This window comes from Actinoplanes derwentensis (genome assembly GCF_900104725.1).
Lineage (GTDB): Bacteria > Actinomycetota > Actinomycetes > Mycobacteriales > Micromonosporaceae > Actinoplanes > Actinoplanes derwentensis.
The window spans coordinates 804,659-862,329 of sequence record NZ_LT629758.1; the positions used below are offsets into that span (position 1 = coordinate 804,659).

General features: G+C 67.2%; 48 protein-coding genes, 1 tRNA gene and 3 pseudogenes (2 of these 52 running past the window's edge). 23 read left to right on the top strand and 29 right to left on the bottom strand.

Annotation, left to right across the window (positions count from 1 at the left end; translation table 11 throughout):
• Positions 1-1,082, bottom strand: partial view of an NACHT domain-containing protein gene (locus BLU81_RS03540; RefSeq protein WP_157751172.1) — the 5' portion only. The gene continues 901 nt to the left of window position 1, outside the view; only the first 1,082 of its 1,983 coding nucleotides appear in the window; the start codon lies at positions 1,080-1,082; its stop codon lies beyond the left edge, outside the window.
• Between the two features lie 363 nt (positions 1,083-1,445).
• On the opposite strand from BLU81_RS03540, the gene BLU81_RS03545 reads away from it, so the two are divergent.
• Positions 1,446-2,350 (top strand): IS5 family transposase gene (locus BLU81_RS03545; protein WP_373873297.1). Its coding sequence is split into 2 segments (ribosomal slippage): positions 1,446-1,808 and positions 1,811-2,350, totalling 903 coding nucleotides; the frame shifts between segments, so codons are not numbered across the junction.
• 823 nt (positions 2,351-3,173) lie between these two features.
• Here the strand turns inward: BLU81_RS03545 and BLU81_RS03550 are convergent.
• Together BLU81_RS03550 and BLU81_RS03555 are read right to left on the bottom strand one after the other, a co-directional pair.
• Positions 3,174-3,395, bottom strand: coding sequence for a DUF397 domain-containing protein (locus tag BLU81_RS03550; RefSeq protein WP_092541545.1), 222 nt, complete (start codon positions 3,393-3,395; stop codon positions 3,174-3,176).
• A pseudogene (locus tag BLU81_RS03555) lies at positions 3,392-3,762 on the bottom strand (DUF5753 domain-containing protein). The gene BLU81_RS03550 and the pseudogene BLU81_RS03555 overlap by 4 nt, the downstream one beginning before the upstream one ends.
• On the opposite strand from BLU81_RS03555, the gene BLU81_RS03560 reads away from it, so the two are divergent.
• Complete coding sequence (locus tag BLU81_RS03560; protein WP_092541549.1) at positions 3,673-4,815, top strand: tyrosine-type recombinase/integrase; 1,143 nt, start codon at positions 3,673-3,675, stop codon at positions 4,813-4,815. The pseudogene BLU81_RS03555 and the gene BLU81_RS03560 overlap by 90 nt on opposite strands.
• Before the next feature lie 889 nt (positions 4,816-5,704).
• On the opposite strand, the gene BLU81_RS03565 is transcribed toward BLU81_RS03560, so the two are convergent.
• The 10 genes from BLU81_RS03565 to BLU81_RS03610 form a co-directional block, all read right to left on the bottom strand.
• On the bottom strand, positions 5,705-6,451 hold the full coding sequence (locus BLU81_RS03565) for an SDR family oxidoreductase (RefSeq protein WP_092541551.1): 747 nt from the start codon (positions 6,449-6,451) through the stop codon (positions 5,705-5,707).
• Positions 6,444-10,691, bottom strand: a complete 4,248-nt coding sequence (locus BLU81_RS03570; protein ID WP_092541553.1) for an AMP-binding protein — start codon at positions 10,689-10,691, stop codon at positions 6,444-6,446. The genes BLU81_RS03565 and BLU81_RS03570 overlap by 8 nt, the downstream gene beginning before the upstream one ends.
• A gap of 37 nt (positions 10,692-10,728) precedes the next feature.
• Positions 10,729-11,538, bottom strand: a complete 810-nt coding sequence (locus BLU81_RS03575) for a 2OG-Fe(II) oxygenase (protein WP_092541555.1) — start codon at positions 11,536-11,538, stop codon at positions 10,729-10,731.
• Between the two features lie 594 nt (positions 11,539-12,132).
• Positions 12,133-13,830, bottom strand: a complete 1,698-nt coding sequence (locus BLU81_RS03580) for a gamma-glutamyltransferase family protein (RefSeq protein WP_157751176.1) — start codon at positions 13,828-13,830, stop codon at positions 12,133-12,135.
• A gap of 28 nt (positions 13,831-13,858) precedes the next feature.
• Positions 13,859-15,214, bottom strand: a complete 1,356-nt coding sequence (locus tag BLU81_RS03585) for a glutamate-cysteine ligase family protein (RefSeq protein ID WP_231954736.1) — start codon at positions 15,212-15,214, stop codon at positions 13,859-13,861.
• Positions 15,215-15,356: 142 nt separating this feature from the next.
• Positions 15,357-16,298, bottom strand: a complete 942-nt coding sequence (locus tag BLU81_RS03590) for a hypothetical protein (protein WP_092541561.1) — start codon at positions 16,296-16,298, stop codon at positions 15,357-15,359.
• Positions 16,299-16,301: 3 nt separating this feature from the next.
• Complete coding sequence (locus BLU81_RS03595; protein WP_092541562.1) at positions 16,302-17,231, bottom strand: NAD(P)-dependent oxidoreductase; 930 nt, start codon at positions 17,229-17,231, stop codon at positions 16,302-16,304.
• Between the two features lie 394 nt (positions 17,232-17,625).
• Complete coding sequence (locus BLU81_RS03600; RefSeq protein WP_157751180.1) at positions 17,626-17,865, bottom strand: hypothetical protein; 240 nt, start codon at positions 17,863-17,865, stop codon at positions 17,626-17,628.
• 409 nt (positions 17,866-18,274) lie between these two features.
• Positions 18,275-18,835, bottom strand: coding sequence for an ImmA/IrrE family metallo-endopeptidase (locus BLU81_RS03605; protein ID WP_092541564.1), 561 nt, complete (start codon positions 18,833-18,835; stop codon positions 18,275-18,277).
• On the bottom strand, positions 18,832-19,341 hold the full coding sequence (locus tag BLU81_RS03610; protein ID WP_092541566.1) for a helix-turn-helix domain-containing protein: 510 nt from the start codon (positions 19,339-19,341) through the stop codon (positions 18,832-18,834). The genes BLU81_RS03605 and BLU81_RS03610 overlap by 4 nt, the downstream gene beginning before the upstream one ends.
• Before the next feature lie 159 nt (positions 19,342-19,500).
• Here BLU81_RS03610 and BLU81_RS03615 point away from each other — a divergent pair, with 159 nt between their 5' ends.
• The 6 genes from BLU81_RS03615 (at position 19,501) to BLU81_RS03640 (ending at position 29,058) form a co-directional block, all read left to right on the top strand.
• On the top strand, positions 19,501-19,950 hold the full coding sequence (locus BLU81_RS03615; protein WP_157751182.1) for a hypothetical protein: 450 nt from the start codon (positions 19,501-19,503) through the stop codon (positions 19,948-19,950).
• Positions 19,950-20,315, top strand: a complete 366-nt coding sequence (locus BLU81_RS03620; RefSeq protein WP_092541570.1) for a hypothetical protein — start codon at positions 19,950-19,952, stop codon at positions 20,313-20,315. The genes BLU81_RS03615 and BLU81_RS03620 overlap by 1 nt, the downstream gene beginning before the upstream one ends.
• Entirely contained in the window at positions 20,312-21,703 is a 1,392-nt protein-coding gene (locus BLU81_RS03625) for a ThiF family adenylyltransferase (protein WP_092541572.1), read from the top strand. The genes BLU81_RS03620 and BLU81_RS03625 overlap by 4 nt, the downstream gene beginning before the upstream one ends.
• Before the next feature lie 321 nt (positions 21,704-22,024).
• Positions 22,025-23,110, top strand: a complete 1,086-nt coding sequence (locus BLU81_RS03630; protein WP_157751184.1) for a pPIWI_RE_Y domain-containing protein — start codon at positions 22,025-22,027, stop codon at positions 23,108-23,110.
• A complete protein-coding gene (locus BLU81_RS03635) occupies positions 23,100-26,396 on the top strand; it encodes a pPIWI_RE_Z domain-containing protein (protein WP_269460984.1) in 3,297 nt (1,098 codons plus the stop codon). The genes BLU81_RS03630 and BLU81_RS03635 overlap by 11 nt, the downstream gene beginning before the upstream one ends.
• On the top strand, positions 26,386-29,058 hold the full coding sequence (locus BLU81_RS03640) for an RNaseH domain-containing protein (protein WP_092541578.1): 2,673 nt from the start codon (positions 26,386-26,388) through the stop codon (positions 29,056-29,058). The genes BLU81_RS03635 and BLU81_RS03640 overlap by 11 nt, the downstream gene beginning before the upstream one ends.
• Positions 29,059-29,078: 20 nt before the next feature.
• Here the strand turns inward: BLU81_RS03640 and BLU81_RS03645 are convergent, their stop codons facing one another.
• The 5 genes from BLU81_RS03645 to BLU81_RS03665 form a co-directional block, all read right to left on the bottom strand.
• Positions 29,079-29,804, bottom strand: a complete 726-nt coding sequence (locus BLU81_RS03645) for a GNAT family N-acetyltransferase (RefSeq protein ID WP_157751187.1) — start codon at positions 29,802-29,804, stop codon at positions 29,079-29,081.
• A 129-nt stretch (positions 29,805-29,933) separates the two neighbouring features.
• The gene (gene istB, locus BLU81_RS03650) at positions 29,934-30,725 is read right to left on the bottom strand and encodes an IS21-like element helper ATPase IstB (RefSeq protein WP_269460971.1); all 792 of its coding nucleotides are present in this window, start codon (positions 30,723-30,725) and stop codon (positions 29,934-29,936) included.
• Positions 30,722-32,344, bottom strand: a complete 1,623-nt coding sequence (gene istA / locus BLU81_RS03655) for an IS21 family transposase (RefSeq protein WP_172890773.1) — start codon at positions 32,342-32,344, stop codon at positions 30,722-30,724. The genes istB and istA overlap by 4 nt, the downstream gene beginning before the upstream one ends.
• Positions 32,345-32,467: 123 nt before the next feature.
• A complete protein-coding gene (locus BLU81_RS03660; RefSeq protein WP_157751189.1) occupies positions 32,468-33,115 on the bottom strand; it encodes a hypothetical protein in 648 nt (215 codons plus the stop codon).
• Between the two features lie 111 nt (positions 33,116-33,226).
• Positions 33,227-33,679: a hypothetical protein gene (locus BLU81_RS03665; RefSeq protein ID WP_092541590.1), complete on the bottom strand. Its 453-nt coding sequence runs from the start codon at positions 33,677-33,679 to the stop codon at positions 33,227-33,229.
• A 334-nt stretch (positions 33,680-34,013) separates the two neighbouring features.
• Between BLU81_RS03665 and BLU81_RS03670 the strand changes: the two genes are divergently transcribed.
• Positions 34,014-35,066: a competence protein CoiA family protein gene (locus BLU81_RS03670; RefSeq protein WP_092541592.1), complete on the top strand. Its 1,053-nt coding sequence runs from the start codon at positions 34,014-34,016 to the stop codon at positions 35,064-35,066.
• 293 nt (positions 35,067-35,359) lie between these two features.
• Here the strand turns inward: BLU81_RS03670 and BLU81_RS51920 are convergent.
• Together BLU81_RS51920 and BLU81_RS03680 are read right to left on the bottom strand one after the other, a co-directional pair.
• Positions 35,360-35,516: pseudogene (locus BLU81_RS51920) on the bottom strand (transposase); the annotation flags it as partial.
• Positions 35,517-35,587: 71 nt separating this feature from the next.
• Positions 35,588-35,866 carry a hypothetical protein gene (locus tag BLU81_RS03680; RefSeq protein WP_092541594.1) on the bottom strand — a complete coding sequence of 93 codons (279 nt, stop codon included), beginning with the start codon at positions 35,864-35,866 and terminating at the stop codon, positions 35,588-35,590.
• Between the two features lie 890 nt (positions 35,867-36,756).
• Between BLU81_RS03680 and BLU81_RS03685 the strand changes: the two genes are divergently transcribed.
• From BLU81_RS03685 to BLU81_RS03705, 6 genes are all read left to right on the top strand, one after another.
• Positions 36,757-37,661, top strand: a protein-coding gene (locus tag BLU81_RS03685) for an IS5 family transposase (RefSeq protein WP_157751191.1) whose coding sequence is annotated in 2 segments (ribosomal slippage) — positions 36,757-37,104 and positions 37,107-37,661 — 903 coding nt in all. Because the reading frame shifts where the segments join, the coding sequence is not laid out codon by codon here.
• Between the two features lie 280 nt (positions 37,662-37,941).
• Entirely contained in the window at positions 37,942-38,571 is a 630-nt protein-coding gene (locus tag BLU81_RS03690; protein WP_092541596.1) for a hypothetical protein, read from the top strand.
• 763 nt (positions 38,572-39,334) lie between these two features.
• Positions 39,335-39,418 (top strand) — tRNA-Thr (locus BLU81_RS47565).
• Between the two features lie 335 nt (positions 39,419-39,753).
• Positions 39,754-40,701 (top strand): MBL fold metallo-hydrolase, encoded by a 948-nt coding sequence (locus BLU81_RS03695; protein WP_092541598.1) that lies wholly within the window; start codon positions 39,754-39,756, stop codon positions 40,699-40,701.
• Between the two features lie 28 nt (positions 40,702-40,729).
• A complete protein-coding gene (locus BLU81_RS03700) occupies positions 40,730-41,137 on the top strand; it encodes a carboxymuconolactone decarboxylase family protein (RefSeq protein ID WP_092556555.1) in 408 nt (135 codons plus the stop codon).
• Positions 41,138-41,362: 225 nt separating this feature from the next.
• Positions 41,363-41,836 (top strand): MarR family winged helix-turn-helix transcriptional regulator, encoded by a 474-nt coding sequence (locus tag BLU81_RS03705; protein ID WP_231954099.1) that lies wholly within the window; start codon positions 41,363-41,365, stop codon positions 41,834-41,836.
• Between the two features lie 33 nt (positions 41,837-41,869).
• Here the strand turns inward: BLU81_RS03705 and BLU81_RS03710 are convergent, their stop codons facing one another.
• Complete coding sequence (locus BLU81_RS03710) at positions 41,870-42,208, bottom strand: TraR/DksA family transcriptional regulator (RefSeq protein WP_231954101.1); 339 nt, start codon at positions 42,206-42,208, stop codon at positions 41,870-41,872.
• A gap of 35 nt (positions 42,209-42,243) precedes the next feature.
• Here BLU81_RS03710 and BLU81_RS03715 point away from each other — a divergent pair, with 35 nt between their 5' ends.
• The 3 genes from BLU81_RS03715 to BLU81_RS03725 all read left to right on the top strand — a co-directional run bounded on the left by BLU81_RS03715 (position 42,244) and on the right by BLU81_RS03725 (position 44,684).
• Complete coding sequence (locus BLU81_RS03715) at positions 42,244-42,786, top strand: YciI family protein (RefSeq protein WP_092541600.1); 543 nt, start codon at positions 42,244-42,246, stop codon at positions 42,784-42,786.
• A gap of 183 nt (positions 42,787-42,969) precedes the next feature.
• Complete coding sequence (locus BLU81_RS03720) at positions 42,970-43,440, top strand: MarR family winged helix-turn-helix transcriptional regulator (protein WP_092541602.1); 471 nt, start codon at positions 42,970-42,972, stop codon at positions 43,438-43,440.
• Between the two features lie 86 nt (positions 43,441-43,526).
• Positions 43,527-44,684 (top strand): CE1758 family FMN-dependent luciferase-like monooxygenase, encoded by a 1,158-nt coding sequence (locus BLU81_RS03725; protein ID WP_092541604.1) that lies wholly within the window; start codon positions 43,527-43,529, stop codon positions 44,682-44,684.
• Between the two features lie 30 nt (positions 44,685-44,714).
• Here the strand turns inward: BLU81_RS03725 and BLU81_RS03730 are convergent, their stop codons facing one another.
• The 5 genes and pseudogenes from BLU81_RS03730 to BLU81_RS03745 all read right to left on the bottom strand — a co-directional run bounded on the left by BLU81_RS03730 (position 44,715) and on the right by BLU81_RS03745 (position 50,029).
• Positions 44,715-46,124, bottom strand: a complete 1,410-nt coding sequence (locus BLU81_RS03730; protein WP_157751193.1) for a GGDEF domain-containing protein — start codon at positions 46,122-46,124, stop codon at positions 44,715-44,717.
• Positions 46,125-46,130: 6 nt separating this feature from the next.
• Positions 46,131-46,328 (bottom strand): helix-turn-helix domain-containing protein, encoded by a 198-nt coding sequence (locus BLU81_RS03735; RefSeq protein ID WP_092541608.1) that lies wholly within the window; start codon positions 46,326-46,328, stop codon positions 46,131-46,133.
• A 154-nt stretch (positions 46,329-46,482) separates the two neighbouring features.
• Positions 46,483-48,444 (bottom strand): FAD-binding and (Fe-S)-binding domain-containing protein, encoded by a 1,962-nt coding sequence (locus BLU81_RS03740; protein ID WP_231954106.1) that lies wholly within the window; start codon positions 48,442-48,444, stop codon positions 46,483-46,485.
• 383 nt (positions 48,445-48,827) lie between these two features.
• Positions 48,828-49,238 (bottom strand): annotated as a pseudogene (locus BLU81_RS50235) (FAD-binding oxidoreductase); the annotation flags it as partial.
• A 5-nt stretch (positions 49,239-49,243) separates the two neighbouring features.
• On the bottom strand, positions 49,244-50,029 hold the full coding sequence (locus tag BLU81_RS03745) for a TetR/AcrR family transcriptional regulator (RefSeq protein ID WP_172890486.1): 786 nt from the start codon (positions 50,027-50,029) through the stop codon (positions 49,244-49,246).
• 77 nt (positions 50,030-50,106) lie between these two features.
• Here BLU81_RS03745 and BLU81_RS03750 point away from each other — a divergent pair, with 77 nt between their 5' ends.
• Positions 50,107-51,546: an MFS transporter gene (locus BLU81_RS03750; protein WP_092541612.1), complete on the top strand. Its 1,440-nt coding sequence runs from the start codon at positions 50,107-50,109 to the stop codon at positions 51,544-51,546.
• 51 nt (positions 51,547-51,597) lie between these two features.
• Here the strand turns inward: BLU81_RS03750 and BLU81_RS03755 are convergent, their stop codons facing one another.
• Entirely contained in the window at positions 51,598-52,284 is a 687-nt protein-coding gene (locus tag BLU81_RS03755; protein ID WP_092541614.1) for an alpha/beta fold hydrolase, read from the bottom strand.
• Between the two features lie 111 nt (positions 52,285-52,395).
• On the opposite strand from BLU81_RS03755, the gene BLU81_RS03760 reads away from it, so the two are divergent.
• Both BLU81_RS03760 and BLU81_RS03765 read left to right on the top strand, forming a co-directional pair.
• Positions 52,396-52,755, top strand: a complete 360-nt coding sequence (locus BLU81_RS03760; RefSeq protein WP_231954108.1) for a winged helix-turn-helix transcriptional regulator — start codon at positions 52,396-52,398, stop codon at positions 52,753-52,755.
• 49 nt (positions 52,756-52,804) lie between these two features.
• A complete protein-coding gene (locus BLU81_RS03765) occupies positions 52,805-54,268 on the top strand; it encodes a dienelactone hydrolase family protein (RefSeq protein WP_172890487.1) in 1,464 nt (487 codons plus the stop codon).
• Here the strand turns inward: BLU81_RS03765 and BLU81_RS03770 are convergent.
• Positions 54,243-54,869, bottom strand: a complete 627-nt coding sequence (locus BLU81_RS03770; protein ID WP_092541620.1) for a hypothetical protein — start codon at positions 54,867-54,869, stop codon at positions 54,243-54,245. The genes BLU81_RS03765 and BLU81_RS03770 overlap by 26 nt on opposite strands.
• Positions 54,870-54,950: 81 nt before the next feature.
• Between BLU81_RS03770 and yiaA the strand changes: the two genes are divergently transcribed.
• The gene (gene yiaA, locus BLU81_RS03775) at positions 54,951-55,409 is read left to right on the top strand and encodes an inner membrane protein YiaA (protein ID WP_092541622.1); all 459 of its coding nucleotides are present in this window, start codon (positions 54,951-54,953) and stop codon (positions 55,407-55,409) included.
• Here yiaA and BLU81_RS03780 read toward each other — a convergent pair.
• Positions 55,370-56,584 carry an MFS transporter gene (locus tag BLU81_RS03780; protein WP_092541624.1) on the bottom strand — a complete coding sequence of 405 codons (1,215 nt, stop codon included), beginning with the start codon at positions 56,582-56,584 and terminating at the stop codon, positions 55,370-55,372. The two genes, yiaA and BLU81_RS03780, sit on opposite strands and share 40 nt — an antisense overlap.
• Before the next feature lie 52 nt (positions 56,585-56,636).
• On the opposite strand from BLU81_RS03780, the gene BLU81_RS03785 reads away from it, so the two are divergent.
• Positions 56,637-57,671 carry the 5' portion of an ROK family transcriptional regulator gene (locus tag BLU81_RS03785; protein ID WP_092541626.1) on the top strand. Its footprint extends 33 nt past the window's final position, so 1,035 of the gene's 1,068 nt are visible here — the first part of the coding sequence; its start codon is at positions 56,637-56,639; the stop codon falls past the right edge of the window.

Here is a 57,671-nt window from a genome sequence, read left to right on the forward strand (position 1 = left end):
ATGCCCTCCCGGCTAGCAGCCCAGTCCGCGGTCAGTAGCTCCTCCGGCGCGCGGCCTGTGTTCCGATACACCATGCGGGTCAGCCAGATCATCAACGGGGTGGACAGCGCCTGGGTCAGCGGAGTCCCGCTCTCGTTACGCAGATGGGCCAGGACTGCCGACCAGCGCCGGTCGGTCGGCCCCGGACCGTCGGCGAGATGCTCGGCGGCCTCGGTCGCCGGGACCGGCTGTAACTCCACCACCACAGCTGCCGGAATCGGGCCGCACGTCTGAACAGCCGCCTGGTATGGCTTGGTCCGGCAGGTGACGACGAAGTCGCGGCCAGTGGCCGCCGCGCTGGATAAGCCGATGAGAGCGGCCCGCTGCATATGGTCGTCGAGTTCATCTAGCCCATCGAGGACAGGCAACACGAAGCCGCAGGCGACGAGATCTCGGGCTAGGCTGCGCGGCTCGGCGTTCGGTCCGGGCGTCGTCCGGACCAGGCTACGGTCCTGGGCGATCAACTGGTCGGCGATCCAGTCGTCCAAAGACTGCACCGGATTCCAGCTCGCCGCGCTGAGCAGCACCGCGACTGGCTCGCACGCACGCCGGACGGCGAGCAGTTGAAGGGTCAGCTGAATGGCTAGCATTGACTTGCCCGACCCTGGCTCGCCGAGCATCACCAGCCGTTTCGGGATGTCGTCGCGGTCGAACACGCTCGCGATCCGTGCGTAGTCGCTATCGACGTCGACCGGACCGGCGCCCGCCGATTGCCGGACCGACGCCCAGCTGGCCATTACCGCCTGGGTCTGGGCGTTCGCTGTCCACCGTACGTTCAGGGGCCACGGCTCGCAGACGCGGCGGGCGGCCTGCTCGGCTGCCCACTGCTCTCGCTGCGCAGCAGCCAGGCGCGACAGTACGGACTCACGTTCGCTCCCGGGATCGGTGTTGCCGAGGCGCCACAGCCAGGTCAGCACGCAAACACACACCGCCCCGGCGCTGACCGAGCCGAAGACGACGCTCGACCATTTGTCAGCGCGCTCCAGGCCTTCGTTCTGCAGGAACCATGCCAGCATCAGCGCCGCCAGTGCGGTTGCCGCCAACGTGATCAGGAACCAAACTCTGGGGCGTCTAAACCATCTCGGCACCGGACCAGGATGAGCTTCACGGTGTGAGAACGATACTACCCGTACGGCTGACTAATCGACAGAGATCATTTTCGTTCGACTTGACGATGGGTGCCTGCGGTGCCCGCCGGCGACGCCTGACATTAGCGCCACGCACGCGGCCGTGAACGTCTCCGGCACGCCCTCGCCATCGAGCTCGACACGGCCGTTTCATGATCGATAGTGGCGGTGAGTGACGATGCGCGCTTCGGCGTGTCGGATATGGACGAACGAGGCCTAGGCCGTGTGTCGTAGATCTTGGGGAAGATCTTGATGTGTCTCGATGTTTATCGAGACGCTATGAGCGCACGATTTGAACTCACCGACGCCGAGTGGGTTCTGCTCCAGCCGCTGCTGCCGCAGAACCCGCCGCGAGGTCACCGCTGGAACGACCACCGCACCGTCATCTCCGGAATCCTGTTCCGAGAACGCACCGGCGTTCCCTGGCGCGACCTGCCACCCCGGTTCGGGAACTGGCAGACCATCTACCAGCGCAAACGCCGCTGGGCCCTCGACGGCACCTGGCAGCGCATCGCCGAACGGCTACGCCTGGACGCCGACATCGACGACCCCGAGTGGACGCTGGGCATCGACTCGACCGTGGTCCGCGCCCACCAACACGCCGCCGGTGCCCGCCACCAGCCCCCGGCCTACCAGTCAAAACTCTGACGGCGACCGGCCCGAGCGCCGAACCCGAAGCCCTGGGCCGTTCCCGAGGCGGGTTCGGGACCAAGCTGCACCTGGCCGCCGACCTGCGCAGCAGGCCCGTCTCCCGATCGTTGACCGCCGGCCAACGCCACGACCGCATCGGCTACGACCAGGTCATGGCCGGCATCCGCATGCCCCGCCGCCGCGGCCGGCCCCGCACCCGACCCGCCCGGCTACTGGCCGACAAGGCGTACTCGGTCGCCGCGATCCGCACCGGACTACGCCGACGCGGCATCGCCGCGACCATCCCCGAACGCCGCGACCAGCGCAAAAACCGCCTCAACCGCGGTTCCCGCGGCGGCCGGCCACCCCGCTTCGACACCGACCGGTACCGGCAGCGCAACACCGTCGAACGCGCCATCTCCAAGCTCAAACAGTTCCGCGCTGTCGCCACCCGGTACGGCAAACGGGCATACATGTACCTGGCCACCGTCGACATCGCCACCATCAAAATCTGGCTCCGCGACCTAACCAAAGATCAACAACACACGGCCTAGTTCAACTACGGAGTTGTCTAATCATACGGGCTCGTTGAGTATTGCGGCGCTGAGAAGGTCAACTAACCACTCGACACTCGCGTTAGGATAGTCGGTTAGATCACCATTAACCGCCACGAACTTTTCCCAAGCAGCGGCACCAATTCGGTCTCGAATGATCCCCTCAGCCTCTGCTGCCGTTTTAGTTGTTGATCCCATTGAAACCCCCCGTTTTTGGTAGCCAATTTTAACGCGCCATTGGGATACCTCATGTACGAATGGATGGGTTTCGACGTCAATGCCAGCTTGACATCGACACCCGAACCACCGCGCGTCGGGGCAGGGTGCGGCGGCGTGCGCCAAGTTGCGGGCAGGCCATCCGGCCTGCCCCTTGACCCCTGACCGCCAGAGTCGCAGAGGCTCCGAGGCTCAAGGGCGGCCGCTTGCGGCCGTCGCCTGCGACGCGAAGCGCCCTTGACCTTGGAGGGGCGGCCCGGACACACTGCGCGCCGCCGCACCAGGCACCGACGGCCGCAACCCGCGCTGCGGCCCGGCGCGGCAGCTCGGCCGCGTCGCCCTGGCCGTGCCGGTCGGCTGCCGGCCAAATCCTCCCCACCACCACACTGCTTATCTCTGTCGTCGCAGCAGCCCGGCTCCGCTCCTGCACGCCAGCCGACGGGCTGCCTGCGGGACCGGGCCAAGCGATAGCGGCGGCACGGGCACGCGCCCAGGCGGCGGCGTGAGCGGCCCGTTTCGGGCCGCCTTGAGAACGTATAGAAAGTTTGAACAGGTCCGCGAGGCGGCCTAGCTAGGCTTGGACGGGTTTAGCTGTCACATGTGCGGCTTACTTGCGGAATTCGCCGTCTTTGACGCCGCTGACAAAAGCAGTCCACTCCGCCAAAGTGAAAAGCAGGAATGGGCCGTCAGGATCCTTACTATCCCGGATAGCCCAACCACCATCGGGGGCACTGGCAACCTCGACACAATTCCCACCGGAGCCACCCGAACGGCTGCTCTTCTTCCACGTCGCTAAACGGCGGTCAAAGCTAGCGGATTCAATGCTCATGGCTTAATCTCCTCAGCCGCCGCCACGATTAGATCAAGGGAATCTGCCGGACCGGCGGCCGTCGACAGCACCGACTCCCATGCGTCTCGATACGTTGCGACTTCACGAGGGTCATCGACATAGAGCGTCGAGCGAGTAGCTCGACGCTCACGATGTCGCCGTCTTCGGCATCAGCGAAGCGCAAAGTGATGAAGCCGCCCTGAACAGGCATGTAGGCGCCAGACCCGAAGGGGAGCACTTGCACGGTGGTGTTCGGCCGTCCGGAAGCCTCGGCGATATGCAAGAGCTGCTCGTACATGACATCGGCTCCACCGACCCGTCGGTGGAGGACATCCGTGATGCCGCGGGCAAGGAGCACTCCCGGCATTTCCCGCGCAAGGTCGACGCTGAGCGGTGGGAGGCGGCTTCCCGTTCGGCAATCACGCGCGGCGACTGGACGGACCCCGCTCGGGCCAAGGTGACGGTCGGTATTTGGGCGGCGCAATGGCTGGAAGCCCAGGTGCAGCTCAAGCCGACCACCCGGGCGCGGCATGGCGTCGCGCTCCGGCGGCAGGTTCTTCCGACCTGGGGCGACATGCCGCTGTCTGCGATCTCGTACGCCGAAGTGTCGGCCTGGGTGCAGCGTCTGACCGCTTCGGGGCTCGCTCCGGCAACTGTCCGGTACGCGCACCGGGTGTTCTCGATGATCCTGGGTCATGCCGTCCGGGACGGCCGGATCTCCCGGAATCCCGCTGACGGTGTGCGGCTGCCCCGGGTGCTGCGGGAGGAACCGGTGTTCCTCGACCACGCCCAGGTCGCGGCGCTCGCGGACGCCTGCGAGCCTTACTCGCTGCTGGTGCGGTTCCTGGCGTACACCGGGCTGCGCTGGGGTGAGATGTCGGCGCTGCGGGTGGGTCGGCTGGATCTGCTGCGGCGGCGGGTCAACGTGGCGGTGGCGTTCAGCGAAGTCCGTGGGCAACTGATCGAGGGCACTCCGAAGAGTCACCACCGGCGGTCGGTGCCGATTCCCCGGTTCCTCGTCGACGCATTGGCGGCCCACACCAGCGGCAAGGCCAAGGACGCACTCGTCTTTACCGCGCCGAACGGCGGGCCGCTGCGGAACACGAACTTCCGGCCCCGGTTCTTCGCTCCGGCGGCGGAATCGGTGGGCCTGACCGGGATCACTCCGCACGACCTGCGACACACGGCGGCGTCCCTCGCCGTGGCGGCCGGCGCGAACGTCAAGGCCGTACAGCGGATGCTCGGTCATGCCTCGGCGGCCATGACCCTGGACGTCTACGCGGACCTCTTTGAGGACGACCTGGACCACGTCGCGGAACGCCTCGACCAGGCGGCTCGGCAGGGTGCGGACCAAATGCGGACCGGCACCTCTCCGGACACCGTCGTCGACCTGTTCAAAAGAAAAACCCCAGGCCGATGACCTGGGGTTTCTCGTGGAGCCGCCTGACGGAATCGAACCGTCGACCTACGCTCCTCGACCATCGCCCTCCCTAGCTTGTCACTAGTCGTCATCAATGACCGTTGACCTGCGCAGACGCGGCTGCCCACTGATCAACGTTTGCCGGCGGTCGTCAGCCGTTGGCATGAGTATTCGGGGGGTAAACGGGGGCCGGGCGCGGACGACCGGGCCACTGCCGCAGCGAACCGCGAACCTGGCCAGCGGGGTAACTACGACGTTTTAGGGGTCGACCCGGCCGTACGGGTCGCTGTCGATCCGGTATGCGTCCGCCTGTGCGTCAAACGCTCGGCCCCGTCTCTGCCCCGCGAGGGCCGCGAAACCGCTCATGCCAGACGAGCAGGAGAAACCCGAACGTCCCGATCCCAGTTAGCCACCAACGCACGAACCCATCCTGGCTGGTGCCGACGGGCCCGAACAAACGGCCGGCGGCTCTGACCAGCCCTCGGGTAGCTCGGCCAAACTCGTGATCCCGTGAAGGCGAAGGGTCATGCCGAGCCCGTCGGACTTCTGTAACTGAGAAGCGCTTAACCTTCAGACACGAGAGTCGGAGGTCCTCCACGACCCCGTTGAACTGCACTTCGGCGCAGTTGAGCGCGGTTGACGCCCGTTGAGCGACAGCCCTGTGGCAAATTGCCAGACACGAAACGCTGACCTGCCAGGACGACGTGTTGGCAGGTCAGCGTTTGGGCACGCGCTCCCGCATTAGCCTGCCGCACGTGCCGATGCAAGGGCGAGCGAGGTTCAGTTAGAGAGCATGCCAGCAGACCGTCCCGCCGTGCGGACCTGCAGGAAGAAGACTTTGGCGAGCTCAGCGTGCACGCTGTCCGCCGTTTGAGTTGTCGCTCCCGGGTCAGATCCTCTGCCGGGTGGGACGTAGTCGAATGTCGTCGAGATGCACATGGGCCGGCCGGTCCACCACGAACTCCACCGTCGCGGCCACGTCGTCCGGCACCAGCAGTGGACCACTCTCCTCCGTGACCGCCGCGAACCACTGCATGTCATACCCGGCGGCGTCCTGAAAACCGGATCGGACGAATCCGGGCTCGATCAACGTCACCCGTACCCCGTCCCCGCAGACCTCCTGCCGCAGTGCCTCGACGAGCGAGTGGACGGCAAACTTGGTCGACCCGTAGACCGGGTTGGCCGCCGACACCTGCCGGCCGGCCGTCGATCCGATCACGACGATGTCCCGCGCAGCCGCCGTCTCGCGCTGGCGGAAGTCCGAGCCGAAGGCGCGCAGCTGCTCCAGCATGGATAGGTAGTTCACCTCGATTATTTCTGCCCAGCGCAACGGGTCAGACCCGAGGATAGTCCCGGGCAGGCCGCGCCCAGCGGCGAGAACAGCTACCGCGGCCGGGCCCCACTCCCGCTCGGCTGCCTCGAGCAGCTTCCCGGCGGCCCTCGGCGTAGTCATGTCGGCCGCCACTGGCACGATGGTGCCGGGCCCGCCGGCCGCCTCGGCGACCAGTTGGTCTAGCGCGTCCTTGCGCCGGGCCGCCGCCACCACCCGCAGACCTCGCCGTGCGAAGCGGGCGGCCGTGGCCCTCCCGATCCCGGACGACGCGCCAGTGACGATCGCTATCCGCTCCTCATCCATACCGCGGGCCCCTTCTCTCGACGTCGATGTAGCCCCGTTCGATCAGCCCGCCGAAGTACACCCGCAGCCAACGCCCGGTCGGCGCTGGGAACCGCACCTGCAGCTCATCCAGCAGCCGGCGGGTCCAGGCGTGGTCGTAACGGACGTTGCGAGCCGGCCGAGCCGCCCAGAAGTGCGCGAGCCGCAGTGCCTCGTCGCCGGTAGCCAGATACGGCTCGAACAGCGTCGTAAAGTCCGCGGCGCAGTCCGGCTCGATCGCGCAGCCCAGGTCCCGCAGCGCCGCGAAGATGTCGGAGTAGCTGACCGCGTGCACGATGTCGACATGGAACGTTCCGCTTCTCACGCGTTCGCTGCGGGAGATCTCCAAGACGCCCATGGCCACCATGTCGACCGGGCTTAGGGCGACATGGTGGCCATGAGCCTCCGGCACGCGACCGATCGCGACAGCCGCGCGCAGCAGCTGGACCATCCGGTTGTCACCGGCGTTACGCTGGAATCGCCCAGTGACCGAGTGCCCGGTAACGTTGCCAGTCCGGTAGACGAAACCGGCACCGCCATGCGCGGCGAAGTCGTGTACCAGCCGTTCGGCGTCGAACTTGCTGCGCTCGTACTCGTTGAGGAACTCCTGCCCGACGTCGAGATCGTGCTCGGTGAAGGCCACCGGACGGTCCCGGCCGCCGCGGCCGCAGACCGCGAGAGTCGACAAGTGGTGCAGGTCCTTGGGTTGCCCGGTTCCGGCGAGCCGGATGAGCTCGGCCACCGGCCGCGTATTCTGCCGGGTAAACGTGTCGCGGTCGCCGAAGAGCCGGGTTTCGGCGGCCAGGTGGTAGATAGCCTCGACTTCACGGCTCAGCCGGCGGTACTGCGAGGCGGTCAGGCCTAGGTCAGGCTCCGTCAGGTCGGCCGCGAGCACGGTCACCCGGTCGGCGTACGAATCCAGGCCTGGGCCGAGCGCGTACCAGTCGTAGGCCTGCCGCAGCCGCTCGGCCGCCGGTTGCCCGCCGGCATCTCGGACGAGGCAATAGATCCGCCCGGACGTTCGGGTCAGCAGCAGGTGTAGCAGGTGGGCACCGATGAAGCCGGTGGCACCGGTGAGCAGCACGGCGCCGTACTCCCGGCGGACCCGGGCGGGGGGCGCCAGGTCGAGCTCCCGCGGCACCTGAGCCAGGAGCCCGACGGTCGACTCGCGCTCGATGACCAGGCGGGCCGGCCGTTCGCTGCTGCCGGACACCTCCAGCAGCAGCGCGCGGGTCGTCCCGGCCAGCCGGCGCATCTCGTCGTCCGAGTGCCGCCGCGAGCTGTAGGACTGCTCGACCACTAGATGACCGTCGTGCAGCCGGGAGGTGAGCTTGAGATCATACGTGCGGTCGTTGGCCGGCCCGCGCACCGGACCGATTGGATACCGCGACAGCCGCGGGCGCAGCGGATCGTCGTAGGGCAGCGTGAACGCGCCGAGGTGGTTGAAGCACACGGCGGCCCGACGCGGACGCCGGTGCAGAGCATAGGCCACCCCCAGATTCGGCACGCCGTCCAGCGCCGCCGCGGCCGACTTCACCGCGGCCCGCGGGTCGTCGGCCACCACGTCGACCCGGACCGGGAACGTCGAGGTGAGCCAGCCGACCAGCAGTGAGACATCGATCCGGTCGTCGAACGAGATCCGGCCGTGGCTCTCCACGTCGATGACCATCTCGTGCTGGCCGCCGCAGACGGCCAGCGCGTGGGCGAACGCGCCGAGCAGCGCGACGTGGGCCGTGGTCCCGGACGCGGCGGCTGCTCGGGTCAGCGCGTCGGTCTCGGCCCGGGACATCGCCCACCAGACCGCGGACGCGTCTCGTTCGAGATTATCGTCGCCGGCAGTGACGGCAGCGCGCGACCGTTCGACACCCTTCCAGGCGGTGAGGTCGGCCCACAGGTCGGGCGCATGCTCGTGCAGATGGGCGGCCCACGTGCCCATGTCGACCCCCACCGGCCCGGTCGCCGGCCCCGTGCCGGCGAGCCGCGCCCGATATCCGCGGCAGATATCGTCGACCATGATGCGCCAGGAGACGGCGTCGACGCAGAGGTGGTGGCCGATCAGCAGCAGGTGGGCGGTCCGGTCGCCACGGAACAGATGCGCCTTGAAGACGCTGCCGTCGGCCAGCCGCAGTTCGTCCTGCCGGGCGGCGGCGGTGGCCCGGATATGCGCTGTCGTCGCGTCGTCCTCGTCTGGCAGCGCCGACTCGGTCAGCTCGAACGACGGCGCTACCTCGACCCGTTCGGGCTGTGGTGTGACCCGGAACGCGGTGCGCAGCATGGGATGCCGCTCGACCGTGTCCCGGATCGCGGCGGCCAGCTCCGCCGGACGGACCTCGGGGGCGATGTCGAGCAGGATCGCCTGGTTCCAGCGGTCGGGCTGAGCGAACCGCTGCGCAAAGAACCATTGCTGGGCGGGGGAGAGCACGGTCCCGGAGACCGCTGGGCCGTGCAGAGCGGCGTCGGTCTCACCGTCGGCCGTTATGGCCATCTCGGCCGCAAGTGCGGCCGGGGTCGCGTTCCCGAAGAAGACCGAGGCGCTGACTCGGTACCCGAGATTCTGCAGGTCGCCGATCACCTGGATGGCGTCGAGGGAACTGCCGCCGATCGCGCTGAAGTCGTCGTCATTGCCGAAGGCGTCGTGGCCGAGGTACCGCCGCCAGACCGCGCGGACGTCGGCCAGCACCGGATCGCCGTTGTTGCGCTCGCTTGTCTCCGGCGCGGCCAGGCGCTCCTCGACAAGACGGCGGACCGCGTTGGCGTCGGTCTTGCCGTTGGCAGTGCGAGGGAACTCGGCGAGTATCTCGATGCGATCGGGGATCATATAGGGCGGTAGCAGGACGGCCAGCGCGCCGCGCTGGTCGTCGCGGCCGAAGGCCAGATCGGCCACGGTCACGGCGGCGACCAGCATCGGGCGACGGCGTTCCAGGCGGAAGGCGATCGCGCCAGTCACGCCGGGCAGTTGGCGTAGACCGGCCTCGACGTGGGGCAGCTCAATCCGGTATCCGCCGATCTTGACCTGACGGTCGGCGCGGCCCAGGAACTCGATGATGCCCCGGGCGTCGACGCGGACGCGGTCGCCGGTGCGATAGCTACGGCGGCCGTCCTCCACGCCGAACACCGCCGCCGTTGACTCCAGGTCGACGCGGTAGCCAAGCGCGACCGACGGCCCGGCGACGATCAGCTCACCGACGGCATCGAGCTCCTGCAGCGTTCCGTCGTCGGCCTGCACCATCAGGCGATTGGAGCCGAGCGCGGTGCCGATCGGCACTGACTCAAAGCCGTCCAGCGCGTTTACGTCGGCCGGGCTGCGCATCGCGTACGTGGCCACGCCGACAGTGGCCTCCGTCGGCCCGTAGTGGTTGATCAGCACGCCGGTCACGCCGGAGGCGAGAATTCGGAGGGCGAGGGTTTGCGTGAGGACCTCCCCGCCGAGCAGCAGGTACCGCAGGGCTGGCCGGGCGACACCTGGGCCCCCGACGATGCTGGAGACGGCCGCCCAGTGTGAGGGCGTCGTCTTCAACACGTCGATGCGCTCGGCCTGCAGATAGCCGAGCAGACCGGCCGGGTCCCGGCGGGTGAGATCGTCGACCAGGTGCAGCGTGCCGCCGGTCCAGAGGGCAAGGAAGAGGCCGGTGTTGCCCAGGTCGGCGGCGAGCGTGGTGACATGGGCGTAATGCAGCGGCTCGGTGATGCCAAGGGCGTCCCGCAGTGACTCGGTGTAGTGGCGCAGGTTGGCATGCGAGACCATCACGCCCTTGGGCATTGCCGTCGAGCCCGACGTGTAGAGCACGTAGGCGACGTCGTCGAGTTCCGGCGCCGGTTCCGGCCGTTGCGGCGGCGCAGCATCGACGCCGTCCGCGCCGGGGCCGAGCGTGGGCAGGACGCGCAGGCTGAACTCGGCGGCATGGGCGGCGCTTGTCAGGACGATGGCCGGCGCGGCCGAAGCAAGGCGACCGGCGGACTCTGCCACCACGCCCGACGGTTCGATGACCGTGTACGCCGCGCCCGCCCGCAGCGCGGCGAGCAGCCCGACAATGACTTCGACTCCCCGGTCGAGGTAGATCCCGACTAGCGCGCCGCGGCCGATACCGCGCTCACGCAGGCACCGGGCCAGCCGGGACACCCTCGTGTCCAGGTCTGCGTAGGTCAGCTGGTCCCTGCCGGAAACGACGGCGAGTCGGGTCGGATGGCGCTTGGCGTGTACATGTACCCGTTCCGCTAGCATGCAGATTCCTTGCCAGTCAAGAAGAAACGGGCCGAGGTCAGCTCCAGAAGACGAGCGGCTGTTCCGGCCCCTTTGAAGCGATGAAGGCGGCCGCGCCGACGCGGTACTCGTCCACCCCGGGGGTCACAGCGTGCAGCATCCGCGGGCTGAAGATTATGAGGTCGCCGGCGTCAGGGTGTATCTCCAGCGCGGGCGGTTCCAGCGTGGCGGGGTCGAGTCCCTCGACGTCAAGTATGATCCGGGTCTCCTCCGCCGTCGGTTCGCGCAGCCAGAGCAGCAGGTTGCCGCCCTGGTCGGGCACCTGCAAGTAGATGTTGGCCACTAGCTGGTTAACCACGCCCTCGATCTCTGGCGCGTCGGTCTCCTGGTTGATGGCGTCGCTGTGGGGGTGGAGCTCTGAGGTGTTTGGCCGGAATACGCGGAAGGCGCCGACGAAGCACGGGCGCCCGCGCAGCCGCAACAGGTTCGCGCCGGCCGGCCAGAGCTCCTGCAGCTCGAGGCGCACCCGGTCGACCGGCGACAGGTACGGGTGGAACATCGAGCGCACGTCCTGGATGGCAGGTAGCGCTGCGTCGTGGTATTTGGCGGTGAGCTCCGGGTCCCACTTGGTGTCGATGTGCGGCATGTAGACACGGCCGACGCTACCGGCGAGTTGCTTGTGATAGTGACCGAGGGCCGGGTGGTCGATGGCCTTGTGCGCGACCTTAGCGGCGATGTCGGCAGGGTAGTAGCCGCGGATGTGGACCGCGGCGATCTCGCGGCCAGCCAGCTGCAACAGGGTCTGCATAGTCAGCTCGGGGGCGACGTCGTTCGTCAGGGTTCTGACGACCTGGACGGCTTCGGTCATGGCAGGTCTCCTTAGCGCCGGGTGGACGGGAAAGGCAGCGGGTCGCGGACAGCTGGGCTCGCCGTGGGCGGGACGATCGACGCCTGTTGGTACGCACTGCCGCGGCTGACGTGCCGTGTCCCGGCGGCCCGACGGCCTGCGCCGGGCTTGGTTCTGGTGTGGCGCCGCCTGCACACCTAGTGATCTGCGACGGCGGCGGACGCAATTTGGGCACACCGACACGGCCGTCAAAGGACGCGGGGCCTCGCGCTGCCTATCGGATCACTGACGTCACTGGGCTATGCATTGTGCTCCCCCAAAATCGTCCGTCGAAATAGTTCGCCGTCGACTTGCCGACACACCTCTTCGTGCGCCCATGGCGTGCTAGGCGCGGCGTGCACAAAGACAACCGTAAATCACTCGTTCCGCGGCAGTCAAGGTTAGTCCTAGTTCTTGAAACTAAGCGATATCAGAAGCCTGGCATCGATCCGCAAATGATCAACGCCCTTGTCGATCCGCGGCAAATGTCCCCCAACAGGGAAGGAGCTGAGCTCCGCGGTAATTCGATCTTGAATGTAGGGCGTAAGCCCGCGGATCGCTGGGCGACCGCGGACGCTAGTAGGCGGCTGCCGCAGTCATCGACAATGGATTCACGCCGGAGGTGTACTCGCCGTCCGACGACCGCAGGATTCCGCACGCATTGGCAAAGTGTAGCGTGGTGAACTCTTCGCTTCTCAGCACAATTGAATGTCCCCGCCGCTCAAGGTCCGTCACCACGTGTCTGGGCATTCGGGAATCCAAGATGACATCGTCCACCGAAACATCGAAACGCGGGGTGCTGATCGCGTCCTGTATGCCGTATCCCGCGTCGACGACGAGGCTGAGTATCTGCGCGACTGCCGTCGAGATGCGCTGACCACCGGTTGCGCCGAGGCAAAGAAAGGGGCCACCCGATCGATCGGAAACGATGATCGGCGTCATGTTCGACAGCGGTCGCTTTCCGGGCGCGATCGAATTGGGCTTGCCGGGATGCGGCGAGAAGGCGAACATCGCATTGTTCAGCAGCACGCCGCCGGCGGTCACCACCCTTGACCCGTAGCTGCTCAGGACGGTCTCGGTGAGACTGACTACGTTGCCGTCGGCGTCCGTCGCGCAGATGTGGGTCGTGCCCTCTACCGGCTGCTTGCCCGGATAACCTCCGGCGACGCCTGCTTCGTCAAGATCGGTGAGAGGGCTCGCACGGTCCGGGCTGATACTGTCCGCTATTTCGTCCATGCGCTCGGGCGTGCACAGCTGCGGCCAGGTGCCGTCCATGAAGAGCGTATCGCCCAGGTGCCGGCGCTCGATCGTTCGGCATCGCTTGATCGCCTCGACGATCAGGTGGATGCGCCGCGGGTCGAGGGGGTCCCGGCCGGCGAGGTCAAGCCGTGCGAGCACGCCAAACAGGAACGGTGCGACGCTGACGTTGTCGGCCCCGAGAATCTCGAATCTTCGGTAGGGCGTGCGTCGTGCGGTTCCCTGGCGGGGGCGATAGGCGGCAAGGTCCGCTGCGTCCAAGATGCCCCCATGCCCCATGATGTCGGCAGACATCTGCTGTGCGAGCCCGCCCGCGTAGAAGAAAGACGCGCCCGCCTCTGCGATGCCGCGCATGGTTTCGGCCAGGAGGGGTTGCCGTTGTACGTCCGCTGGGTTTACCGTCGCCGGCCGGTACGGGAACCGCCCGTCGCGGAGCATGCTGTGGGCGGTGGCGGGGAACCGGCACAGTTCGTCGAGGTGGATCCCCTGCATGAGGGCGCCCAGCCAGTCGGTTTCAAAGCCCGATGCGGCCAGTTCGATGGCCGGGGCCATGACATCACTCAGGGCGAGGCTCCCGAACTGTTCGACGGCCGCGACCAGGCCCGCGGCGGATCCGGGCACGCCGACGGCGCGGTATCCGACCTCGTTCTCGCGGTTCGCCACGCCACGCCAGCCCATCGGGTCCTGCAGGGTCTGCGACCTAACGGTGAACATGTCGGGCGTCGAGTTCGACGGTGCCTCGTACCGGTAGTCGATGTAGCGAGGCTGATCGCCGAATCCGCTCATAACGAGGAGCCCGCCGCCGCCAAGGGAATTTGCGAATGGCTGCACGACGCCATTGGCGAACGACGCCGCCGCGGCCGCGTCGACGGCGTTGCCGCCTTGGCGCAATATCTGGCAGCCGGCCGCCGCGGCAAGCGGATGTCGTGCGCACACCATGCCGTGGCGCGAGCGCGCTTCAGTTTTTGTATGCAGCCACGTACTGCCGCCCGGGGCCAGATGCTTTTCGCGGTTCATGGACGAACAACCTCTCCGGGTTGTGGGATCAGCGCACGCGATAGAAATCAATGTACTTCCGCACATCATGTGAAAAAGCGTTCTGCCATAGATCCCGGCACACATGGGCCATCGTTCGACCGGTCTCGACAATGTCGAAGAGCGGATCGAGCCAGGTGAGGATGGCCGGGTTCTCGACGCCGTCCTTGACCCGCGTCGTCAGGCCCTGTCTGCTCAACTGCAGGAGCTCGGCGAGAAAGGGCTTGATCGGCTGGCCCGCGATTGTCGCGCCGGTTCCATACTTCGCGATCTGTAGCCGGGCAGCTGTGTGCTGATCTCTCGTGAATTCACCGACCAGCTCCCACGCCTGACGCCGCGCGCTGGCATCGTAGGTCAGCCCGGTCCAGAAGGCTGGGACGCTGGAGAACGTCTCGAACGACGGCCCGTCCATGGCGCGGATCTCGAGCGTCCGGCGAACCCTGACGTCGGAGATTACCTGCGTGAGGTGTGACCGCCAGTCAGCCACGTCAGGGTATGTGCCGTCGCCGAACCCGGAGGCGAGCAGTGAGCCGAACGGTGCGGTCGGCGCGACCGAGCACCGTCCATCCGCATGCCGCCGGTACATCAGCGGCTGACTCATGCTCCAATCCACAAGCGCGTCGATGCTGAGGCTGTCGGTGAGCGCGGGCGGAATTATCCCTGTCCGGCGCGCGTCAGCTCCCGCCCAGTAATCCATGCGTCGTGACAGGGATTGCGAGACCTGCCCACTCTCTAGTGGTGAGTTCACGAACATCGCCGTGGCGAACGTGGAGACCGCCGACTGCATGCCAAGCTTATCGATCAGGTCATCCTCGTCGGAGTAGTCGAAGGTGACCTGCGTCGAAAGGGTGCGGCTCATGATGTCGGGTCCATGGCTGCCGGCCGCCCCCAGGCTGCGAAAGTATCCACGCATGATCGGGCCGCGTAGGTGGGGCACCCAGGAGACATCGGATCGTCCAGTGAACGGAAAATTGCCCCCCGGAACGAGCGCGAGGTCGAGTTCGTCCGCCACCGCCGCTAGCCGGCGGTACATCTCGTACGTTTGCCCGACCGCGCCGGTGGCGTTCGCACAAGGGCTCGAGGAATACTCGATCGCGCCGCCGTGCTCGAGCGACAGACTCGACCCGTCGGGAAATCCCAGGCCGAGTAGGTTGCCGTTCTCCACGCAGACCGTGCCGCCGAACTGTGCCTGAATCGTCTCCAGGTAGACGCGAATGCCGCGCGACCCTTCGTACGGGATGCTCGCGCCAGTCACCGGATTCAGAATCGCGCTTTCAACCTCGATGCCGACCCGCTCCGCATCTGTGGCCGCCTCGATGAAGCTGGATCTGAGTTCAGATCGCGACAGTGACGACCCCGGTTCCACACATTCCAACAAGACAACTCCTCCTGCAGGCGACGTCAATTCCCGCTCGGGCTACCCCGCCGGAGCTGGTTCACGTGGTTGACGCGGGCGCTAGTGCAATTCGTTGTCCGCCAGTCGGGCAGCCCGGGCCACCGAATTGAGGCTAGGAGGATTCGGGCGGGCTTGCCTGGACCGCAATCTGCGCCTCCGTGGACAGCGGGACCACCTGGTCGGCGGCACTGAGGTCCCACAGCTGGTCGAAGTGCGTCATGAGGCTCGAGCCGGGGGCCGAGTTAGTGCTGAGCTCGATGTACGGGCGATCCTCCAACCGCCCGGGCTGAGCTGACGAAAGCGTCCCAACAAACCCCTGACGGATGACAGAGTCGACCCTCGCAAAGTGCATGTTCGGCGGGAGGTTGTAGCCGCGATAGAGAAAACGGCGCCGCGCCTCCTCCGGCCAGGACGAGGCCGTGAACTGCCGCATCCGGTTCTCGACCTCTTGCAGCTGCCCTCGCAGTTCCGCGGCGCTGGTGGCAACAGGCCATGGCAGGAAGTTCGTGGCGTACTGCAGCAGCGTGTCGGATGCGCTCGCGGAGATGGCCAGGATTCTGATGCGAACACCCCGAAGGGCGGCTGATCGCATCTCCTCCATGAGGTCGACGTTGGCGAACTGCATGCTCCGGATCACCAGGAAATCCACGGCATGCCGCGCCTCCATCACCGCCGCCTTCTGGAACTGCGGAGTCATGTAGCCGCTTTTCAGCAGAGGTATGGCGGACTGGTTTGACTTCGACTCGTTTCCTGCGATGTTCAGTACCCGCATGATCCCCTCGATTTGGCCGCAGATCCGTATCAGATCCTCGGCGAGGTCGCTCGCGTCCACGTCCTGCGTTTTACGCAAAAAAACGCTCGCCGACCGCAGGCGCACCACCAGCGACTCAATTCCGTATATCCGATGAAGTAGACGTCGCTCCTCCTCCTGGGTCTTCTGCACCGAATGGACGCGAACGAGGGTGATGATCGCGATGGCAAACGCGATGATGCCGAGAACATCCGCGATGAAGCTGAGAACATCTTTGACGTCGTCGAGAAAAGGAATAATCATGGGTTACTCAAACGTGCGGATGACGCCGTCAACCACAATGTTCTGCATTGCTCTCTCGGCCTCCACGGTCACCCCGGCAACGTGCGGCGTGACGAGAAAGCGGTCGCCCAGCCGGCTGACGAAATCCTCACCGGCCAGCCCGAAGTCATCCACAGCCAGGGAGAGATCTGGCCGGTCGACCATCGTCTCAGTCAGCTGGCCGAGGTCAAATATGTCCTTGCGAGCGACATTGACCACGCACGCATTCTTAGGCAACTTGTCGAGGAGGCGGCCGTCCACCATGCGCCTAGTTTCGTCCGTCAGGGGCAAATGAATCGAAACCACGTTACAGGTTCCGAAGATCTTGTCCAGTCCCGAGTTTTCGGCACCGTACTCAAGAATCTCGGGGTGGCTCGCGGGGTTGCGGGTCCAGACGAGGACATTGACGCCAAATGGTTGCAGCAGCCGCAGCAGCGCTTGGGCAGTGGCGCCAGCGCCGAGAATGCCTACATTCATCCCGCGGAACTCGTGCGGCGCGTTAACCATGCCTGCACGATCGGCGCCAGAAAGCGACGCGGCATGCCCCTCCCGCAGCCGCTTGACGATACAAAGAATCATGGCTAACGCATGCTCGGCGACAGATTGCGAATTCGCGTTGCCGGACGTCACCAGCTTCACCCCGCGCGATTGCACGGCTGGGACGTCGATGTGATCGGTCCCGGCCGAGACGGACCCGATGGCTCTCAGGTTCGGTAGTTTGTCCAGGACCGATGCGTCGATACGTTCTTTGACGCCGACCACGGCTGCATCGACGCTCGACCCGAGATCCACAAGCTCCGAAACCGCGACGCTTCGTTCCGAGGCGACGACAATTCGATCAAATGCTTGATGCAATTTCTCGGCCGCGGCCTCGTTCTCCAGAACGTTGGGCAGAACGACGAAAACGGTTTTCATGCAATGCTCCCGAGCCACGGTTGCCAATGTGTCGGTATCAGATAGGATCTACTGGAAGACTACGGGCTGTGCCGTCGCTAAGACACCCGGACTCGCCAGCTGCGCGACGATCGTTCAAATGATCATGGCGGTGCCGGGCCACCCGGCAGTGGGTGACGAAGACGAACTCAGACCACATTGCCGGACAACCAGACTGGGGTCAACAACTAGATCTGGCGGGTGTGGAGTTGGTCCATCCACGAGGATCATCCACGTCGGAACAACCATCCCTGAGCTTCTCCCGGTTTTCCGGACACCCGAAGATGCTTTTCCCAAGACCAGTGGCAAACAGCCCGGGATACTGCGTGGTGACACGCCCCCAAGCCGTTGATCTCAGTTGCAGCGTGTAGCGACATCAGGACGCGAACGCGAGGGCCTCACGCATCCGTTCGGCGGCTTGGTCGGCCATCCACCAGTCGACGGCGGCGCTCTCGCCCGTGGGCTGGGGTCCACCGCTGCTCGATTCAGTAAGGCCGACGATGTTGACTGGCGTGCGCAGGCCGACTCGACCATCGTGCGCGCCCACCAGAACGCTCGCCACACGTCGCTGTTGCGGTGGACAGACGATGCCCGCCGGTCCCTCGGGCTCGACCACTGCGTACCGATGACAAGAGTCGACAACCTACGCTCCTCGACCATCGCCCTCCCTAGCTTGTCACTAGCCATCACAAATGATCGCTGACCTGCTCAAACGCGGCTGCTCACTGATCAACGCCAATCGCCAATCGTCAGCCGTCGGCATGAGTTTTCGGGGGGTAAACGGGGGCCAGCATGGTGCCCGCACCGGCGGGCCGGTAACCGGACTTAAGCTGCACCTGTCAGATTGGAAACAAGGCGCCTACCCTCCCACCCGATGTCGCCGCATCCCGGGACAGCGCGAGTGACCCGCGCCGATCGCTTTGGCTACCGCTTGCGGGAAGCTGCCATGGTCTTGCTCGACGACTCCGAAGGGCCACTGCCACGGCAGTGCCGCCGCTTCCCGGGGCGCGGCTGCGTGTACCGCGTCAGCGTGAACGACCCGTGGCGACCTGCTTGGCTACGCCAGTCGTGTTGTACCGGAACCGGGCCATCTCCACGGTGACTGAGTACTTTTCAGCGATGTCGTCGATACTGGCCCCGCGGCGGGCGACAGAGATGAGCAGGTCGCGCGGAAGCAGGAGCGTTCCGCCGAGCGCGGTCGCTTCTTCCTCCTCGTCCGGCTTGCAGGTTCTGAAAGGCATGCCAGCGAGCTCTCGGACCTCGGACAGGTCGTGTTCCAGGATGATGTGGGCGAGCTCGTGGGCGATGTCGCTGTTCTGCCGGCCGCGTCCGCGAATGGGATTGACGACGATGATCTTCCGGCCGCGCACCTCGAACGTCGCCGCCGAGAAGGCGTACGCCTGGATGCGCTCCAGTTCTTCAAGTTCAGCCAGGGGCACGAGCGTTGCGGCGTCGACGATGGCCACGTTGAGATGGCCGGCGAGGGCGCGCGGGTCGAGCTGATCGGCCGCCGAGAGGGAGAGTTCCTGGCGATAGCGCTTGGCCGTTCGTTCCGCGTTCGCCTTGAACCCGTGCTTGAGAGTCAAAGTCTTCCCGAGTCCACCAGTCGTTCAAGCTCCGAGTTCATCGTGCTCAGCATGGTGTTCAGGCGCTCGGGAACTCCGGGGCGAAGGACGCTGGCTGCACGCAGATGGCACGCGACAACCGGAGGACCGGTGATGTTCTGAGCAAGCGCGTCGTACATGGTTCGAAGCATGTCGGCGATCTTCCCAGCGGCGGCCGGCGCGAGTCGCGGATCGGACGATAGGTGGGAGATCGCGGCGTCGATGCTGCTTTGCTCGCGCGGTGCGATGGGCGCGAAGAAGTCGCTCGGAGGCACGCCGAGCCACGCGCACAGAAGCATGAAGGACGTGAGGTCGGGCTGTGACCCGCCCTCAACGCGGGAGAACGTGCTGAAGCTCACGTTGGCGTCTGCGGCGGCCTGACGGAGGGAGAGCGAGCCCCGGCGCTCGCGCAGCATGGCGCCGAGACGCGTCAGGTCGAGGCGTTCGATCTCTCCGGAGGCGGCTTGAGGAGGGGCCTTGTCGCTCATTTCCGTCGTGCTCGGTAGGTCCAAGGCATGGGTTCAGCATAACGCCGAGTGACGCTTCAGTGAAACACCCGCGCGCCGCTCAAGGTCGACACTGCCGCTTTGCTGATACAGTTGATGTTCACGGCGACCGCTCGCACCGCGAGCAGGGAGGAGGCGGCCATGAGTGCCACCGACGTCCAGAAGAAGTTCCAGATCTCGATCGACGGAAAGGAGTACACGACCCGCGACGACGACCAGGAGGCGGCAAGCCTGCTTCGCCTCGCCGGGCGCGACCCCGAGAAGTACGATCTCGCCCGCCTTCGTCCGGGTGACGAGCCGAAGGTCATCAAGGACGCCAAGGTCCTCGACCTCAAGGACGGCGACGCGTTCATCTCCGTCAAGCAGCGCGCCAAAATCACTTTCACGATCGACGGTGTCGGCTACTCCACCAAGGACGACGATCAGGAAGCCGCAGCGCTTCTTCGCCTCGCGGGTCTCAACCCCGGCGAGTACGACCTCGCCCGCATCCGCCCTGGGCAGGACCCGAAGGTCTTCAAGGACGAGAAGGTCCTCGACCTCCGGGAGGGCGACACCTTCATCTCCGTCAAGCAGAGCAGCCCCGTCGCCTGATGTCTCCCGAACCGAGCGCTCCGGTCGCAGCCTTCATCGCCGACCTCGCGGGCCAAGGAATCCAGGCCAGCGTCCAGGGGCCCGCCGTCGTCTACTCGGTGTACGCCGTGGCCGGAGCGCTCGTGGGAACTGAAGTTTCCACGGCGGTCAGCATCGTCGAGCTCGCCGGATGGCCCGCCGCGCCGCCGCACTGGCTGCACTTCGAGAGCACGGTGCGATTCGCGACCAGCAACACCGACACCACCGAGTGTCTCGACGGCTGGCTCCGCCATTCCCGTGACATCGGCGCTTGGAGCACCGACCGGCCGCCCATCATCAACTGGCTTGCACACGTGCGCGGCGTGATCAAGGACGCAATCACATGAACCTCTCCATCGCCATGACCGCAGAGGTGGCAGCCGAACTCGACCACCACCTCATTCGCGAAGACGGCCAGGAAGACGTCTGCATCGCCACCTACGTCTGGTCGACAGGCGCAGAGCGCACCACCGCACTGATCCGCAACGTCGTCCTGCCCCGCGACGGCGAACGATTCGTGCACGGCAACGCCGAGTTCACCGGCGCCTACGTCGTCCGGGTCGCTACCGAAGCGCGAGACCGAGGTGAAGGCATTGTCCTTCTCCACTCACACCCAGGCGCACGTGGCTGGCAAGGGCTCAGCAGCCCCGACCATAACACCGAGTCCGAGTACGAACGCGTAGCCCAGGCAATCACCGGCATGCCCCTCCTCGGGATGACGCTCGCCACCGCTGAGCAGGAGTGGTCAGCCCGAGTCTGGTATGACCGGACCGCGCCGACCGCTGCCGAATCCGTGCGCGTCGTCGGAGAGCGGCTCACCGTGACATGGAACGACAGGGCTCGTCGCCGCCCGATGGCGACCGCCTTCCAGCACCGCACGGTCGCGGCGTGGGGCGAGCGTCGCCAGGCGAGCATCGCACGCCTCAAGGTCCTCGTCATCGGAGTCGGCAGCGTCGGACTCGACGTTGTTGCACGCCTCGCCGCCACGGGCATCGAACACGTTGGCTTGATGGACATCGATGTCGTCGAAGACCTCAACCTCGACCGCATGATCGGTGCCACGCGCGAAGATGCCCGCCTCGGGCGGCGTAAGACCGAGGTCGCCGCACGTATCGCTCGACAGGCTGCGACATCTGACAACTTCACGGTGGCGGTACACGACCTGAGCATCACGACGCCGCCGGGGCTCGCCGCAGCGCTCGACTACGACGTCATCTTCTCCTGCGTCGACCGCCCCTGGCCTCGCGGCGTCCTCAACGTCGTCGCGTACGCCGACCTCATCCCGGTCATCGACGGCGGCATCGCCCTAGATACGCTGCCGAGCGGGGAGATGCGGGGCGGTACTTGGCGAGCCCATGCACTCGTCCCCGGGCGCCCCTGCATGGTCTGCAATGGGCAACTCCGGGTCAACGAGCTCAGCCTCGATCGAGCCGGCCTCCTCGACGACCCCGAGTACATCCGCCAATCCGGGATTAACACCGGGGCAGGTAGTCCGAACGTCGCAGCGCTCGCCGCGTCCGTCAGTGCCGGGCTCCTGGCCCAGTTCGTCAGCCTGGTCGCCTCACCCGGAGGCCTGGGTGTGTCGGCGCCGCTCCGCTACATGCTCGCCCCCCACCAGCTCGAGCACTTGCCCATCAAGAGCGGCGCGTACTGCCCGTACGAGAACGCGACCGCGCACGGTGATGCACGGCAGGCGCTCGCTGACGACAAACGCGCGGTGCGAGAGCGAACTTGACGCGGGTGAGCGCCGGATGCTCAGCCTTCCGGCTCTCCCGCACGAAGGGTCGCGAACGCTTGCGCCTGAGCTTTCTGCGCACACGCTGTCCGTCGATGATCTAGCGCGAGGCGTTAACTTTCGCCACAAGATCAAAGAACTGCGATGTCGAATTGGGCAACCTGGTCGGCGACTCCTTCCTGCGTCGTGATCCCTGGCATCACGAAAATGTCGTACCCGGGCCCTAGCCTTCCTACGGCTTTGTGGTCCGAAGGGAGTGTGGACGTGAATAGTGCTCGGATAATGGGTCGACCGGGAAATGCTGGCACGCGCGATGCCGAGTTGATTCTGACCTTGATTGCGTCGGGATTGATGCGACTGTCGGCGTGGCTGGGGCCGGAGGACGCGCGCCGCCCTTACCCACTGGCTTTGCAGCAGGGTTTTGATCAGCTGACCTGGGCGTGCTGGTCTGCTGCGGCCGATTCGCCGACCGATGTTGGTGACCTAGTGTCGCGCTGGTGCACGCGGCCGTTGGCGGCGTGGCCGGTGACGTGGCCGGAAGGCGCGGTCGGTTCGGGCGATCAACTCGTGGTCGATGGTGAGCCGAGTGAGACCTGCCGCGACTGGGCGGTATCCAATCCGGACGTGGTCAGTGAGGTACTGGAGAGTGCCTTCATGCGCGAGGTCCGCTCGACCTGCCGAAGCATGGGGCCGCGTGGGCAGGTCGTCTATGTCGCGCTGCGCCGCCTGCTGATTGATTCTCCGACGCTGACCGGATTGCAGCAGCTGGAACGGCGTAATGCCTTTCCGGACCTGCCGGCCTGGTCGGAATGGCTTAACTCCGCCTACGAACCGTTGACCGTCGATCACGTCGTGGAGGGCAAGGTCGGCGTCTGCCGCCGATGCGGGCACGTCGCTCGGCACATTAGCGCCGGGTGGCGATGCTCGACGCCGCGGTGCCGCGCGTTGCCCACTGCTCCGCAGGTGACTTTGCTGCCGGGCAAGGGCGTCGTGAAGATCCGCAGGGACCTGAGCACCTACATCAGCCTTCCCGGACGCCCCGAAGCTGACCTTGCCCGCGCGCTGGAAAAGCGGGGGGCGACCGTGGTGTGGTGGCCGGATGTCGACGCCTACGACCTGCTGGTGATTTGGCCCGACGGGCGCCGATGGGGCATCGACGTTAAGGACTGGCGTACCCCGTACGCCCTGGCCCTGCGACTGCGCCCGCTTCCGAGCTATCCGGCCGGGCACGAGTTCGCGTACACGGAGGGGTTCGTCATCATCCCGGACGACCGAACCCGTAAGCAGCGTAACTATCTGACGATCCTGCGGCGGCACAGCGCCGCCCTGCGCGAGCAGCCGAGGACGACGGCTCTGTCGGTGTCACAACTCATGGACAAGGCGGCCGGAGGAACCCGTGGCGCGTGAACGGGGGCGCTGGCACGAGCGCCTTACCAAAGAGATCAAGCAAGCGGCGAAAGACCGGGGTTGGAAAGTCGACGCAGTCCAACTCGTGACGGTGGAACTGGTTCTGACCCTGGCTAATCAGGTGTCCCCGCAGGAACCGGCGAGCGGCGCGTGGGCGCAGCTCAAGGGCTACCGCTTCGACGACGCCGGTGAAGAAGCCGATCACGCCCTGTCGGTGATCGTCTGGCTGGTCGGTGAGCTCAAGTCCGAACCGGTTTGGCGCGAAGCGCTGGCCGCCTACCTGGAGATGCCCGAGCAGCTGCGGGCCTATCTGCTCGACGGGCCCGATGATGTGCTCCCGCCGTTCCGGCGGCCCGCGCTGGTCGGCGACCGGGAAGCCGATTACCTCGCCGCGCTGGAGCAGTTCCCGCCGCATCGCAGCAGCGAGATCCCGATCGCGGAGCCCGGCCAGAGCTACTTCGTGAAGGCCGAGGACGGCAAAGAGACGATCACAATCCCTGAGCAGCTTCCCGACTGGGGCACGTTGGCGCGCCACGACTTCGATCCCGCCCCGCAACGCCGGCCAGTGCGCATCGGGTGGAAACAGCTGGTGGACTTCGCGGCCGAGCTGGACCGCGAGGATCTCGAGCACGGCCGGGAGTTCCAGCGGTGGCACGGCCGTGTCGAAGACCTCACTATCCGCCTGCGTCAGGCCGACGACACCTTCGAACGGGCCACCGAGCTCGACTTCGACCGGTTGCATCACCTCGCGGGCATGGTCGGTGCAGGAAAGAGCACGCTGATGGACTTGCTCGCGATCTGGGCGGCACGCCATCAACATCACGTCACCGTCGTGGTCGCCGACGTCGTGCAGGTGCTGACCCGTGTCCAGCTGTACCGCCGCTACGGGGTAGGCGCCGCGCCGGTGCTCGGCGCGTCAGGGCGTGGCCGGCACATCCAGCAGCTGCACCGCCCCGGCGTACGCCGCGCCGAAGGCCTGAACGCGATGAATGTCCCACTGCTGCAATGGGCCTCCACCGCCTGCGCGTTGAGTAGCCGCCGAGCTGAAGCGAAACCGTGGAAGCTCGACGAGGCACCGTGCCTACGGCTCAAACAGCAGAAGATCGGCCCGCGGGGCGGCACCACCGACGTCGATCACGTGTGCCCGCTCTGGGCCCGCTGCCAGCGGCACCACGCCTCCCGTGAGCTGGTCACCGCCAAGGTGTGGGTGACTACGCCAGCCGGGCTGGTCTTCAGCCGGGTTCCCCAGCCACTCATCGATGCGGACCTGCGGTACCTGGAACTGGCGTGGTACCGCAGCGACCTGATCATCGTGGACGAGGCCGATCAGGTTCAGACCCAGCTCGACGGGATCTTCAGCCCCAGTCAAACGCTGGCCGGCGACGGCGACGACGCCTGGATGGACGTCATCGACATCACCAAGAAGGTCGAACTGCCCGCCCGGGGGCGCGGGCCGATGCGCGAGCCGAAGGTCGCGCGGTGGGTGCACCTGGTCGACCTCGCCGACATGCTGATCTCGCGTATCTACGCCCTTCTGGGCAACGAGCCGCACCTGCGCGCCTGGGTCGGTGACGGCTACTTCAACGAATGGACCCTCGCGGTGCGGCTCACCGCCATGTTCGCCGCACCCCGAGCCGACGCCGAAGCGGACGATGACTCCGACTTGCCGGCGATCGACGTCGAACGGGCGCAGGCCTGGCGTAAGAGTTTCTCGGTGTGGTCGCTGGCGCCGACCAAGACGGAACAGCCGACAGTCGACACACGCGCCGACGAACTGCGCCGGCTCGCCGAGCAGACCGCCTATAAGGACGAGTCCACGGTCACGAAAATGGTGTCCGCATGGCTGGCGAAGCGGCGCGACATCACCGAACCACAGGATCTGGGCGACCTGGCGCTGAAACTGCACTTCACCCTGCTGGTCGGCATCCTCACCAACCTGATCAGCAGTATCACCGGCCGGTGGAACGACGTCGAAGGACCGCTACGCATGCGCGGACACGGCTCCAGCCTCGTGCACCGCCCACCCGTCGAATATGTGGCGATGGTCCCCGATTCGCCGATGGGCAACCTGATCGGCCTGCAGTATCAGCACGACGACGACGCCCACCCGGACCGGCTCGGCTCTCTGCGTTTCTTCCGCTGCAACGGCATCGGCCGGTGGCTGCTGCTCAACCTGGCCAACCTCTACACCGACGAGCAGGCGCAGCCACCGGGCGTGTTGCTGATGTCGGCGACCAGTTGGGCGGGTACCTCCCCGCGTTACGACCTGCAAGTACCGGTCACCGGTGTCTTGCAGGCACCGCCGCGTGAGCTGGAAGGTATCAACGCCAGCGAGTTCAGATACAGCCCGCAGCGCTACGGCACCACCGACCGCCGGATCCGGATCTCCGGCACACCACCGGAGCGGCGACCCGCCGCGCTGGCCGCCATGGTTCAGCAACTCGCCCGGATCGTCGACGACGGTCTTGGTGCCCAGCCGAGCCTTCTTGAACAGCAACGTGACGCCCTGCCATCGGGTCGGCGACGCATCATGTTGCTCGTCGGCAGCTACGCCGAGTGCGAGCAGGTCGAAGCCGCGCTGCTGCGTGCCCGCCCCGACTGGGCTGGCGAAGTTCTGCGGCTGATTCCCGACGACGCGAGCTTCACCCACCAGTGGACCGGCCACACGCTGTCGCGCGGCAGCGTCGCCGAGCTGCGGCACACCGATGCCTGGCTGCTCGTCGCTCCGCTGCTGGCGGTCGAACGCGGCCACAACATCCTCAACGACGAGCGGGTCGCCGCGCTCGGCGCCGCCTACTTCCTGGTCCGCCCGCACCCGCGCCCGGACGACATCTCCTACCACGTTCAGGACATCAACCGTTGGGGCGTCGACCAGATCCGCACCGGCCTGCCCGCCGGTGGCCCTGCCACCAACCCGGCCCACGAGCGCGCAAAGGCGTTCATCGCCGCCGCCGGTACACGCTGGCGCCAGTCACTGGCTCACCCTCTAATGCTCTCGCGCATGGACGACGACGAACAAGCGGCGTTTATGTGGACCCAGCTGGTCACCATCTGGCAGGTCATCGGTCGGCTCGTGCGCGGCGGCCAGAAAGCCACCGTGCACTTCTGCGACGCCGCGTTCGACCCCGCCTCCGACACCAGCCTGCTCGTCGGCATGCACCACGTCCTGACCGCCGCCCAAGCCGGCAAAGGCATTCGCCCGCAGGACGTCGAGCTCGCCACCATCCTGTACGACCCACTGCACCGCGCCCTGACCGCCCTCTTGGAGCCCTACCGTGCGCTATGACCTCATCCAGGAACTCGCCTTCCCCCTCGACCCGCAGCGCCTGACAGGGCTGCTGCGTCCCTACCAGACCTGCACCTTCCCCGCCCCATGGAAGGCGGCCATCGCCGAGTTCCTCAACCCCGGCGCCAGCACCGGCCCGCGCGGTATCCCGCTACGCGACCTAACCACCGCGTTCTCCACCTTCCAACCAGAAGTAGTCGTCAACGACGCCCGCGGCGACAACCAGCTCTGGCTCGGCGCCGCCACCCAACCCGACGACACCGCCCTCACCGCACTGATCCACAGCGGCATCGTCACCACCGCACACGAACAGGCCAAGCGCTACCCCCGCAAACAGATCCAGCTCGACCGGCTCCCTGACCTGCTCGCCGTGATCAAACCGGCGACCGACCTGTCATGGACCACCACCGACCCCGTTCCACGACCCGGGGAAACCGCCGGCGACCCCGTCTTCCGGCTCCTGCCCGACCTGCTCGCCGCCCAACTGGTCAACGACGGCTTCACCGTCGACCACGGTGGCGTCACCACCTCCCGGTTCCAGCGCATCACCACGGGCAGCGGCGCCGAACTCGTGTCCTGGCCACCGCACTACCACCCGCGCCGCAAACGCCGGTGGCCCTGGTCCTACGTCATCGGCCTCACCGTGCAGACCTACCCTGACAACCCCGTCCCGCATCTGTTCGTCCGCGTCGGCCTGCGCCGCTACGCCAGCGGCAAGATCTTCCTCAAGAACTACAAGCGCGCGCTCTCCGTCGCCGTCAAAGCCCCCGCACCCTGGTACGACGGCGCCACCCCGCCGATGTTCGCGCGCGCCAGCATGAAATGGCGGCCCGGCGCCCACGGCAAGAAGGAAGGGTTCTGGGACTGGCGCGACGACATCGTCGCCGTCCTGCAGCGATTCCACTCCGGAGTGACCTTGCCCGCACCAGCAGACCTCGCCAGCGACGCCCTGCGGCATATCCCGGAACTACCCACCTACGAGGCCGGCTACGAGACAGCCGTGTTCTACCGCACCGGCTTCAAAGACAAGCACCCCGTCGGAGACGGGGCCTCGGCCAAAGACCGCTGGCGCATCTTCGAAGCCCTGCGCGGAGCTCTCCAAGACCATCTGCGCCCCGTCGAACCCACCGCCCGCGTGCTCGGCGTAAGCGCACCAGCTCGGCCACCGGCCAAGAAAGATGGCCTGCACATCGACACTCGGCGGGTCGCCGCAGCCATCAGCCGGGAGGTCACCTTCGAAGTGTGGTGGCAGACGACGGTGATGCGTGACGAAACCCTGACCCGCCTGACCGACGTCCTGCAGATGCCCGCCCTCACCCCCGCCGCAGATAGTACGAGCTGGACGACGCAGAACGACGATCTACGCCTCACCGTCCACGCCCGTGCTCTCGCGGAGCGAGACCTGGCGGGCAAATTGGCGATCGATTCGACGATCACCAAGAAAACGGACCGCATCCGGGTCGCGGCCACCACCCGCATCGGTCAGATCCGCGACTGGCTGGAGCCGTACCGCACCACACAACCCGCTCTCGTGATGGTCGAACTCGACGACGGCGACGCCTTCGCCGACGAGGACGACCCCAAGTTCGCCACCCGCATCGGCGCCGGCCGGACCGGCCGTAACACCCAGTTCCTCGTGCCCTATCGCGAAACCGAGACCGCGAGCAACCGGCGGATCCGCATCGAGCAATCGCTTCGAGAACTGTTCGTACGCCACGCCGGGCTCCCGGCTCGGCCCATGCGACTCGGCCTGGACGACGAGCCCCTCCCGCCCACCACGCGCGTCGTGGGCCTGTGGCTGGTACGCAAGAACACCCCGCAGAGTGCCGCCTACCCCATCGCGGTCTGCTGCGACCCCCGCCAGCCCGTCACCAAGGTCCGGCTGCCCGGTGACCGAACCTGGCTGCCCATGCACCAGGCTCTTCTGCGGCTGACCAAGCTGCAAGGCGACGACGCCCTGCTAAACAGCAAACAGGTCACCACCTTCATCGGAGACTTGCTGGAGCAGCTGAACAACCTCGACGGCCCAACTCTGCTGCTCAGCCACTCCCAGAACCTGCGCGGCATGTGGGCCAACACCACCAACGGGCGCCTACGGCTCGACGACCTGAGCACTAACATCCACGAGCAGCTCCCCGCATCTAAGTACCCCAACATCCGGTTCATCCGCGTCCGAACGAACCTCGGCGACGAAACGGCCCAGCATTTTGCGATCGCCGAAGGCAAGACTGAAAACGACAGAGGTGAGCAGGAGAAGATCAGCCTGATTGGTCTGAGCGCCGGTTTGTGGAAGCCCTCAAGCGCCCACCACCGGCTCTTCTTCAGCACCCCCGACAAACCGGCTACCGCATCAAAGACCTCACCGAAAGGCTCTCGCGTCGAACCGCGGATCAAGAAATCCAAGGACCATCCCGACGTGGAAATCCTCGACATCGGCGCTGACGTGTGGAACCCCCAGCTCGCCGAATACTTCGTAGCCGCCCTCCAGCCCGGCGACAAACCTGACCCGTGGGCGGCAGCCGCCCACCAGTTCCGGTACGCCGCCGCGCACTACGACGATCCGACCCTGCTGGCGCTGCCGCTGCATCTGGCCCGGAAAGCGGGCGAGTACCTACTACCCGCCTACCAACTCGACGCCAAGATCACCGAAGCCGACGGGTAAGCGATCGCGTTGACGGGCCTTCAGTGAACCCAGATGCCGTTTGGCGAGACGCGGCGTGCGAGTCGCTGGCCGGCAGGGCTGAGGGGTGTTGACCAGGACAGTTCGGTCAGCGGACATTCGGCCGAGTCTGCGAGCGTTTGAACAAGTGCGCTGCCGACTGCTTTGCCGCGGTGTACGGAAGCTGTCCAGATGAGGTCGATGGAGGCTCGGGTGGTGGAGTCGTCGCCGGTGTAGGCGTCGTCCGGATCGAGGGTCCACCGTTGGTGATGGTCGCGGTCTTCGGCGACGAGGTAGCCGATGATGTATCGCTGGAAACGGAGTAGGTAGGCGCGGCGGTTGGTAAGGCTGGGTTTCGGCCGGTCACCGGCCTCCCATGTAGTGAAGTCATAGCCATTTTCTCGTTTGGGTGCCAGCGCGACCTTGGCGACCAGCCGGCGCCAGGTCACGCTCGACTGTGGGGTCACCACCGCAACGTTGCCGTGCTCCCAGGTGATGTTCTTCGGTATCGGTAGGCCTATGGACCACAACTCGTGCTGTGCTTCGTGGCGGCCGATACCGAACTCGGCGAATGCGTCGCGGAACCCACAGGGGCAATCCACGGCTGGTCGGGCCTTGACCTGTCGAAACACTACGGGGGTCAGGTCGCCGCTGCGGTCCTGGTCGCGGATGCGGTCTTCCAGCGGACGCCACGGGCCGTCCGTCGGGGTGGCACTGCTCCTGGCTATGACGGTTGTATTCGGCTCCACCAGGGCGGCTTGACCTGGCCCCACTCGCGAGGAGTGTGACGGTTTGAATCGGCTCCACCAGCACGGCTTGAAGTGGCCCCACCTGCGGGCCGGATTCAGTCTTTCGGGGCCGGTCCAGTGGCGTGCCGGTCAGGATCTGCTGGTGGCGGGTTGTTTCGCGGCGGTTCTGGAGAGTCGGTAGGAGTCGGTGCCGGTCTCGATGATCGTGCCATTGAAGGTGAGCCGGTCGACGATCGCTGCGCAGAGCCGTGGGTCGGTGAAGGTGCGGGTCCAGCCGGAGAAGGATTCGTTGGATGCGATGGCGACGCTGTTCTTCTCTTCGCGTTCGGTCAGGACTTGAAACAGCATCTCCGCGCCGCGGCGGTCGAGTTCGAGGTAGCCGAGTTCGTCGATGCAGAGCAGGTCGACCCGGCCGTAACGGGCGATGGTCTTGGTCAGTTGCCGGTCGTCGGCGGCTTCGACCAGTTCGTTGACCAGCTTCGCGGCGAGGGTGTAGCGGACCCGGAACCCGGCCATCGCGGCTGCTGATCCGAGGCCGATTAGCAGGTGTGATTTGCCGGTGCCGGAGTCACCGATCAGGCAGAGTGGCTGGCCGGAGCGGACCCAGTCGCAGTTGGCGAGGTTGTTGACCAGGCCGGGGTTGATGTTCGGGTTGGCGGTGTAGTCGAAGTCGCTGAGCCATTTCTGGCGGGGGAAGCCCGCTGCCTGCAGCCGCCGCTGGGAACGGCGCCGGTCCCGTTCCTCGCATTCGGCCATCAGCAGTTCGGCGAGCATGCCTCGATAGCTGAGCTGGTCACGTTCGGCGCGGGTGATCAGTTCGGAGAACTGGCTGCGGACCGTGGGCAGGTGCAGGACCCGGCAGGAGGTCTCGATCGCCGCGTCGGCGGCGCTTTCGGTCATGGCTCGAGGAACACGGCTCACGATGATTCCTTTCTCCGGTGGTGTAACAGCTGGTCCCAGCGGTTTAGGTCCGGTGGCGGCCGATGATCGGCGGGCAACCGCGCCACTCGCTGCAAGGTTCGTTCGGTGACCGCTGGCGGTGGCGGTGGCGGCGGTGGTGCCGGCGGCGGCCCGGCCGTGATCGTGGGTGAGGGGCCGGCGTTCTGGGCGGCTTTGCGAGCTTCGACCGCGACGATGTCAGCGGTCGCGGCGCCGACGCTCAGGGCGGCCCGGATGCCCGCGGTCACGTCCTGACCGCGCAGATGCCGGTGCAGCAGTAGGACCTGGATCAGTTGCCGGGTGCCGGTGGCCTCGTTGGTGGCGGCCTTCGCCGCTGCCCAGAAGGCTTCATGATCGGCGGTGAAGGTGCCTTCCCGGCGTGCTTGGTCGAGGGCTTCCGACCCGGCGAGGGCTCCGGGTTTGCGCAGCAGGATCTCCAGGTAGTGATCCAGCAGCAGCCGCTGGCCGCCGCGTCCGGGCAGGCGGGGATGCCGGGCGATCTCGGTGCGGCCGTCGGCGATGACCACTTCGGTGGTGCCGAGCGTGACCTGCAGCTTGCGGCCGATGAACCGGGCCGGGACCGAGTAGTTGTTCATCCGGACGGTCACCGTCGCCTCGCGATCGACCCGCGGCCGCAGCGTCAGTGAAGCCCCGAACTTCTCCGCCGGCAGCCGGGCCAGCAGCGCCGCCTCAGCGGCGAAGTCCTCACCGATGGTCCTCGACCGGAGCCGGATCTTGCGGTCCCGGTCGGCCAGATCGGCGACCGCCAGCCGCTGGTTCAGCTCTTCCAAGGTGGCGACGGCCGGGACGGGGGTCAGCCGGTTGCGGCGGTAGTAGCCGACCTGGCCTTCGACGCCACCCTTCTCATGAGCGCCTTCCAACCCGGGGATGCAGTAGAAAGCCGTGAATCCATAGTGCTCTCGGAAGCTTTCCCACCTGGGGTTTTCCATTCTTGATCGGCTCCGGAAGACTACCCGGCGCACTGCCGAACTCAAGTTGTCGTAGCGGATCTGCCCGACCGGGATCCCGCCGATCAGCTCGAAGGCGTATTCGTGTCCTTCGAGGAACGCTTCCTGTCCGCAGGACACCGTCACGCGATGCACCGACAGGCCGGAGTAGGCCAGCCGGAACGCGAACAGGTGACAGCGGGTCATGATCCCGGCCAGGCAGATCACGACCTCACCGAAGTCGACTTCGGCATCGGCGCCGGGCCGGTTGTGCCTGATGATGAACCCGTCCGCCGGTGCACCCGCTTCCGCCGCGATCTGCCGGCGTCGCGTCGACACGTAGTCACGCACCGTCGAGTACGGGACGTCGGCTTTCAGCTCTTCTGCCAACCGGTCCTTGATCCGCCGAGCGGTGTGCCGCTGCTTGCGCGGTGCTTCCAGATCCGCCCGCAGCCACTCGTCGATCGTCTTCTTCACCGGATCCAGCCGCGGCGACCGGCGAACCGGCTGCCGACGCGGCGTCGGCTCGGCCGAGGTCAGCGCTTCCCGGACAAACCGGCGGTGCACCCCGTGCTTACGCGCCAGCGCCCGGATCGAGAGCTCTTCGAGCACCGCGTCAGAACGTATCCGGCGGAACAGTTCGACCTTGGTCAACGACACGGGCGCCCCCAACAACGGCGAGCACACTCAGGACTTCAAGCGCAACACCGCAGGTGGGGCCATTTCAAGCCGCCATCACCCATTCGTGCGGGAAAGTCACTCGCGAGTGGGGCCAGGTCAAGCCGCCCTGGTGGAGCCGAATACAACCGTCATAGCCATGCTCCAGCGGTCCGGCCGATCAACGTACTCCTCGGGGAAGGCGGCGCGGCTGAGTTGTTCGATGCGGGATAGCTGGGGGCGGATCCAGACCCCAGAGGGTGTCGCTCGGCCATTGAGGCGTAGTCCCTGCTGATGTGCTTTCGCCCGCAGGAAGCGTAGGAAGGTATGCGGTCGAGCGTCGAAATCCACCCCGCGCCGCAGTTGGCGCTCGCCGGGTGACAGCCAGTCGTCGATCGGTAAGGCCAGCTGGGTAGCCAGGCTGTCGAGCTTTGAACCGTCCCGCGCTTCTTCAGCTGCACGCAGGGCGCTGACCGCGTCGTCCACGTACGGGAACGGCATGAATAGGGTGATGGTGCGGTCTCCGCTACCCCACGAGAAGTTGCCCGTGTAGCCGTCCACGTAGATCCGGTCCATGGCTGCGGATCGCAGTCTGTCGGCTGCCTCTACGACTCCCGCCGGTAGAACAGCCGCTTCGGCCCCGTGGGTATCGGCGTAGCCGTCGCGGTCCAACTCGACCACCACGTACCACCGCGCCGGCCGAATCGAGATCTTGCGGGTGCGCCACGAATACGGTGGTGGATCAAGAAAGATGACGTCCTCAGCCATCACGCCTCCTATTTCCATCACTCAACAACGACCGCTGCGCCAACGAAGCGCCCCTCCAGCTCAGCGCGATGCTGGGGATGTGGGTCGCAGCGTCGCTTGGCGCTGTTGCTGTCAGCCGTGCCACGGCTCCGTGTATCGCGATACGAGACGTCCACCGCCAGCGCCCAACGCATCCTCGGCGAGTTCGTCCCAGTCGGTGTACCTGAACCACTTTTTGCCCTGCAGGTGGATCGTCCAGCCTGCAAGGTCGCGGAAGGTCGAGATCCGGTCGAGTTCGATGGCGTAGGCGTCGCCGCGCGACCCGGGGTCACAGGCGGTGTGGGTGACGCGCCAGCGTGCCGGGCCTGGGCGGGTGCGGAGGTTGTCGCCCGTCATATTTTCGGTGGCCGGGTGTTCCGCTTCCCATGCCGCCGTCTTCTGCTCGCAGCGTGCGATCTCGTCGTTGTCGACCCATAAGTACCCATCATCTGGGGGCACGTTCTGAGCACAGAGGTCACACACCGCGTGAAGATCCGGTTCCAGTTCGGGCACAGCGCTCCCAACGTGCACGACGACGGCGTTCATCGACGATGGTAACCACGTGCGGGACAGCCGGGGATACCCCGCAGGTCAGACCAGCGCCCGTCGCACAAGTTCGTTGCGTAAGCCGCTACGACCGGAGATACTGGCTGAGCCCGTCGACAAACGACACATCCTCTTCGAATGAGTGACGGTCGACCCGCGCCGACGGCCATGGAGCCTGAGCGGGCGATCCCGAGCCGTTGACCGGCTCGTATACAGGTCATCGACCTTCTTGCGATGACGGGCGACTCATTTCGCGTACGCCTCACGCGTCTTGTTACGCCACCCGCACGGTCTCCTGCCGCGCGGGTCCGTCTCGCACGAAGGATCCCAAATCATGGGCGACCTGTCGGTCGTCGGCTTCGACACGCGCACCCGACGCAGTGTCCACGTCGACGACGCACCTAAGCAGGTCTGGAACAAGCACGGGTACGGCGGAACCGCGACCCTGGTGTGCTGGCACTGCTTCCACGGCGACGAAGCACCACCTGGCACTCTCGTACCGTTGCAGTGCCGCGGCGGCAGGAAGTACGGCAAGGTCCGCACACACTTCGCGCACCCTCCGGGCATGGCACCGGCCGGTGGCCACCACCCCGAGACCCTGTGGCACGCCAACGCCAAACAGACCCTCCTGCGATGGGCCCGCCAACAGCCCGGAGTCGCCGACGCAGTGACCGAATACCGGACCGCGGACGGGCGTCGCCGCACCGATGTCGAGGTCAGCCTCACCGACGGCACCCGCCTCGCCATCGAGGTTCAACAACAGCCACTTACCGACGAGGCATGGACCCGCCGCCACCAGGATTACACCGCCGCCGGCCTCACCGACATCTGGCTCTGGCACCCCCGCATCGGCGTACCCGGCATTGCCCGCGACGAGCCACAATGCCACTGGCAACTCGCCGTCGACCTCGATGCCATCGGCATACCGCTGGCACGACCACACGGCTTCGACGGCGCCTGGTGGATGCGGCCCGACCACCGCATCCGCGCCCTGCACTACCCGCCCTGCGCAGGCGACCAGACAGAAGTGCGATGGACTGCCCTCGACCACTTCACCGCCGGGCAAACCGGCTTCCTGCTACCCGCAATAGTCATCGCCGAACTCCGCGAGATCACTGCAGCGGTCGCGCGAAACGCGGACAGACTCCGGCAACGACACTCGGCTCCACCGACGCCGGAGCAACAGGCCGCACAGGGCGAGCGAGTCAACTTCGGACAAAACAACCCACCGGCCGTGCCCGATCTCCGCGTTCACGAAGTCCACCGCATCGACGCCCTGCCCCCAAATGCTGATCTAGAGCTACGGCGCTACCGCTGCCAAATCTGCAACTGGGTAACCGGCGACCTACTCAGCGACGGCGTCCATAAGCTCATCGAATATCCCTGAGCGTGACGAGCCGAGACGGCCACGCCCCGATCCCGAGCAGCTCGTTCCAGATTGCTGCACCATGCCCGGCTCGTCATACTTAGCTCGTACGGTGGGCAGACGATGCCCGCCAACCCCTCGCGCTCGACCACTGCATAACGATGACAAGAGTCGACAACCTACGCTCCTCGACCACTGGGGCCGTGGTCTTGTCATCCACCATCAGAACTTTGCGCTGAACTGCACAAACGCCGCGACAAGGTGATCATCACTTGTCATCGCCGGCCAGCCGTTGGCAGGGGTTTTCGGGGGGTAAACGGGGGGGTGCGTTTCGGAAGATCCCGCCACGGCGCCGGTCCACAGCCTTCACCAGATCCCGTTAGTCACCTGCCGGTGATCACGCCACCGCCCTGACCTGTGGCCCGGCTCCGGCAACAACGGCTCGATCACCGCCCATGCCTTATCCGTCAGCTCACTACGCCAACACCCGACACATCAACCAGGACTGATTAACAGGTCGGCAGGACACTGTCTAGCGGAGCTCATCCTATTTGGACGAAGCTGAAGTAGCCGTATCTGAGATCTGAGTACACCAGGATGTTGGTGATGTCGGTGTCCGCCGACCGCTTCCATACTGCCGTACGTGGCTCCAGCCCGTGGTCGCTGAGCGTCGGCTCGAAGGTGAGGACCTTCTCCTCGACCGTTATCCGCCCGTTCTCCGAGAACGGGGTGCCGAACTGTTGGCCGCTGAACTCGTAGGCCCCGTTGGCCTGAATGGTCAGCTGAAGCTTCGGCTCCGAGCCGGGTCCCCCGCTCCACACCCCGACCAATTCTGGTGGAACGGTTCCGCTGCCCTGCGGGAAGCGGGAGGCTGACGAACCGGAGTGGGGGGCAGGTGACGACACGCTCGGGCTCGGCACTGTCGGCTGGGGCGCGGTGGGCCTGAGGAACTCCGCCCAATCGGGTATCAGGGCCACGACGGCGACAAACAGCCCCACAACCGCAAGTAGCGTGGCGGAGGTGATCCGCCCCGCGCGTCGACGCGACTCCGATACTGCATCACGCGTCGGTGCGGAGTCCGCTGTGGCTTCAGCTTTCGCTTTCCCGTCCGGTCCAGGGGCGCTGCCCCGGCCGCTATCCGCAACGGCGTCGGCAGGGTCACCGCCCTCGTTGGTCGCTGGAGCATCGCCATCCTCACGCCCGCGCGGCGAGGGCTGCTGCATAGTGCGACGATACCGCGACCGCCGCTGGCTAGAGGAGTCACAACAGCCGATTCGGACGTTGGGTGCCGCGGCATCTGGAAGTACCACGCTTTCTTGCCGACGGTTTGGGACAGCGGTCGTCCAACCAGTCCTTTAAGGCACTCTCACCAGTCGGGCGGGCCACCACGGACGCGGGCGGCAGCGCGACCTTCGAGGGCAAGCCGGCGCAGCCGGTACGGCCGGTGCGGCAGTTCCCTGAGCCGAGTCAAGCTCGACAGCGCCCGATTAGGCATCTCCGGGCCGAGCAGTCGCTGCGAAGGTGGCATAAGGTCTTTGCCTCTGTAGTGGCGGTCCGCCGGTTGGACGTCGACGAGCCAACGTCAAGAAGCGGCACGGGTACGGACCCCTCCTTGTGGTCCTGCAGTCCATCCCGCGCTCACCCGCACTAGGTGGTGTGTTGTAGATCTTGAGGGAAGATCTTGATGTGTCTCGATGTTTATCGAGGTGCTATGAGCGCACGATTTGAACTCACCGACGCCGAGTGGGTTCTGCTCCAGCCGCTGCTGCCGCAGAACCCGCCGCGCGGTCACCGCTGGAACGACCACCGCACCGTCATCTCCGGGATCCTGTTCCGCGAACGCACCGGCGTCCCCTGGCGGGACCTACCACCCCGGTTCGGGAACTGGCAGACCATCTACCAGCGCAAACGGCGATGGGCCCTCGACGGAACCTGGCAACACATCGCTGAACGGCTGCGCCTGGACACCGACATCGACGATCCCGAGTGGACGCTCGGCATCGACTCCACCGTGGTCCGCGCCCACCAGCACGCCGCCGGTGCCCGCCACCAGCCCCCGGCAGACCAGTCAAAACCCTGACGGCGACCGGCCCCGCTACCGAACCCGAAGCCCTGGGCCGCTCCCGGGGCGGGTTCGGGACCAAGCTGCACCTGGCCGCCGACCTGCACAGCAGACCTATCTCCCGATCGCTGACCGCCGGCCAACGCCACGACCGTATCGGCTACGACACCGTCATGGCCGGCATCCGCATCCCCCGACGCCGCGGCCGGCCCCGGACCAGGCCCACCCGCCTGCTGGCCGACAAGGCGTACTCGGTAGCCGCGATCCGTACCGGCCTGCGCCGACGCGGAATCACCGCGACCATCCCGGAACGCCGTGACCAGCGCAAGAACCGCCTCAACCGCGGCTCCCGCGGCGGCCGGCCACCCCGCTTCGACGCCGACCGGTACCGGCAGCGCAACACCGTCGAACGCGCGGTCAACAAGCTGAAACAGTTCCGTGCCGTCGCCACCCGTTACGACAAGCGGGCCTTCATGTACCTGGCCACCGTCGACATCGCCACCATCAAAATCTGGCTCCGCGACCTCACCAAAGATCAACAACACACGACCTAGCGGGGCGCCACGGTAAGTCGATCTACGGCACTGCTGGTCAACGAGTCGCAGCTCAGCAATCTTGGGTGAGGACCGTCCTGGCAGTGTGGGGGTCTTCCTGGCGGTTGCCGAACGATTGCTTCGCACTGCCGAATTGCTCTGTTCTGGATCAAGGCGCCGCGCAAGCGCGGCGCGGCCGGCTCACTCGGCCTGCTGGCGGCCTCCGGCCGGCATCGGTCGGCGAGCCGGCCACCTTCGGATATCGGTCGGCATGGCAGGAGAAGACTGCGATCATCCGGCGATGGAGATCTGGTCCCACGACGGCAAGCTGTACCAGCTCACGTCGGGATATAGCTTGCATGACGACGCTTGGCAGTACGAGTTGGCGGGTCTGACGGGGCCTTCTGGCACTGGACCATTCCTCTCCGTCCTGATTCCGGACACCACTCTGGATGGGCCGTTCACGCCGAGGCCAGCTTCGGGCATCGTCGTTCATGCAGGCGGCGGCATCGTCCCTTGGCCGATCCTGGAGAAGCTGGTTGGCGTACTCGACTCCAGCGGCGACCTGGTCGATGAGCTACGGGATCTGTCGGCGGAGGCCATCTCGCTGCCGCTGACACGCAACGTCTGGTCACACGGGGACCGGCGATACGAGGTCAACCACTTCCACTACGGCGACATCGAGTCGTGGTGCTACGAGCTGTACGAAGTCGAACTGGGCAACACCGAGAACAACTACTTGGACGTTCGCATCCCCGACGCTTCACCCGAGTCCGGTCCGTTTGTTCCGCTTCCTGCCGACCACGTGACCCTGACGATGCACGGCCGATGGGAACTTCCCTGGCCGGTCTTCCGCCGGTTCCTGGATGCCATCCGCGCGGCTGGCGACATCGTCGAGGCCGTCGGCGACGAACCCAAGCCGGTGGACTGACCCTGCCGATCGCTGCGGCGGTCACCCGCCGTTGCGCTTCCGGAGATTGCTGCCGCGCCGCTTCGCGGCTTGCCCTCGACTCAGGTGGTCGCCGTAGGCGGGGGGTCCAGCAGGGTGGTCCAGGTACGCCCGGCCGTGCCAGGCCCGTGCCATCTCGGCGTGCCGCGGACGGTCTCCAGTGGTCATGATCGGGTAGTCGGGCAGGGCATCTGAGCAGGTAATCCGGGCTGATTATGACATGGCGTAGCGATCTTCCAAACTGGGCGCAGCGGTCGTCTTCGATTAGGTCAGCGGTCCGGCGATGCGTCGGCTTCTAGTAGCGCAGAGCCGAAACGGTCAGCGAGATGTTCGAGCCATCCCGGTTCCTCGTAGATCTTGCCGTCACGCGGTGCTTCGCGGAGCCCACGGAGAAGATCTCGTACCCGGTTCTCCGGGGTGCGCTTGCCAGGCTTGATCCGTCTGTCTGATGTGATCCACCGGCGTACCGCGGTGTCGACGTATCCCGCCGGGCTGTGTCCCTGCCAGCACTCAGCTACCTGGACCTCTCGGAGGAGCGCGGTCAGCGTGGCCGCTCTCTCCTCCCGCGATTGTCGAACACTCATGAGGGGATGATGCCCGAACGGTCTGCGCGGGGCATCCGGGTTTCCCGCGCCCCATACGCCACGAACTTCAAGATCGAGTAGTCCGCATCCAGTCCGCATCCAGTCCGCACGAAGTCCGCAGAGACAGCGGAGCACTGTCAGATCTTGACAAGCGTTTCCACAGCTCAGTGGAGATACGTGCAGCTAGATCAACGATCTTGTTTGGACTCGTAATCCGTAGGTCGACGGTTCGATTCCGTCAGGCGGCTCAAGGGAAATGCCCTGGCCGGCGGAGGTGCGGTTCGGGACATCACTTTTATCGATGAAGTCTTCGTGTTGGAGTTTGTGGCTCGGGCCGGCGGGGCTTTCGAAGGCGCCGAGAACAGTGGCGGACATTGGTCGGTCGTCAATCAGGTCTGAGCAGTTCAACGATCAGATTCGACGGCGGACGAGCTGGCCATCACCGCGGCCGGGGTTGACGAGCTGACCGGCCGTCGGCAGGGCCGTTGATGCATGCCTGGGGCCGGGTGCGATGAGCGACCAAAGTCGTCTCAGGTAAGAAGTTCTTGACTGAGACTGTCTTGGCTCGTACGGTCTTGGCATGTCACCTCTCGCTGAACCTGTTCCGTGGCCGCAGCCGTTGCCCGAGGCTTCTCCGCCGGCGGAAATAGCCATCTATCACCTGCCCACTGGGACCTATATGACTCGCGCGGCCCTGGCTTTCCAGGGCGGGTCGTTCGGCGACAAGCGGCGCTTCGCCTCGTCGGCGGTGCTGGTGCAGCACCCGGAGGGCGACCTGCTGATCGATGCGGGCTTCGGCGCTGACGTCGCTGCGCACATCGCCATGCTGCCCCGGTTCGTGCGCGCCCCCTATGAAACGGGTCAGACAGTCAGCAATCAGCTGGACGCCGTCGGCTACGACCGCCGCCGGCTGCTCGGTGTGCTACCGACCCACTCGCACTGGGATCACGTCAGTGGAATCGACGGGCTGCGCGGCACTGCCATCTGGATGAACGCGCACGAACGCCGATACGCGGCCAGCGACCCGGACGGCAAGGTCTACCGCAGCGTGTCGGAGGGTCACCGGATCCACGAGTACGGGTTCGACGACCGGGCGTACCTGGGCTTCGCGTCGAGCTACGACGTGTACGGCGACGGCTCGGTGGTCATCGCCCATGCCGGTGGCCACACCACCGGCTCGGTCATTGTCTTCGTCACCCTGCCCACCGGAAAGAGATACGCCTTCATCGGCGACCTCACTTGGCAGATCGACGGTATCCGCCGTCGCGTCGAACGACCCTGGCTGATGAGCAGACTCGCCGACAGCGATCCCAGGCAGCTCCGGCAAGACCTGGGCCGCGTGATCGCCGTCGAGAGGCTGATGCAGATCGTCCCCGCCCACGACCTCGACTCGTACCAGGGAATCCCGCTGCTGTCCGTAGCGACGGCCGGACCGCACCGATTGATCCAGGCGTCGGACCGTTCTCTTTCCCGTGATCGCGGCAACCGTGTTGAGCCTCCACCCGCAACTTCGACGACAGGGCAATGACAACATGCCAACCGTTCCCGTGTACGAGATGAGCGCTCGCGCCACCGCCGGTCGCGAGGTCTACGCCCGCAATTTCGGAACGGCTCCCGCCGAGGCCGAGCGCATCATGAACGAGCACGCCGGAGCCGCGTACACCCTGGAAGCGTTCGAAGCCGCCGGAGGTCCCGGCTGGCAAGGCCAGAACCTGACCGACCGCGACCGCAGTATCGCCGTCATCACCGCGCTCGTCGCCCAGAATGTGACCGATGGTCGCCTGTCGACCTACCTCTCGCTGGCTCGCCGCACCGGTCTGGACGATGAGGCCCTCACCGAACTGATGGTCCTCCTCACTGCCTATCTCGGACAGCCGTACACCTCGCTGGCGATGGAGGCGGTCCGGCGCCCGGTCAGCCAAGGCGCAGCCATCACCTCAACGGAGCGGCAATCCGAATGTTGACCAGAATCCGCGCGATGTGGGCAGCGGCATTGGTGGCGGGTGGTGTTGCTGTCGCCGGCGTCGTGCCGGCGGCGGCGGCGGTGCGAGTGCGGACACCCTGGAACTGAAACTGGAGGCCGTCCGAGGAAGGAACCTCTGAATCCAGAATTTCTTGCCTGAGAACTTCCTCGGTTATAGTTTCCGCAAGCCGGGCTGACAGCGGTTCAAGCTGCTAGGAGATCGCAAATGACGGACCGTGAGGCGGAGGATCCGGGGCCTAGGCCTTCGCTCGATTCCGAGATCACCTGGCTGCTGCACCGGGCGGCTCAGCACATGCACAACGCCACCGGCGAACAGGCCGAGAAACACGGACTCGTCCTGCGCGAGTACATCGTGCTGAGCGCTCTCGACAAGACCCCCGGCCTCACCCAGGGAGAACTCGGCAAATCCCTGAGCTTGGACAAGACCACCCTGATGAGCCAGCTCGACCGGCTGGAACGCAGAGGTCTGGTGGTTCGCCGTAACGCCCCGACCGACCGCCGTCTACGTATCCCGGTGATAACCGACAGCGGTGAAGCACTACGAGCCAAAGTGGCCGAGGCCAGCGCCGCCGTTGAAGCTTCAGTGCTCGATGGTTTCAGCCAGGACCACATCGCGTCCTTCCGCCAGATGCTCTTCGCCATCATCGGCGACAGTGAGGACCCGGGTTCCTGTTTGTGACGGCCCGCCATGGGCGCGCGTCAAGGTGCGCTGCTATGCGCAAGTCATGCAGCGGCGCGCGAACGGCCGGGCCGCGAGCCGCTGCGCCGGGATCGCCTGGCCGCATCCCTCGCAGATGCCGTAAGTGCCCGCCTCGACCCGCTGTAGCGCCTCGTCGACCTCGGTGATTCGGTCTCGGGTGGCGGTCAGAAGCGCGGTCAGCTGTGCGCGTTCGAAGCCGATCGTCGCGCCTTCCGGATCATGCTCGTCGTCGGCGTTCGAGTCGCGTGATGCCGCGAACAGTCCCTCCAGATCCCGGGCCAGCGTCGCCGCTTCGGCTGCGGCCCTGGCCCGCAGGCGTTCCAGTTCGTCCCGCACGGTTCCGGCACCCACGGAATCAGGGTAGGGGCCAATGGCACGCTGTGGGCGTGGAGTTTCTGTGTTATCACCGTGACCGGGCCGGTTCACTGGCCTTGCGGCAGGAGTTGCTGGAAGAGCATTGGGCCTATATGGATCGGTACGAGGCGGAACTGATCGCTCGTGGGCCGACCTTCGACGGTGGGCGGCTCAGTGGGAGTCTGCACATCGTCGATCTGCCTGATCCGGCCGCTGTCCGGGCTTTCGCCTTCAACGAGCCCGGTTATCAGGCCGGTGCCTATCGGGATGTTCTGGTGCGCCGGTGGCGGAATCTGCTCGGCCGGACCATGTGGGACTTTCCCGGTGGCCGGGCCGGTGGTGATCGGTACCTGGTGCTCGGCTTCGGTTCGGGGCCGGCCGCCGACCTGACCGTGCCGCCGGAGCGGGACGAGCTGATCGCGTACGGGCCGCTGCTGTCCGACGACGGGACGGCGTGGCTGGGTACCGCTCTGCTGGTTCGCGCTTCGGACCCGGACAGTGCTCGTGCGCTGCTGACCCGGGAGCGGTACGCCGATATCGAAGTGCACGCCTGGGAGTTCGGCGGGCGTAGATAGGTCTTCGGCGGTGACCAACCGCATTCGGCCCGGCGGTCGCGGGTCGGTCTGGAGTTCCGCCTGGCTCGCGGGGACCGGGCGGGGCGGGGTGGTGCTTGTGTGGGGCCGTGTGGCGTACCAGACAATGGGGTTGACGTGTCAATTTCCTGTTCTTAGTGTTGACGTGTCAATCCGGGAGGCGTGATGGGGCAGGGTGGCGGGCGGGCGTTGCCGACGCGGGAGCAGTTGCGGGTCTGGCGGGGTTACATCGAGACCGCCGAGATCCTGCGTACGCGACTGGCCGGGCGACTGCAGGGTGAGTCGTCGTTGTCGTCGGGGGACTACCAGGTGCTGCTCGCGCTGAGTGAGGCGGAGCAGCGGACGCTGCGGTCGTCGGCGCTCGCCGTGCAGATCGGGTGGGAGCGCAGCCGGCTGTCGCATCATCTGGGGCGGATGGAGAAACGTGAGCTCATCCGGCGGGTCTCGTGTCCCGACGACATCCACGGCGTCGATGTGATCATGACGGATTCGGGTGCGGAGGCGTTCCGGGCCAGCACGGTGCCGCATCTGCGGGCGATTCGTGAGGTGTTCGTCGACGCGCTCACCGCCGAGCAACTCGCCCACGTCGAGGAGCTGACCGTCGCGCTGCGGCGTCATCTCGATCTTCCGGATTGACCTGTTCTTCCGCGACCGCGCGCTTCGGCCTGAGTGCACCCGCACGGTCCCTTCACCGCTCGTCTTCTGTGAAAGGACCTGTTGTCATGCAGTTCGGCATCTTCGGCGTCGGCGACATCGCGCCCGACCCGGTCACCGGCATTCCCCGCTCCGAGGCGCAGCGCATCCAGGACACCATCCGGGTCGCGAAAGCCGCCGACGAACTGGGCCTGGACGTGTTCGCGGTCGGCGAGCACCACAACCCGCCGTTCGTGGCGTCCAGCCCGCCCGCTCTGCTCGGCTATCTGGCGGCCGAGACCCGGCAGATCCTGCTGTCCACCTCGATCACGCTGATCACCACCAACGACCCGGTGAAGATCGCTGAGGACTACGCGTTCGTGCAGCACCTGGCCCAAGGCCGGCTGGACCTGATGCTGGGGCGCGGGAACACCGCGCCGGTCTATCCGTGGTTCGGGCAGGACATCCGGCAGGGCATTCCGCTCGCCCTGGAGAACTACCACCTGCTGCACCGGCTGTGGCGCGAGGACGTGGTCGACTGGGACGGGCGTTTCCGCACCCCGTTGCAGGGTTTCACCGCGACCCCGAGGCCGTTGGACGGGGTACCGCCGTTCGTGTGGCACGGGGCGATCCGCACTCCGGAGATCGCTGAGCAGGCCGCGTTCCACGGCAACGGCTACTTCGCGAACCACATCCTGGCGCCGAACTTCCACTTCAAGCCGCTGGTGGACTTCTACCGGCAGCGGTTCGAACACTACGGGCACGGCCGGGCCGCGGACGCGATCGTCGGACTCGGCGGGCAGGCGTTCATCGCCCGGAAGTCGCAGGACGCGTACGAGCGGTTCCGTCCGTACTTCGAGAACTACCCGATGTTCCGGGGCAGCCGCCTGGAACAGGTCGCCGAAGCCACCCCGCTGTCGGTCGGGTCGCCGCAGGAGGTCATCGACAAGACGCTCACCTTCCAGGAAGGGTTCGGGGACTACCAGCGGCAACTGTGGGCACTCGACCTCGGCTCGATGCCGGTGGAGGTCGTCCTGGAACAGGTCGAACTGCTCGCCACCGAGGTCGTGCCGGTGCTGCGCAAGGAGATGGACTCCCGCCGGGCACCCGGCGTTCCGGACGCACCGACCCATGCGTCACTGGTGAAGGCGACGTACGGTGACGGACCGTCGCGGCAGGCCCGGCCCCGTCCCAACCGTGGCGACAACACGTCCGGAGCCCTGCCCTACCTGGACAGTGCCGCATGACAGTGGGGTGAGACCTGACCCTTGGACGGGTCATGCCGCGTCCGCGAGTGGTCTGCCGGCGGTGACCCGGGCCCGGCCCGAACGCTTACTGTCGTAGAGCAGCCGGTCGGCGTGTTCGAGCAGTTCCTGGGCGGTCTGCCGGCCGTCCCAGCGGGTCAGGCCGGCGGAGAACGTCTGTCCGTCCGGCGTGAGCGTCTGCAGGTGTTCGACGATCAGAAGCGCTTCAGCGACGGTACGGCCGGTCAGCATCACGCAGAACTCCTCACCACCGTAACGGGCCAGCAGATCGTCGCCGCGCAGCCCGCTGAGCCAGGCCGTGGCGGCGTCGGTCAGCAACTCGTCGCCGGCCTGGTGACCATGGGTGTCGTTGTAACGCTTGAAGTGGTCGAGGTCCAGGAGTGCGACCACCAGCGGCTCACCGGTGGCTGCGGACCGGTCCATGGCGGTCCGCAGGCGCTCGTCCCAGCGGCGCCGGTTGGCCACCCCGGTCAGCGGGTCCTCGTTGACCAGCACCGACAGGTGCCGCGCCTGCTGCTCCACTCTGAGTACGAGACCGGCCATCCGGGCGCTGACCAACAGGAACAGCACGATCGAGCCGACACCCAGGGGCAGCCAGTCATCGGCGATCCGGCCGGTGGCGCCCTGGTGGAGGCTGACGATGGGGGCGAGCAGGATCGCCGCGGTCAACAGGGCCAGGCGTGGGCGTACAAAACCCGGGGGTTGGGGGAGGGGAACCGTGAGCCGCCGCATCGAAGGATGAAGGGCGGCCGCCGCGGACAACACGTTCGCCAGCACGAAGATCACGTCGGCGGGGCCACCCGGCTCGAACGGCACGATCATCAGCAGGACGTCGGAGAAGACCGTCAAGCCCAGCGCGGTGAGCAGCAGACGGTAACTGGCCGTGTGTGCTCCCGGTGTGGTGACCAGGAGTGAGATGAGCGCGAACAGGGCGATGTCACCGGCGGCGACCAGCAGTTGCAGCAGCGAAAGAGAGTCATCGCCGGCCACCAGGGTCCAGAAGAGCACCGCCAGACTGGTAGCGACGATGCCCGCGTCGATGCCGGTGGTCCGGTCGCCGGAGCGGACCCGCCCGCGGATCAGGCCGAACAGGGCGTGCCCCAACAGGGGGTAACCGGCGATCAGGAAGCCCGCGCTGAGCTGTGACCACGGTGCGGTCGCGGTGAGCTGGTCGATGACGGTGTTCGCCAGCCACGCCCCGAGCCCGGCGGCGAACGAGTACCACACCGCAGGCTGGTTCGGCCGGTGCCGGCGAACCCCGGCCACCACGGCGATGACGCAGGACAAGGCGATGATCGGGTACGCGACGAGGTGCCATGCCCCATCGGACGGGAGCAGAGCGTAACCGGCGGCCGCCGCAGTTCCGGCGGTCAGGCACAGCATCCAGGCCGGTGTCGCGGGACGGGACCAGGGATTCGGCACGTTCCTTCATCGGCGGGTCAGCGCCGACCTTGAACGTTCGCGGAGCGCTCGTCGCGCGAGCAGCATGCGCCAGCCGTTCAGGTATGTCAGGGGTGGCACGCCCGCCGCCTGCCGGAACCGTTCGGTGAACGACGTTCGGGACATCGCCGCCGCGTGGGCGAGTTCCACCAGTCGCCAGGGTCGGCCGCCGGTCACTTCGTCCACGAGCTGGCCGGTAGATCGTTGCGGTCGGTCGGCTCCTCGGCCAGGTAATACGACGTCGACGAGGAGTCTGGTTTTCCTCCGGTTCGCTGCCGAGGGCGGAAACAGGCCGTCACGCTACTCGTCGGGGTGGTTTCGAAACCTGCCGGCTTTCGTTTCAGCCGTCGTCGCGGGTCGCCCGCTCGAGATACTCGAGAACGTGCCGGTACGGCACTCCGGCCGCGCGGGACATGCCGATCTCACACGTCCGGTTCAGTGAGGCGTAACCGGTGGTGGGGCGACTCCGGACCTCGGCTGCCTCGCGGCTGCTGGCGGCGGCGGTGAACTCCGGATGCAGCATGCCGCGGTCCCCGGCGAAGGCGCAGCACCCCCAGTCGTCCGGCACGACGACCGTCTCCGCGATGGCCGCGCCGACGGTCCGCAGCGCCGCATCGATCCCCAGCCGGGCCGACGAACAGGTCGGATGCAGTGTCAGCGACGCCATCCGCTGCTGGACGACCAGGTGGGGGAGCAGGTGCTCGGCGGTGAAGACCACCGAGTCGACGACCGTCACCCCGGTCTCCGCGAGTAGGGTGCCGAGGCCCTCGGTGCACGACGACGCGTCACAGACCACGGGAATCGCGCCGTCGCGGGTCGCGGCCCGTAACGCCGTGACGACCCGGGCTGACATCTCGCGGTACCCGGCGGACAGGCCCTTGGACTTCCACGGCGTGCCGCAACACAGCGACGGCAGGCCGTCGGGGACGGCTACCGGGACCCCGGCACGGTCACAGAGCCGCCGGAACGACTCGGCGGCCCCAAGCTCGGCACCCGCGGCACTCGCGGGGCCGAACATCGTGGTGGTGCAGCTGCTGAAGTAGATCGCGGCCGGCGTCGCTCCGGCGGCTTTCGGCTGGTCGGCGATCTGCCGTGGTCGGCCTCCGGCGGGCAGATCCGCCGAGTATTCGGGAACCAGGTCCGTGCCCAGGACACGCCTGCCCCACCTGGTCGCGGTGCGGGGGACCGCGGCCGGAAGGCGGTCCGCGATGGTCAGGGCGGTCGCCGCGACCCGGGTGACGGCTCCCCAGTGGCGGGCAGCGGCCGTACCGGCGGCCTGCGCCAGGGCGGGCTGGCTCTCGGTCCGCAGTCGGCGGACCAGGTCGCCGGTGTCGATGCCCACCGGGCAGACCGTCTGGCACATGCCGTCGACCGCGCACGTCTCGACACCGGCATACCGAAACTGCTCCTGCAACTCGGTGACCAGCGCATGGTCACCGTTCGCCTCGGCGCGCCGCATCTCCCGCCGCAACACGATGCGCTGACGTGGCGTCATCGTCAGGTCCCGGCTGGGGCAGGCGGGTTCGCAGTACCCGCATTCGACACACCTGTCGACCTCCTCCTCGACCACCGGTGTCGTCTTGAGATCGTGCAGGTGAGCCCGGGGATCAGCGGTGATCAGGACACCCGGGTTGAGGATTCCGCGCGGATCGACGAGTTGCTTGAGGTCCTGCATGATCGAGTACAGCTCGTCGCCGTACTGACGGCGCACGAACGGGGCCATCATCCGGCCGGTGCCGTGTTCGGCTTTCAGGGTGCCGCCCTGGCCGAGCACCAGATCCACCAGCTCCTCGGTGAACCTGGCGTAACGGTCGACCGACGTGAACCGCTCGTTGATCATGAAGTGGATGTTGCCGTCCTTGGCGTGACCGAAGATGACGCCGTCGTCGTAGCCGAACTCGGTGAACAGGCGCGACAGGCCGGCGCAGGTGGCGTCGAGACGGTCGATCGGCACCGCGACGTCCTCGAGCAGGGCGGTGGTGCCTGGCGGCCGGGCCTCGGCGACCAGCGTGTACAGGCCTTTCCGGATGTGCCACAACTGGCCGCGGCGGGTGGCGTCGGTGCTCAGCGCCGCCGGGGTGACCAGCGGCAGACGGTCGAGCAGAGCCACCACGCCGGCCAGCCGATCGGCCAGGGACTCGGCGGTGGTCTCCTGAAACTCCACCAGGAGCGCGGCGTGCCGGTCGACGTCGAGTCGCAGCAGGTCGGCGGTCGCTTTCGGGTCGCGCTGGGCGACCCGGAGGCTGGTGGAGTCCAGCAGCTCGATGGCGGCGAAACCCGCGTCGACCAGGTCCGGCAGCACCTTGGTGGCGGCGGCGAGATCGGCGAAGACCAGCAGCGCCGTGGCCAGGTGGGTGCGCGCAACGCGACGGTGCGGAAGGTCGCCTCCGCGACGAACGCGAGTGTGCCCTCGCTGCCGACCACCAGCCGCAGCAGGATGTCGAGAGGGCGGTCGAAGTCGAGGAACGAGTTCAGTCCGTAGCCCACGGTGTTCTTGATCGACCACAGGCGCTGGATGGTCCGCACCGACTCGGCGTCACCGCGGATCCGGTCGCGGAGCTCGAGGAGGCCGTGATGGATGTCCGGCTCCCGGTCGAGCAGCAGCTGGTGCGCGTCCGGGTGTGCGGTGTCGAGCACCGTGCCGCTCGGTAGGACCAGCGTCGCCGACTCCAGGGTGCGGTAGGTGTTCTCGGTCGTCCCGCAGAGCATTCCGGAGGAGTTGTTCGCGACGACACCGCCGACGGTGCAGGCGATCTCGCTGGCCGGGTCGGGACCGAGTCTCCGCCCGTACCGAAAGAGCCTGGTGTTGACCTGCCGCACGGTGGCACCGGGCTGTGCCGAGACCGTCGCCCCGTCGTCGTGGACCTGGATCGCCCGGAAGTGCCGCCGGGTGTCGGCGAGTTGATCGTCGGTCACGCCCTGCCCGGACAGGCTGGTGCCACCGGACCGGAACGTCACCGCCCGCCGCGTCTCCTTCAGCAGCGCGGCGACCTCCGTGACGTCCGCCGGGACGATGACACTCCGTGGCACCAGGGCGAAGTGCGAGGCGTCATGGGCGTAGGCGAGACGGTCCAGATGCCGCTCGGTGACAGTCATGGCGGTTACCGCCCGGCGATTTGACGGCGTCGCTCGGTCATGTCGGCTCGGGCGAGGTCGGCGTCGTGGGGTCGCGAGGTGTCGCCCTCCGCGAGGATCACTTGATCCTTGGCCGGGTCGCTGGTTGCTGACACCTGGGAGCGGAGGCCGTCCAGTAGTAGGTCGAGGCCGGTCAGGAACTGGTCGCGGTCGTCGTGGTTGCCCAGGTCGGCGGCGATGCCGGTCACGAACGGGAACGTCTGTGGGTCGAGGGCCGCCCATTGTTGGGCCTCCTGCCGGAGCAGGTCGTCGCGGGTGGTGCCGGGGGCGGCGGCCGACGCGCGGCCGGCGTCCTGGGCGGTGACGCTGGTGAGGTAGATGAAGATCGCAGTGGCTACCGCGAAGTGCCGGCCGGCGGGCAGCTGCGTCTCGGCGAGCAGGCCGCCGATGCGCTCCAGCAGCAGCATCGTGTGGGGCATCGTGTGGACCGCGGTGACGTGTGGGGCCGCCCAGGTGTGCAGGTCCAGGGTGTCGTAAACGGCCAGCGCGAGCGCGCGGATTCGAGTCTCCGCGTCGGTGCCGGGCTCGGCGCTCAGGCCGGCTAGAGCGGTGCCGATCACCTGATCGGTGGCCATGGTGACCAGCTCGTCCTTGTTCGCCACATGCCAGTACACCGCGCCGGCTCCGGTCTGGAGCTTCTCGGTGAGCAGTTTGAAGGTCAGGCCGCGTTCGCCGTGCTCGTCGAGCAGTTCGATGGCGGCGTGGACGACGACGTCCCGGGAGAGGCGGCCCCGGCTCCTGGTTGGCGGCATGTCCCCATCTTGACACGTTCTGGAACGGCATTCCATACTGCGTGCGTAATGGAATGGCATTCCAGTTGGAGGTAGCGATGAGTGCCGGTGTGCTGGATGACATGCGCGAGAAACCGCATGCGACCTCGCTGCGAGCCGTCTGGCCCGCGATCCTCGGGCTGGCGGTCGTCTTCCTGGTGGAGATGCTCGACAACTCCGTACTCAACGTGGCCCTGCCGACCATCGCGCGGGAGCTGCACGCCTCCACGACGGCCTTGCAGTGGATCACCTCGGGCTACTCGCTGCTGTTCGGCGGCCTGATGGTCGCGTTCGGCGCGATCGCCGACCGGTACGGCACTCGCAAGATCATGCTGATCGGCCTGGCCCTGTTCGCCCTCGCCAACTTCGCCGTACTGTTCGTGACCACACCCGGTCAGCTCATCGCCGTCCGGGCCGCGATCGGCGTCACCGCCGCGATGACCGCACCCGGCACCATGGCACTCTGCTTCCGCCTGTTCGACCAGGAGAACCTGCTGATGCGGGCCACCTCACTGATCGCCACGGTCGGGCTGACCGGCATGGCGATCGGCCCGACCGTCGGCGGCCTGGTCCTGCAGATCGCACCCTGGCAGACGCTGCTCGTGATGAACGTGCCGATCGCACTGCTCGCCATCGGCTGCATCCGGTTCGGCATCCCCGCCGACGATCCGGCCAAGCGCAATCGCTCACCGCTGGACCTGCCCGGCGCCCTGCTCGGCACCGTCACGATCGTCCTCGCCCTGTGGACCGCCACCCTCGCCGTCGAGGACGGCTGGCACAGCGCCACCCCGTGGCTGGCCGGCGCCGGTGCGGTGCTCGCCGCCGTCGCGTTCGTCGTCCGCGAGCGCCGCACCGCCCACCCGATGTTCGACTTCCAGCTGCTCAAGCGCCCGGCCGTGTCCGCCAGCCTCGCCTACGAGGCGGCACTCGGTCTCGGCATGGCCGTCATCGGTTTCACCGTCACCCTGCAACTGCAACTCGTCTGGGGCTGGTCCCCGGCCCAGGCCGCCCTCGGCAACCTTCCGCAGGTGATCGTGCTGCTCGCGGTTGGCCCGTTCGTCGAGAAGTTCGTCGACCGGCTCGGCACCCACCGTGCCGGGGTCCTCGGCGCCTGCTCGTTCCTGGCCGGCCTGCTCGTCTACGGTGTCCTCGGCCACCTGCACTACGGGTGGATCGCGATCGCCCTCGCGCTGACCGCCGCCGGCATGCGCGTCGTCGCCACCATCGCCGGTGTCACCGTGATGCGCGGCCTGCCCGAGGACCAGACCACGATCGGCGCCGCGATGAGCGACACCAGCCAGGAAGTCGCCAGCAGCGTCGGCATGGCCGTCACCGGCACCATCGTCGCCGCAGCCCTCGGCGGTTCCCTGATCACCGCGGGCGCCACCGCGACCGGCGCCCACACCTTCGAACACGCGGTCACCACGGCGACCCTGATCCTCACCGCCCTCTGCGCGGCACTGATCTTCTGGGCGGCCCGCCGCAGCGCCGAGGCCTGAGCCCCGGCGCCAGGCCGGGAGGCGGCTGGTCGTCGCGGTGCGGGCCGGGGGTCAGCCGAGTTTCAGTAGTAGGGCGGCCAGCTCTTCGGGGACTGTGATCATGCAGTCGTGGCCTGCGGTCAGTTCCCAGACCTGGCCCTGGGTCACCGGGCGACGGTCGAAGCCTTCGGGTTCCTCGCCGACGCAGTGGATGTGGGTTCGGGGGATCGCCGCCGCCACCGGGTCGACCAGCCGGACCGGTTCGGTGAGGCAGCGGACCGGCTGGTCGCCGAGCATGGTGCGGACCCAGGCCACGTCCGCCGGGTCGGTGACGCCGAACAGGCTGAACGGCGGGATGCGCCACGGCTCGGCGCTGTCGGCGGCCTGGTCGATCAAGGTTCTCGTCACCGGCATGACGTCGGTGCCGCTCTCGCCGTCGACCGGCACCATCGCGTCCAGGAAGACCAACTCGGCGATGCGGTCGGGGACCCGTTCGGCGACGGCGGAGATCACCATTCCGGCGTAGCTGTGCCCGACGAGGACCACACCGGTCAGGTCTTCCGCCAGGATCAGCGCGACGATGTCGTCGACGTGGGTGCCCAGCCCGACGTCGGGGCCGAGCAGGTGACGCTTGTCGCCGTACCCGGTCAGGGTCGGCGTGCACACCCGGTGCCCGGCCCCGCCCAGCAACGGAACCACCCGGGCCCAGCTCTGCCCACTGTGCCAGGCGCCGTGCACCAGCAGATACGTCGTACTCATGAGGAAATCTCCCGATCAGATTGGGGATGCTGCGGAATGATCCTCGGGCACCTCGGGTTGACCGGGCAATCAGGCACTATTTTGTGCCCCGGTTCCCTGGAGGTGACCATCGTGAGCCAGCCATCACGTGCGGGCGGATGCAAGGCCATCGTCGCCACTAAATGGATGCTGATCCTGTTGCACGATCTGCTTCCCGGGCCGCGCCGGTTCACCGAACTCAAACGCGACCTGGACGGCATCAGCCAGCGCATGCTCACCGCCACGCTGCGCAGCCTGGAACGGGACGGGCTGCTGACCCGCACCGTCCACAACGCGATGCCACCGCACGTCAGTTACGCCCTGACGCCGATGGGCCGCGAGATGCTGGCGGCCGCCGAGCCGTTGATGGCGTGGAGCACCGGCAATCTGCCCGAGATCCAGGCCGCCCGTGCCGACTACGACCACCGGGCCGGGACGGAACAAAACCCCTGAGTCCTCGGTACGATCCGGCTTCCGATCGATGCGTCGCGGGGGACCTTTCGTGAAACGTACGCTGCTGCTCCTGCTCGTTCTTGCTGTCGGCGGGGTCTGGCTGCTCGCCGGGGCCGGGCCGGAACCGCGCCGGGAGCAGGTGGTCTCCGCCGGTGTTCCGCTGGAAGAGGTGCATCCGGCCGGGGCCGGGCCGCATCCGGGAGTCGTCGTCGCGCACGGGTTCTCCGGGTCGGCACGGCTGATGGAACCGTTCGGGGACAGCCTGGCCGCCCGCGGCTACGTGGTGGTCCTGCTCGACTTCGCCGGGCACGGGGCCAACACCGGACCGCTGCCGGATCAGACCGCGGGCACCGACGAGTCCACCCGGGTCCTGCAACACGACCTGGACGTGGCGCTGGCCCACCTGCGGTCGCTGCCCGATGTGGACCCCGCCAGAATCGCGATGGTCGGGCATTCGATGGGCGCGGGTGCGGTCACCCGGTACGCGGCCGATCACCCGGATGTCACCGCGACCGTGGCGATCTCCCTGCCGGGCGCGGGCGCCGCCTCCCCTCAGGGCCCGGCGCGGCTGCTCGCCATCGTGGGCGGGCTGGAGTTCCCCGGTTTCCGCTCGGCCGCCACGACCGTCACTGATCAGCGCGACGACCGTGCGCTCCGCGTCATCCCGGGCGTCGAGCACATCACCGTCCTGTATGCGCCGGAGACTCACCGGCAGACGGTGGCCTGGCTGGACAGCGCGTTCGGCCTGCCGGGCGACGCCGCGATCCCGTTCCCGGCCAGGCGGCTGTTCGGGGCGGCGCTGCTGGTGCTGGCCTTCCTGATCGGGTTCCACCCGCTCACCGCGTTGCTCTCCGGCCGGGCTGCCAGCCCGAGGAGCCGGGCTGCCGGCCCGCGCCCAGGAGCGCCGGGGATGCCCCGGCTCGGGATGACGGTGCTGGTCAGCGGAGTCGCGGCGGTGGCCGGGGTGGTGGTGGCCCGGTTCCTGCCGACCACCGATCTGCCCATCGCGATCGCCGGGTACGTCATCGGCTACGCCACCGTCACGGGGGCACTGCTCCTGCTGTACGGGGTCAGGCGTCCCGAGTCCCCGGCGGTCAGCAGTCTGCGGCTGTTGCCGGTCGTGCCCTACGCGATCGTCGCCATCGCCGTACCCGTGCATCTGGGGTTGACCCATGCCGTGCCGGTCGGCGACCGCTGGTGGCTGCTTCTGATCATGTGGGCCGCCTTCGCCCTGATCTCCTACGCGGCCGAACGGATCGCCGCCGGTTCCACAGTGCTCCTGCTGGCGATCTCGGCGGTATTCGTGGTCGTCCTGGCCGCCGCGGCCGTCGCCGGACTGGTCAGCAGTTTTGTGGTCCTCGCCCTGTTCCCGCTGGTCGGGCTGTTCCTCTGGCAGGCGTTGTGGAGCGCGATCCTGCACCGGTTCGCGGCGCCGGCCTGGCTGATCGCCCTGACCGGCGCCGTCGTCCTGTCCTGGCCGCTGGCCGTCACACTGCCGCTGGTGAGTTCCTGACCGGCAGGTGGCCGCCGTGTGAGTCGGCCAGGGCCTGCGCCACGGTCACCGCGTCGGCGTCGGCGATGTCGGCCGGGTACTCCGGCAGCAGGTCGTCCCACACCACCAGCCACGATCCCCACATCTGCGCCTGCCCCTGAGGCCGGGCGAAGAACCACACGTGCAGGTGCGCCGCCCCGTCCCCGAACCGGTAGACGTGCGACCGGGTGATGTGCGGCAGCGCCTGCACGTGACGCGCGATCCTGGTGGTCAGCAGCCCCAGTTCGGCGGCGAGTTCGTCGGGCAGATCCTCGAGGTCGTAGTGATCACGCGGATGCAGCATCAGCACCAGCGGCACCCCGACCCCGCCGACCCGGGTCAGCCGCCACCGCTCGTTCAGCCAGATGCCCTGGTCCCGGTTCCGGCAGCTGCCGCAGTCCGCCGGATCCTCGCCGTGCCGGTCGGGTTCCGGCAGCACCGGCGGCCGCAACGGGGTGACCCGCAGCCCGTCCTGTTCGAACGGGCTGATCTCCCACATCGTCATCCGGGCGAGTGGCAGCCGCCGCTCGCTGTCGGTCACGGTGAGGGCGTGGTCGTGGAACTGTTCGGGGCTCAACGGCATGGCCGGAAGGATAAACCGCGCGGGCCGGCTGCCGATGGTCCTGGTGTCGAGAAGTCGTCACCTGATCGCTGGGAGTGCTCCGTGGTGCAGCAGCCGCCGTCCTCGGCCAAGCCGACGGCCGCCTTCGTCGGGGCTTCCTGGGCGGCTCTCGCCCTGGGCATCCTGGCGTTCGTGGTGGGTCTGTGGAACGCCACGATGGACCGCTCCGAGAAGGGCTTCTACGGAGCGGTCCTGGTCCTCGGCCTGTTCGCCGCCGTCTCCCTGCAGAAGTCGGTGCGGGACCGCACCGAGGGCCTGCCGGTCTCGGTGCTGTACCTCGGCCTGTCCTGGTCGGTGGTCGGCATCGCCGTGATCATGCTGGTGGTCGGCCTGTGGAACAGCGGCCTGGAACTGAGCGAGAAGGGCTTCTACGGCCTCGCGTTCGCGATGACCCTGTTCGCGGCGGTCGCCGTGCAGAAGAACGTGCGCGACAACCTGCAGCACCAGGCGGCGCCGGAGCCTTACCGGGCCCGGGGCAACGGCATCACCGATCTGCCCTGACGGTCCAGGGCGAAACTCACCGCCGCCAGCAGTAGACCCGCGACGCTGAGGATCACGCCGGTCCACGCGGGCGCGAGGTAGCCGAACCCGCGGGCGATCACCAGACCGCCGAGGGCCGCGCCGATGCTGTTGGCGACGTTCATCGCCGACTGGTTGACCGCGGCGCCCATCAGCTGGGCGCCGGGCGCCACCGTGATCAGCCGGGCCTGCAGTGCCGGGCCGAGGAACAGGCTGGTGCCGCCGACCAGGAACGCGCCGACGAACAGCCCGGCCGTGGTCGACGCGAACAGGGCGAAGAACAGGATCGCGAAGATCACCGCGGTGAAGCCGATCAGCAGCGCCCGCCGCAGGTCCCGGTCGGCGAACCAGCCGCCGAGTGCGTTGCCGATGGTCATGCCGAGACCGAAGGCCACCAGCACCCACGGCACCGTGCCCGCCCCGAATCCGGCGACCTCGGTGGTGACCGGGGCGATGTAGCTGTTGACCGCGAAGAAGCCGGCGAACCCGATCGCCGCGGTGGCCGCCACCAGCCACACCTGCGGACGGGCCAGGATTCGCAACTCGGCACGGGCCGACCCGGACGCGGCGGCGGGTACCTCGGGCACACTCGCGGCCACCGCGAGCAGCGTCAGGACGAAGACCCCGGCGATCACCGCGTACGAGACGCGCCAGCCGGCGTTCTGTCCGAGACTGGTCATCGCGGGGACGCCGATGAGGTTGGCGATGGTCAGGCCACCGAGTACCACCGCGTACCCGCGCGCCTCCTTGCCCTTGCCCATCAGCGACGCGGCCAGCAGGCCGGCGGCACCGAAGTAGGCGCCGTGCGGCAGCGCCGCGACGAACCGCGCGACCAGGACCAGGCCGAACGTGGGGGCCAGGGCGGAGGCGGCGGTTCCGGCGGCGAACAGCACGAGAAGAATGAGGACCAGGCGCTTGCGGCGCCAGCGTGCGGTCAGCGCGGCGATCAGCGGTGCACCGGCGACGACACCGAGGGCGTACGCGGTGATGGTCCAGCCCGCATGCGCGACCTCGCCGGCGGAGGTGCCGCCGAGCAGGTCACGGGCGATGTCCGGCAGCAGTCCCATGGCGACGAACTCGGTCAGGCCGATGGCGACGCCGCCGAGTGCGAGGGCGAACAGCGCGGTCCAGCGGTGGCGGGCGGTGAGGTGCTCCATGATCCGGGACTTTAGCAACGCCGTTGCAAAACCCTCCAGCTAAGGTGACCGGGTGCACCAGACCTTCCTCCGCAGCTACAACGAAGCCTTGGTGCTCGCCCTGGCTCGGGCCACCCCCACCTTCGAACGCGGCGACGTCGCCAAAGCCACCGGCCTCACCCCGCAGGCCGTCTCCAAAGTCCTGGCCCGCCTGCTCGACGACGGGGTCGTCGTCTCCGCCGGAGAGCGCCGCCCCGCCACCGGCCGCGCCGCCGCCGTCTACGAACTGGTGCCCGGCAGCCGCCACGCCATCGGCGCGCACGTCTCCCGCCGCAGCCTGCGCCTGGCCCTGACCGACCTGGCCGGCACCGTCCTCGACGCGTCGGTCACCCCGCTGCCCGGCGACTTCACCCCCGGCCAGCTCGTCGACGCCCTCACCGAGCAGGTCAAACTCCTGCGCAACGGCCACGACCGGCTCACCGGCGTCGGCATCGGCATGATCGGCCCGCTCGACCACGCCGCCGGCACCGTCCGCGACGCCCACCGGCTGCGCCACTGGCACGACGTCCCGCTCGCGGCCCTCGCGCACCGGGCTCTCGGCCTGCCCGTGCACCTGGACAAGGACGCCACCGCCGGAGTCACCGCCGAAGCGTGGCGGCGCGGCCCCGGTTTCCGCGACGCCGCCCTGATCATGGTCGAGTCCGGTGTCGGCGCCGGCCTGTGGCTCAACGGCACCGCCCACCGCGGCACGCACACCAATGCCGGCGAGTTCGGCCACTCGGTGATCCAGCTCGACGGCCCGCCGTGCGTGTGCGGCCGGCACGGCTGCCTGGAAGCCATGCACGACCAGGCGATCAAGGCCGGCGACGTCGACCTGGCCGCCCGGATCCTCGGGATCGGCATCGTCAACCTGCTGCAGACCCTCGACCTCGGGCACGTCGTGCTGGCCGGAACCGACCTGCTCCGGCACGGTCCGGTCTACCTCGACACGATCACCCGGGCGGTCCGCACCCAGGTGCCGCGCGCCGACTGGCTCACCGTCGACGTGTCGCTGTCCGCGCTCGGCGCCGACGCGATAGCCGCCGGAGCGGCCATGCAGATCCTGGAC

What these genes read in the sequence shown, in the direction of transcription:
- BLU81_RS03550 (WP_092541545.1), bottom strand. Translation starts at nt 3,395, where the DNA reads ATGAGCATTGAATCCGCTAGCTTTGACCGCCGTTTAGCGACGTGGAAG.
- BLU81_RS03560 (WP_092541549.1), top strand. Translation starts at nt 3,673, where the DNA reads ATGCAAGAGCTGCTCGTACATGACATCGGCTCCACCGACCCGTCGGTG.
- BLU81_RS03565 (WP_092541551.1), bottom strand. Translation starts at nt 6,451, where the DNA reads ATGGATGAGGAGCGGATAGCGATCGTCACTGGCGCGTCGTCCGGGATC.
- BLU81_RS03570 (WP_092541553.1), bottom strand. Translation starts at nt 10,691, where the DNA reads ATGCTAGCGGAACGGGTACATGTACACGCCAAGCGCCATCCGACCCGA.
- BLU81_RS03575 (WP_092541555.1), bottom strand. Translation starts at nt 11,538, where the DNA reads ATGACCGAAGCCGTCCAGGTCGTCAGAACCCTGACGAACGACGTCGCC.
- BLU81_RS03580 (WP_157751176.1), bottom strand. Translation starts at nt 13,830, where the DNA reads ATGAACCGCGAAAAGCATCTGGCCCCGGGCGGCAGTACGTGGCTGCAT.
- BLU81_RS03590 (WP_092541561.1), bottom strand. Translation starts at nt 16,298, where the DNA reads ATGATTATTCCTTTTCTCGACGACGTCAAAGATGTTCTCAGCTTCATC.
- BLU81_RS03595 (WP_092541562.1), bottom strand. Translation starts at nt 17,231, where the DNA reads ATGAAAACCGTTTTCGTCGTTCTGCCCAACGTTCTGGAGAACGAGGCC.
- BLU81_RS03610 (WP_092541566.1), bottom strand. Translation starts at nt 19,341, where the DNA reads ATGAGCGACAAGGCCCCTCCTCAAGCCGCCTCCGGAGAGATCGAACGC.
- BLU81_RS03615 (WP_157751182.1), top strand. Translation starts at nt 19,501, where the DNA reads ATGAGTGCCACCGACGTCCAGAAGAAGTTCCAGATCTCGATCGACGGA.
- BLU81_RS03620 (WP_092541570.1), top strand. Translation starts at nt 19,950, where the DNA reads ATGTCTCCCGAACCGAGCGCTCCGGTCGCAGCCTTCATCGCCGACCTC.
- BLU81_RS03625 (WP_092541572.1), top strand. Translation starts at nt 20,312, where the DNA reads ATGAACCTCTCCATCGCCATGACCGCAGAGGTGGCAGCCGAACTCGAC.
- BLU81_RS03660 (WP_157751189.1), bottom strand. Translation starts at nt 33,115, where the DNA reads ATGGCTGAGGACGTCATCTTTCTTGATCCACCACCGTATTCGTGGCGC.
- BLU81_RS03665 (WP_092541590.1), bottom strand. Translation starts at nt 33,679, where the DNA reads ATGAACGCCGTCGTCGTGCACGTTGGGAGCGCTGTGCCCGAACTGGAA.
- BLU81_RS03670 (WP_092541592.1), top strand. Translation starts at nt 34,014, where the DNA reads ATGGGCGACCTGTCGGTCGTCGGCTTCGACACGCGCACCCGACGCAGT.
- BLU81_RS03690 (WP_092541596.1), top strand. Translation starts at nt 37,942, where the DNA reads ATGGAGATCTGGTCCCACGACGGCAAGCTGTACCAGCTCACGTCGGGA.
- BLU81_RS03695 (WP_092541598.1), top strand. Translation starts at nt 39,754, where the DNA reads ATGTCACCTCTCGCTGAACCTGTTCCGTGGCCGCAGCCGTTGCCCGAG.
- BLU81_RS03700 (WP_092556555.1), top strand. Translation starts at nt 40,730, where the DNA reads ATGAGCGCTCGCGCCACCGCCGGTCGCGAGGTCTACGCCCGCAATTTC.
- BLU81_RS03705 (WP_231954099.1), top strand. Translation starts at nt 41,363, where the DNA reads ATGACGGACCGTGAGGCGGAGGATCCGGGGCCTAGGCCTTCGCTCGAT.
- BLU81_RS03720 (WP_092541602.1), top strand. Translation starts at nt 42,970, where the DNA reads ATGGGGCAGGGTGGCGGGCGGGCGTTGCCGACGCGGGAGCAGTTGCGG.
- BLU81_RS03725 (WP_092541604.1), top strand. Translation starts at nt 43,527, where the DNA reads ATGCAGTTCGGCATCTTCGGCGTCGGCGACATCGCGCCCGACCCGGTC.
- BLU81_RS03745 (WP_172890486.1), bottom strand. Translation starts at nt 50,029, where the DNA reads ATGCCGCCAACCAGGAGCCGGGGCCGCCTCTCCCGGGACGTCGTCGTC.
- BLU81_RS03750 (WP_092541612.1), top strand. Translation starts at nt 50,107, where the DNA reads ATGAGTGCCGGTGTGCTGGATGACATGCGCGAGAAACCGCATGCGACC.
- BLU81_RS03755 (WP_092541614.1), bottom strand. Translation starts at nt 52,284, where the DNA reads ATGAGTACGACGTATCTGCTGGTGCACGGCGCCTGGCACAGTGGGCAG.
- BLU81_RS03770 (WP_092541620.1), bottom strand. Translation starts at nt 54,869, where the DNA reads ATGCCGTTGAGCCCCGAACAGTTCCACGACCACGCCCTCACCGTGACC.
- BLU81_RS03780 (WP_092541624.1), bottom strand. Translation starts at nt 56,584, where the DNA reads ATGGAGCACCTCACCGCCCGCCACCGCTGGACCGCGCTGTTCGCCCTC.